We start from the raw sequence: 54,093 nt of genomic DNA, 5'->3' as shown, positions 1-54,093 counted from the left end.
CATAAAAAAATCCCCTCCAGATAAAACAGTATTGAGTCCATCATATCAGATGGACTCTTTTTTTACTGTCTACCTATAGGGGATAATACCATTGTCCAAAAGGACAACCTCTCTTTTCTTATATCAATTAAAATTTGAACTCTTGTCCAACTTCAAAGCTATTTTCTAATACAAGAATACCTTTTTCTTGTGGAGCGTCTGGAAGCTCTAATTCACGTGCAGAGCAGATCATTCCAGAAGAAGGAACACCGCGAAGTTCTGCTGGTTTAATTAACATACCGCTTGGCATTACAGCACCAATTTTTGCAACGACAACTTTTTGTCCTGCATCAACGTTTGGTACACCACATACGATTTGTAGTGTTTCTGTACCGATTTCTACTTTACAGATGTTTAGCTTATCAGCATTTGGATGCTTTTCTTTTTCAGCTACATAGCCTACAACAAATTTTGGAGAAAGATCTGCTTCTACTGTTTCTTCAAAGCCATTCTTCGCTAAAATTTCGTTGATTTTCTCTACAAGCTCTTTCGTTAATGTAAGGTTGCCTGTTTCTTTTACTTCTAAGTAAGAAGATGCATTAAAGATGTTGAATCCTGCTGTCTCGTTGCTTTCACGATCGTATACGCGTGCAACATCTCCTTTGCGATCAAAAGTACGGTTCTCTAAAGTAATATCTTGTAAGGCAACAATTAAAGTGTCACCAATTCCTTCAAGGTTGTAAAAAACGTTCACTTCGTTCATCCTTTCTCTTTTCCATCTGTCTTCTTCCGATTTTTCGCTAAAATAAAGATTGGTTCAAATTCTCCATCTTCATATACGAATGAAAGTGATGTAATCGGAACATGCCCTTCGGCAAAAAATTTCATTGTCATTTGTGCAATAATATCATAACCGATTTCGTTGACGATATCAGCAATAATTAATACATCTTGGTGAGGAACAGCAACAACCATGTCACCAGAAATCTTTTCACGCATCGATTGTAGTAACGATTCGTTTAAAATACGAGTCGCGTCATACCCATCATTTGTGTTTAAAAAGTAGAATGTATTACCCGCTACTGTGTCTTGTTTAAATTCATAACCTAATGAGCGTGCGTTGAATAATGCCATTTCACGCACTTGCTGTTCTGTAAGTTCTAATTTTTTTAATAGACGCTCGTCAATTAGTCGATACGTTTTATTCGAATCTAACGCATAGTAAATACGTGTTTCCGCCGTATGATCCGTCATAATAAACGGATTTCCTTCTTCTGCTTGTTTCGGGAAAGAAGTAGAGCGAATAACAGGTAAAATTTTCGCTCCGCTATTTTCTTCTTTATGCATCGCAATTAGCGCTTCTTGTACGTAATAAGCAACTTCTTCAATTGCCTTTTCTTTGTTCACTTCCCATTTTGCCACAACTCCTGGAAGCGATACGTTAATACCTTTTTTGGAGTCTTTTTGTTCAATACGTAAAACTTCTTTCTCACTATCATACTGAAAGTCCCATTCTGGGCGAGATAATTTCTTTATTAACTCATCTTTCATCTTTTTACTTGTCATCTTCATCTCTTTTTCCTCCCTTCCAAAAAAATAACCTCCCCCGCGAAGGTAGAGGTTGTTTTACAATTCAATTGGCAAATTGCCTTATTTTAAACCTTCAATGAACTCTTCGATTTGTTCTTGTGTTTTACGATCTTTGTTTACATAGCGACCAGTTTCTTCACCTTTATTGTACGCTACAAAGCTCGGAATGCCAAATACGTCTAATTTTACACATAAATCAATAAACTCATCGCGATCTACATAGTAAAATGAGAAATCACTATATTTCTCTTCTACTTCTGGCATAAATGGGTCTACAAAGCGGCAGTCTGGGCACCATTCTGCTGAGAACATAAAGACTACATTCTCTTCATTTTTTAACTGTTGGAATTGCTCCATGCTTTCTAATGACTTCATCTATATTTCCTCCTCTAACGGGTGCATTTTTCATGTTATAATCTTTCTTTTATACTACCATACATCGCGCACGGTGCAAGGTTTATGCTTGCTTTTTGTCATACTTATATTGCCCAACTAACAACTTAACAACGTGTACAAATAATTCCGTACGATCGACATAATCCTCTGTAAAAATACCGATCGCACCTTCGTGACTACGAATATCTTTTCGCTGCACAAACTCTTCCATCACTTCGCTTAATTCCTTACCATCTTCAAGAGGTGCTAAAAAATCGTCTGGTAACGTAATACGCGCTCCTCCGGCCACAAATACTTTCCCATCACTTGTTGCTAGCGCGCCCCAGTTACACATAAATAAACCGTGCTCCGTTTTCATTACGCCACCTTCTAGCCCAATACCAATTGGAGCTTCTCCGTCCTCTAGCGCTCGCTTCGCTCTATTAATCGCTCCTTGCATCGTCTCTTCATCTGAGAAAGGCTGAGCTGATACTCCTGACGGAACAGAAAGAGATGTAATTTCAGCATCTTTCCAAACCTTCTCCACAGCCCCAACCTTCGTTTTATTCTTTGATCCAACTACTACTTTCATTTCGTTCACCTCTATAAAAATTCTTCATTCTATTCTAATATCCGCTTCGGCACGAATTAAGTACCAACCACTATCACATACCACCAGGGAATCCCTTCTACCTATAAAAGAAGGTGGCTTTCCACAATATTACTGGTCCTAGACACAAAAACAGGCTTCCTCTTTCTTCCTACGCGCGGTCTTCACACATCATTCGAGCACCCATTAGGCACTAACCGCCACCACTCATCGCTGGGTCATCTATTCAACCTAAAAAAAGAAGGGTTTTTCGCCCTTCTTCTCTACGCGTTATTCTTAATTGTCTCTAACGTCGTTTTATCTGTTGTTCTTACAAGCTTCGTAATTAATTCTTTCGCCGCTGCATAATCATCAACATGTAAAATTGAAGCATGTGTATGAACGTAGCGTGCACAAACACCAATTACTGCTGATGGGATACCAGAGTTACTTGTATGTACACGGCCCGCATCTGTACCACCTTTTGAAATAAAGTATTGGTACGGAATATTGTTTGTTTCTGCTGTATCTAAAATGAATTCGCGCATTCCTCTATGTGTTACCATCGTGCGATCATAAATACGAAGAAGAGCACCTTTTCCTAATTGACCGAACTGCGTTTTGTCACCAGATGCATCGTTTGCTGGACTTGCATCAAGCGCATAAAAAATGTCTGGTTGAATCATATTTGCAGCTGTTTGCGCTCCGCGGAGACCTACTTCTTCTTGTACAGTAGCACCAGAATATAATGTATTTGGTAATGTTTCATCTTTTAATTCTTTTAACAATTCGATTGCAAGACCACATCCGTAACGGTTGTCCCAAGCTTTCGCCATAATTTTCTTCTCATTTGCCATCGGTGTGAATGGGCAAATCGGCACGATTTGTTGTCCTGGTTTTACACCAATTTCAATCGCATCTTCATAACTATCTGCACCTATATCAATTAACATATTTTTTATATCCATCGGTTTTGCACGTTGCGCGTCACTTAATAAATGAGGAGGAATAGAACCAACAACCCCAATAACAGGACCATTCTTCGTCATAACTTGTACACGCTGTGCTAATAAAACTTGACTCCACCATCCGCCTAACGTTTGAAAACGAAGCATTCCGTTTTTCGTAATTTGCGTAATCATGAAACCTACTTCATCCATATGACCTGCTACAAGAACACGCGGGCCAGTTTCGTCCCCTTTTTTCAGACCAAATACGCTACCTAAACCGTCTTGTACAATTTCATCCGCATATTTGCTTAATTCTTGTTTCATAAAACGGCGTACATCATGTTCAAAACCTGATGCACCTTGTAATTCTGTTAACGTACGAAATAATTGTAATGTCTCTTTATTCACGAAGTCCCCTTCTTTCAAACCTTAGTAGAATACCTCTTTTATTGTAACGAAATTTTCGAAATGTTTCTAGTTTCTTCTTTTTTGGCTGTATTTGCTTTATAATTATTATCGGTACACTATTTTTATTTTATAGAATTGAGGTGAATATATGAGCTGGAAAGGTTTAGTAGCAGGTCTTGGCGTTGGGTTCGCAGCTGGTTATCTCGTTGCAAACAAAGTACAAGAACAATCCCATATTTCTTCAGAAAAAGCATTGAAAATGGTGAAACAAGCATTAAGTCATAAAGGTGAAATTACTGGCTCTTGGGTACATATGGTTCCAGAGACATTTGAAAAATATGATGTCGCATATGAAGTTTATCGCGGCGGTCTTACAACAATGTTAAATGATATACAAGAACGATTTGAATTTTTAGTTGATGCTAAAACAGGTACTGTTTTAGAGGTTATAGCAGCATAAAAAGGAGGGTTCCCATTAGGTGAACCTCTTATTTTTTTTGAAATTGCGGGTATTGATTAAAATTATATCAGCGCAACTCAATTTATATCAGCGTTTGTTTAAATATATCGACTTACCGACAAAACCCGACAATAAAAAAGAGGCTGCTCCAATAAATATGATGGAACAACCTCCTATTTTTATGCTTCTATACTCGTTTTCCGTTCTACTTTTTCTACGATATGCCCTTCCTCATTCCACTTCACAGCGCGATAATATGCGTCATGGTAAAACGTAAACCATGCCTCTTTTTCAGCACCATACTTCATCCACTTTTGTTTATTTTCAATCGAGGTCATCGGATAATCGTCGTATGCCATTACCCATAATACATTTTGATGTGCGTGCGTCGGTAATAGGTCTGCTAAATGAAGCATCGTTTCCCCATGGCTTTCTAAAGCAATAACTGCATGTCCATCACTATGACCACCTGTATGCACCATTTTTATTTCATCTGTAATTTCTATTTCTTGCTGGAACGTAACAACTTGATCTACAATCGGCTCCCAATTTTCCTTCCAATATGTATTACGGGATCTAATATTTGGGTTCCTCATTTCATTCCATTCTGTTTCACTTACGTAAACTTTCGCATTTGGAAACGCAGGTACAAGGTGATCACCTTCCCATTTTGTTAAACCAGATGCATGATCAAAATGAAGGTGCGTCATTAAAACATAGTGAATATCTTCTGGCTTTAATCCTAGTTTTTCTAATGATTCATAAACCGATGATTCTTCTGTTACACCTTGATTCCGCTTCATCTTCTCATTCAATTTACCGTTTCCTATTCCGGAATCAATGAGCATATTTCCGTCTTTCGTTTGCAAAAGTAACGGATCTGTTCGTAAATAAATATGATTTGTATCATTATGTTTATACTTACGTGACCAAAGTACTTTCGGCACAACACCAAACATCGCTCCCCCGTCTAAATGTGTATTCCCGCCTTTTAACCACGTTACTTTTATATCTCCAATTTGTAACTGTTCCATTACACATCCCCCTTTCAATTAATCTTAACATAAAATTCTGATTATTTTAGATGTAAAAAAAACTATGCATTACTGCATAGGCTCTGTACGATATTTTGCTTCAACTCGGTAAATACGATGACCTTTACTAGAGAATTTCTCTTCGTATTCAGTCATGATGTTACCTTCAAAGTCGCTGTTATGAAGATCTAAGCTTAAGTACGTTAGTAACATACCATACTCAGCCATACTCATAAGAGAATATTCAAATAGACCTTGGTTATCTGTTTTGAAATGAATTTCTCCGCCTTCTACTAACACTTCTTCGTAATTACGTAAAAATGTTTTATACGTTAAACGACGCTTCGTATGACGTTTCTTTGGCCATGGATCTGAGAAGTTTAAATAAACGCGATCAATTTCACCTTTTGCAAAGAAAACTGTTAAATCTTCAGCATCTTTATTAATTAACTTTAAGTTTGGTAATTCTTCTTCAATTAATTTATCAAGTGCATCTACAACAACACTTGTGAATTTTTCAATTCCAATATAATTAATATGTGGATTCGCTTTTGCCATATCATACATGAAGCGGCCACGACCTGTACCTACTTCAATATGAATTGGTTGTTCGTTTCCAAATACTTCTTTCCAGCTACCAGCGCGCTCCTCTGGGTTTCCGATTACGATATGTGAATATTCATTAATTCGATCCATTGCATACGGTTTATGTCTTAAACGCATAGATGTTTCCCTCTCTTTACATAGCTATTTTAAAGGAATAATTCCTTCTCTCTGTTTTTAATCAATCTACCAAACAAAAAACCAAGTACGTACGAGCACTCGGTCCGTTTCTTTCAAGTATAAGATGTACCATTTTGATAAAAACTACATACAGCATTAAACATTCCATGACGAAACAGCTTTTTCTCTTACATTTGAAGAGAAAAACAATCGAAAGGATGATCCGTTCATGCCAATTAATCAACAACATCAATTAGAAGTGCTGAAAGATATTTTAGTCAACCACCAAAGTGATTGCTGCGGGACAGTTTCAGAATGCGAGCAATTAGAGCGCCTCATTCAATCGTTACTCGCAAACGATAATATAAGTAGTGACGCTAAAACAATGCTAAACGATGTATATTCTTATAGTCAATCGGGTAAATCTTCCTCTAATTTGGACAACCATATTTCCAATAATCAAGAACAACTTACTCAGTGGATTGCTGGAATGGACAATTTTTCTTAAGTATTATTCTGAAGCAAGTAGTTGCTGTAAATATTGATGCCAATATTCAGCTTCTGCTTGCTGTTTTTTTGTTGTATGCCATTGAATAGACAAAATCGTTTGTGCTATCACATACCATCTCATACGCCTAAGCAGCGATTCATCCATTTCAATATCATAATAACCGAGCCACTCACTCCAATCCTGGCGCGGAATGTACCAATATAATAACATACCGAGGTCTAGAGCTGGGTCAGCAATTACAGCTCCATCCCAATCAATTAAAAACAATTCATCTTCATCCGACAATAGCCAGTTGTTATGGTTTACATCACAATGGCATACAACGAATTCATTGTATTCAATAGCTTTTAATGAATCCATTAAATATTGAAGGCCTTGCTGAATTGTTTCATCATCCCTTATATCTCCTCTTAAAACGAGTTGCAGTTGTTGTAATAACTCTTGTGCGTGAAGCGGCTGCTTCCCAAGTCTTTGAATCATCTGTACAAGCGCTTTAGAGGAGTGTATTTTCTTCAAAAGTTTCGCAACACGTTCTAGTTTCATATCCTCTGGCTCTAGCTTCTGTCCCGGAAGCCATTTTTGAGCAGAAATTACATCACCATTCGTTACCCTTCTTGTCCAAAGTAATTTTGGAACAATTCCTTCTGCTGACAATACCGCTAAAAAGGGCGATGTATTCCGCTTTAAAAATAACTTCTGTTGTCCGTTTTGCGCAATATATGCATCGCCCGTTACTCCACCAGCCGGTACAAGACTCCACTCTTTTCCTAATAATTGTTCCAACCATTCCATATTCATTACCCGTTAACAAATCCTTATCTTTTATAGTTATGAAAAGAAAAACCGCAACATTTCTACACATGTTGTGGATTCATATATTTTACTGTAAATGAAAAGAAAAATTAGCCTAAGCCAAAAATCCTCTATTTTATTTTACAAAACCTGTCATAGAATGACAACTTATCAAAATCGTCACCTTTGTCAATTCTACATTTATTACATTCTCATCGTCAAGTAGCGATTTGTCACATTATCGTCAATATATACGTGCTAATTGGAGCGAGCCTAAGTTCCTTTCCTCTAAATGAAGAAATTGGCTCTATTTTCGCTTCGTTTTCGTTTACTAACACATGCCACGTTGCTTCTTTCGGAAGTTGCACAGTTTTAGCTTCTAAACCGCTATTAAATAAGACGATAATCTCTTTCCACGGCCCAAACGATTCTGCATGCTCTAGGTGATATGCAAGTACTTCTGTAGATGTTTGTAAAAAAGTCATATGTTTTTTTATAAGGTCTGCATTTTGTAATCGGAATGCCCCATGCTCTTTACGAATCGCAATTAAACCTTTTATATAGTTAACGGTTTCTATCTCTTTCTCTTTTTGATCCCAATCTAATTGATTGATCTCATCATTTGCATTATAACTATTTTCATTTCCTTTCTTCGTACGATAAAACTCTTGCCCTGCGTGTAAGAAAGGAATGCCTTGTGAAAGAATAACCATTGCGCTCGCTAATAGGTGTCGTTTTTTCAAAATCGTTTCTGATTCTTCATTACTGCGCACTAGTTTATCCCACATCGTCATATTATCATGACATTCTACATAGTTAATGCTTTGCGCCGGCTCTAAAAACAGCCCTGTTTCTTTCATACTTAAAAGACTTCCTGCTGCAATATACTGCAAATGATTACAGTCTACATGCCCACCAAATGCAAAACCACGCTTATTTATATGAAATGTACTCCCTTTTATCCCATCACGAAATTGATCATTAAACTGTGCGATATGTGGCATTTTCTTCGCATTATTTAACGTTGCTTTTTCCTCAAGAGGAAGCGGTGTTTGTAAATCCCACCCTTCTCCTAATAACAAAGCATCTCGTTTTATGTTTCGCACTTCTTTCTCTATCATATTCATTGTATCAATATCTAAAATTCCCATTAAGTCGAATCGGAATCCATCGACATTGTATTCAGTAAGCCAATATAAAATAGACTCTACAATGAATTTCCTCATCATTTTCCGTTCAGACGCTATATCATTTCCGACTCCCGTCCCATTAGAAGGCATACCATCTTCACCATGACGAAAATAATATCCTGGAACAAGCTTCTCAAATGATGATAGCTCTCTTTCATAAACATGATTATATACAACATCTATAATCACCCTAATACCTTGTTCATGAAATGTTTCAATTAGTTGTTTGCACTCAACTATCCTGTTATACGGATCAGAGGGGTTTGTAGCATAATATCCTGTTGGTGCATTGTAATATAATGGATTGTACCCCCAATTATAGGCAGAAGAAGGATTCGCCTCATCCACACCACCGAAACAATATAAAGGCAATAATTCAACATGCGTAACGCCTAAATCTTTTATATGAGACAAACCTGTCAATGTCCCATTTCGTCCTGTTGTTCCTTCTTCCATTAGCCCTTTATACATCCCTTTTTTACTCACTCCACTGTTCGGATGAATAGTAGCATCACGAATATGCAATTCATACAATATGGCATCTGTCATTGCTTGTAATGGTGGTAATTGCTCTCGTTTCGTTACAGTCGTCTTTTCTAAATCGATAACAATGCCATACTTTCCATTTACAGTCACTGACTTTGCGTAAGGATCCACCGCTTCGTTCCATATTAAATTAATACAAACAAGAAATGTATAGCGTGCTCCGTCTAAATCACCTTGTAATGTTTGAATCCAAACTCCGTTTTCTCCCCTGTACATTTCATGATCGGTATATTCTTTATCGCTCTTATAAATTCTTACTTTCGCAAGCCTTGCAGTTGGGGCCCATACTTTAAATGTCGTTTCTTGTTTTTGATACACAGCACCTAAATCTGTACCTTCGTAATAATACTTTTCATCGAAAATTTTTGTTCGAATAACAGCACCTATTTGTAAATCAGTTTCTTCATTCCGTTCATCTCGTACTGTATAATACTTCCCCACATCTAGCGGCTCTTCTATAAAGCACTCATACTTTGTTGCATCTGGAAGCGCAATAGTATGAGCAATCGGTAAATCTTTCACATTACTTCCTTCTTGCAAACGAAATGTCCGACTTGTTCCATACGCATGTGGGAGCAAAATTGTAATTTTATTCATTTCATCTAAATAGGCATCAAATGGACGTTTTACTTTCAACATAAAAAAATCACCATCATTCTCAAAGTTAAAATAAAGTGAAACTTTAATGAGCGAGAAAATTTTTCCATCCTCACTTATTATTAGCCTTCACCAATTAGGCGAGATAAAATGAGCTGCAAATGATAAGGCTTTTCTTATCAACAAGACTCTATACAGTAACTCCATTCTTCTCTATAGTATATTCACCTGCATAAAAAACGTTTTCAACATTCTATTTTTGTAATTTTATTTCAGCAATCGATTTATACTTCGGGGTTTCTTTCACGTGGGATTCGTATAAAGTAATTGTATCTGCTTGAAATGATATTTCAGGCACTTCTTTTATACTTTCTAAACGAAACTTTTCTTCTCCTATCCATTTACGAGCAACGGTAATATGCGGGTGATACGGGCGTGTTTCTAGAGAAAATCCATTTTCTTCACAAATGGCATGTACTTGCTTTTGCAACTGAAACAAATGGTGATTCTCACTTACCTTCGCCCAAAAAATACGAGGCTGATCTTCCCTACCAAACGTTGAAAAACCTTGTAACGTGAAGGATAGTTCTTTTGTTTCTGCAATTGTTTGTAATCCATTCTTTATTCCCTCTAACTGTTCCTCCGTTGCACTCCCTAAAAATGAAAGGGTAATATGATAGTCTTCTTTATGTACCCATGAACGAAATTGTAATTCCTCTTGCATGTCCTCTTTATAGTTAGACAGCATTTCTTTTATATGATTCGGTAACGTAATTGCGACAAAATAATGCAGTTCCATGTACATCTTCTCCTTCTTTCTATTGTTGCTTTTCTTTCTTATCTCATTCAGGTAAAAAGAAGCCGCTCTCCAAAATAGAGAGCGGACATTATTTATATATCCATTACTTCGCTAATTCATGAATTGCTTGCGCGTAAATTGCTGTTGCTTTTAATAAGTCTTCAATTTCGATATACTCATCTTTTTGATGCGCAAGTTCTTCTTTTCCAGGGAATAGCGGGCCAAATGCCACACCAGCTTTTAATGAACGAGCATAAGTACCGCCGCCGATTGCTAATAGTTCTGCTTTTTCACCTGTTTGTTCTTCATACACACGTTGTAACGTACGGATTAATACGTGATCTTTATCGACGTGATGTGGGCGAGAATTAGAATAGTCAGCCACTTCAAAACCATGCGCACCAACATATTCTTTCAACTTCACAATTGTTTCTTCAAAGTTAGTTGTAACTGGGTAACGTACGTTTAGCCCTAAGTTACCACCGTTTTCTTTCGTATAAGAAATGCGACCGACATTCACTGTTAACGGACCGCTAATTTCATCTTTATAAGCAATAGTAGCTTTTTCACCAAAAATATCACCAGTAAATGTTTCTGTTGTAAATGTCGCAAATGCAGTTGCTTTTCCATCAAGTGAAACTGTAGTTAAGAAGTTTGCTAATAATAAACCTGCATTTTCTCCTTTTTCAGGAGTAGATCCGTGCGCTGAAATTCCTTCTATTTGCACCGTCACTGCATTTCCTTCTATAGTCGATTTCCCTATTTTTTTAGCAGTTTGTAAATACTCTTCATATGCTACTGTAAGTGCATTTACATCTTCTCCTGTAATAACCGCTTCTGCAAAATCAGGAACCATATTTAAACGGCGCCCTGAATCAAATGAAACAAGTTCATATGTACCTTTTTTCTCTTCACTACCATTTTGCACAACTTGTATATCAGAAATTCCTTTTTCTGCATTAATAATTGGAAAATCCGCGTCTGGCGCAAAACCGATTGTTGGCATTTCTTCGTTTTTAAAGTAGTGATCTACACATTTCCAATTGCTTTCCTCATCTGTTCCTATAATCATACGAACACGTTTGGAAAGAGGTAAGCCTAATTCCTTCACAATTTTCATCGCATAATATGCTGCCATCGTTGGGCCTTTATCGTCAATTGCACCACGTGCAAAAATCTTTCCGTCGCGAATATCTGCACTATATGCAGGAGTCGTCCAGCCATCGCCTTCTGGTACAACGTCAACGTGACAAAGAATGCCTACTAACTCTTCTCCTTGCCCCATTTCAAGATGACCTGCATATCCTTCTAAATTTTTAGAAGTAAAACCTTCAGTTTCTCCTTTATGTAACATGAAAGATAAAGCTTTTTCTACACCTTCACCGAATGGTGCGCCCTCTTTCGCCAATTCTTCTTCCCATACACTTTTAATTTGTAAAAATTGTTGTGTATCACGAATTAAATCATCTTTTCGTTTCGCAACTTCTTCTGTCCAATTAATTGCTGACATCACGCATCCATCCTTCACTATATTGTTTCTTTCATCATAACAAACCGAAATCTCTTATGCCATACACGAAAACTAAATACCGAACAATTGTAATATTTCAGATATTTCTCATTAGTTTTTCTTTTATTTTTTCAAAAAAATTTGCAGGAATTTGGCGGTTTACGTAGAATTTTATGTGTTAGTTGACTGACCATATATACAATGTCAACTACCAATATTTTTCTATATGAATATTTGTTAAATTTCTGTAAAATTTAAGTAGATTAAAGCATGAATTTTATCATGTAGAGTACAATGGTAGTAACGACCTTCTTTCCTGAATGGGGTCAAAAAAACTAGTAGAGGAGTGGTTTTCTCTTGAAACCTACAACTACTCGTATGCTAACACGCATTAAATCAATTTATATGTACATCAATGAAAACGGAACGGTAACGACGAAAGACCTTGTAGATGCGTTCGGGATCACACCGCGAACGATACAACGTGATCTAAATGTGTTGCAGTTTAATGAACTCGTGTATAGCCCTTGCCGCGGTAAGTGGACAACAACAGGAAAGAAAGTGAGAATGACCTCATAATGAAAAATAATTGTATGTAAATAAATACATACCCCTTTCTAATAATTAGAAAGGGGTCTTTTGCGCCTATAAAGGTACTACTTTTCAGTATCTACTTGATATGTTTTTAACATTTCTACTTCTTCATCTGTTAGCTCTCGGTATTGTCCAAGTTCTAGTTCTTCATCTAATACTAACGGACCCATCTCTGTTCTCTTTAGGTAGACTACTTTTTTCCCTACCGCTTCAAACATACGCTTCACTTGATGGAATTTCCCTTCCGTAATCACAAGCTCAATTTCAGAAATATCATCGCTTTTCAATATTGTAAGTGCACCTGGCTTTGTTTCATAGCCATCATCTAAAATAACACCTTTAGCAAACTCTTTTACATCCTCTTCTGTTACTACTCCTGCAACGTGTGCATAATATTTTTTCGGCACATGCTTTTTCGGAGATAATAATTGATGTGATAGCTTCCCATCATTTGTTATCAATAAGAAACCTTCCGTATCGATATCAAGTCGTCCAACTGGGAACGGATCAAAGATTGCATCTTCTAATTCTAATAAATCTATTACTGTTTCATGATTATCATCTTCCGTCGCTGAAATAACACCTTGTGGTTTATGCATCATTAAGTAAACAAATTCTTTGTATTCCACAACTTCACCGTGAATCATAACTTCTTGCTCTTCTACATTTACATGAACTTTCGCATCTTTTACTGGCGTTCCATCAATTTTCACAACGCCATCTTTCAATAATTTCTTTACTTCTTTTCTACTTCCATATCCCATATTTGCTAATAATTTATCTAATCTCACGTTTTTCACCTTCTTTATTTATCATAGAAAAGGGGACGTAATTACGCCCCTCTTGATTTCAACTTTATTTTAAATCTACTACCAAGTTTACGTTGAATTTTATCTAATGCTTCTCCGCCAAATACTCTTTCAAGTACTCCTGTGCGAATTGCTAACAATCCGTAAACAAGACCGCCAATACCTGCACAAATCGCAACTGTTATAAGAGCACCCATACGGCCATCAGGCGAAATCATGAAGGATAGAAGCCATTGTGATAGTTTTACAGCAACGACCATTATAAGTGTTAGTACTGCAATTTGGAATGTTCTTTTATATACAACACCGAATGAATAGTGTGCGTATTTTTTAATTTGTTGATTTGTGTACCAAACAGAAGCTAAGAAACCAACTGCTGTTGCTAGAATTGCTCCTACTGTACCGAAATAACGAATAAAGATTACGTTACATACAAATTTCAAAATAACGCCCATTATAAGCGCAATAATCGCATGCTTCTGCTGGTTAATACCTTGCAGGATTGCCGCTGTTACTGTAAATAAAGCGAATAACAACGCAACTGGTGCATACCACATTAACACTTGTCCACCTAGTGGATCTGAATCGTAAAACGCAGTATAAATTGGATATGCCAGTGAAGAAATACCGACAACTGCTGGCAATGTTAAAAACATATTCGCCTGGAATGTTTGTGTAATTTGTAATTTCAAATAACGGTATTGTTTTTCAGTAAATGATTTTGTAATTGCTGGTACAAGCGTTAAACTAAACGCTGTTGCAAGTGATACAGGAATCATAATTAACTTATGCGTCCACATTGTGAAAATACCGAGAGCTCGCTCTGCGATATCACCTTGACCAATCGCCTGCATAATTGAGTTAAATGTCAATGTATCAATTTGTTGATATAAAGGAATTGTTAACCCAATTACAACGTAAGGAATCGCATATGCAAATAACTCTTTAAACAATTGAACGGTGCTTACTGTTGATTCTGGTACAGTTTGTTCAATTAAATATTGATCCAAATATTTTTTACGTTTTAACCAGTACCAAATTAACACACCGAGTGCTCCAACCGCTGAAACGAGCGCAGCAAATGTCGCTACTCCAACTGCTGTTGCAACTGTACCGCCAAGTACTTTAATAACGATAAAACTACCTGCTAATAAAAAGACGATACGAATAATTTGTTCAATAATTTGTGAAACGGTAGTTGGTCCCATAGACTGGTGACCTTGGAAATAACCACGAATTAAACTCGCTGCTGGTACAACAATAAGTGCGAAACTTACAAGACGAATAATCGTCGTAACTTCTCCTACATTATTGTGTATACTTTGTTTACCAAGCATCGCTTCTGCAAACAATGGCGCCGTCATGTACAGTACTAGGAACGAAAGAACTCCTGTTACTATCATCATAACCATTCCCGAGCGGAACATTCTCCGGCTCGTTTTATAATCGCCAAGCGCATTATATTTGGAAACAAATTTTGAAACAGCAAGTGGCACACCTGCCGTTGCGATACTTAAAAAGATCGTATATGGAATGTATCCATATGTATAGAGCGTTCCGCCTTCTGTTCCTACTAATGCATGAAACGGAAAGACGTAAATCATGCCTAAGAACTTTACTAAAAATGTCCCTAGCGTAACAATAAGCGTTCCGCGCAGAAATTTCGAATCGGACATACAAAAATCCTCCTACATCTACATAAAGTGAAACTATAATTAGTTGGAGACTTCTCTCCTACTCCTTATTAGTTGAACCATTCGAGCATTTACAGGCTAACAGACTCCCTATTTACTTCTCCTAAATCTTGAGGTTTTAGTCTTATCGCCTACAAATGGCAGGATAGTGCTGAACTCTAACTTTTGTATTGTACCACAATTCTCTCATTAAGCAGTACTTCACTCTATTTTTCTTTTAAGGGAAAACATGCTATTCTTTTAAGCAGGAAATGTAGAAAATGAGGTCGATATATTATGCATTATGATGTTATTGTCATCGGCGGCGGTCCTTCTGGGCTAATGGCTGCAATTGGTGCTGCAGAAGAAGGCGCAAATGTCTTACTTCTTGATAAAGGAAATAAACTTGGGCGTAAACTTGCAATTTCTGGTGGTGGACGCTGTAACGTAACAAACCGTCTACCACTTGATGAAATTGTTAAACATATACCAGGAAACGGTCGCTTCTTATACAGCGCTTTTTCTATTTTTAATAATGAAGATATTATTACATTCTTCGAAAATCTCGGTGTTAAATTGAAAGAAGAAGACCACGGTCGCATGTTCCCTGTGTCAAACAAAGCACAATCTGTTGTAGACGCACTTTTAACACGATTAAAAGACTTAGGTGTAAAAATTCGTACAAATACACCTGTTGAAACGATTGAATATGAAAATGGTCAAACGAAAGCAGTTATACTGCAAACAGGCGAAGTGTTAGAAACAAATCACGTCGTTATCGCTGTTGGCGGAAAATCAGTTCCTCAAACCGGATCTACTGGAGACGGATATGCTTGGGCTGAAAAAGCGGGTCATACAATTACAGAATTATTCCCAACAGAAGTACCTATCCTTTCAAACGAGCCGTTTATACGTGACCGCTCATTACAAGGTCTTGCTTTACGTGATATAAACTTAAGCGTATTAAACCCGAAAGGAAAAGTTATCATTTCTCACAAAATGGACATGCTCTTCACTCATTTTGGCCTATCTGGTCCTGCTGCTCTTCGCTGTAGTCAATTCGTCGTGAAAGCACTGAAAAAGTTTAAAACGAATACAATACAAATGAGTATTGATGCATTGCCAGAGGAAAATAGTGAGCAACTATTCCAGCGCATGCTGAAACAAATGAAAGAAGATCCAAAAAAAGGAATTAAAAACGTTTTAAAAGGTTATGTCCCTGAACGTTACTTCCTATTCTTATTAGAAAAAAATGAAATTGACGGTAGCGAACAAGCTGGACAAGTTTCTCACGAAAAGATTCGTGCACTTGTGAAAGACTTTAAAGAGTTTACTGTGAATGTAAATGGTACGCAGTCAATTGAAAAAGCATTCGTTACTGGCGGCGGTGTATCCGTGAAAGAAATTAACCCGAAAGAAATGTCTTCTAAATTTACGAACGGCTTATATTTCTGCGGAGAAGTTCTTGATATTCATGGTTATACTGGTGGCTATAATATTACATCAGCCCTTGTTACTGGTAGAATTGCCGGAACGACAGCTGGAGAAAACGCGAAAATGCAGTATTAAAAAAAGAAACAGGGATTCCTGTTTCTTTTTTTATAGGTACATGAAATTATATGAGCGATTCCACAACTTATATCAGCGATTTCCCAAATATACCGACTCGCCGACAAGAAGCGACAAATATCTGCTCCATGTAACTTTCCATTGCTTTTTTGTTGCTTTATTTACCTTAGTACCTTTATATTTTATATTGTTGAATATTTAAAAAAGGGTAAGGGGAAAACAAATGAGAAAAAAAGTCATGATGTCTTTAATGTTAATGACGTTTCTTTCTGCGGTAGAAGAAACGATTGTTAGTACAGCAATCCCTCGTATAACGAGTGATTTGTCAGGCGTCGAACTTGTTAGTTGGGTATATGCAATTTATATGCTTGCAACAGCTGTTTCGACTCCAATATACGGAAAGCTCGCTGATTTATTTGGCCGTAAAAAAGTTTTACTGATCGGAGCTACAATCTTTTTAGTCGGTTCTGCACTTTGCGGAGTCGTTACATCGATGGAACAATTAATCTTCTTCCGCGCGCTTCAAGGTATCGGTGCTGGTGCTGTTATGCCAATCACAATGACGATTATTGGAGACTTATATAGCGAAGCGAAAGACCGCGCGAAAGCACAAGGTTGGATGAGTGCCGTTTGGGGTGTATCCGGTGTTATCGGACCGTTAGTAGGTGGATTTTTAGTTGATTCTCTTTCTTGGCGTTATATTTTCTTCCTAAACGTTCCATTCGGAATTATCGCTTGCTTAATGATTGCAATTTACTACAAAGAATCTATTAAACCTGCTAAGCATCATATCGATTATCTTGGTGCAACAGTCTTCTCATTAAGTACAATCGCTCTACTATATGCATTATTAACAGGTAGCAGTAAGCAAAACTGGGGAGACATGACAATTATCGGCCTATTAATCTTTGCCGCTATTTCATTTATTATTTTCTTATTCATCGAGAAAAAATCTCCAGAACCATTAATTCCGCTAGCACTTTTCTCTAACCGTACATTATCTACGATAAATATATTAACTCTTATTGCTGGCGCAATGATTATTAGTATTACAATGTACCTTCCAATTTGGAGCCAAGGTGTATTAGGGAAAAATGCTACAGAAGCTGGACTTATTTTAATGCCAATCCCTGTTATGTGGACATTTGGCGCTATTTTCTCTGGTAACTTAGTAGGCAAATTAAAAACGAAACAAATCATTTTACTTGGAGCTAGCATTTTATCAGTCGCTACGTTCTTATTATTTACACTATCAACAAATTCACCATCGTTCCTTATTTATGTAGCAGTCGGATTATTCGGCTTAGGAATGGGGCTTGTGACACCGATTTACATGGTAACAATTCAAGCAGCCGTACCAGCTCATACACGCGGAACAGCTGTTGGTTTAAACACATTTATTAATACATTCAGTCAAACGTTAGGTGCTGCAATCTTTGGAACAATCTTTAATACGATGATTCATGCACGCGGCATTAAAAACCTTGATCTTGTATCTAGTGGACACGGCGGGACTACAGCAAGTGTAGCCACTGAATCACAATCCGCATTAGCTGCAAGTGTACACGTTATTTATATGAGCACTTTCGTATTAGCAGTATGTACATTAATTATCGGTTGGCTTTTATTAAAGCCAGCTACACAAACAAGTGAGCAACAATAAAAAGGATGACCATTTTGGTCATCCTTTTTTTATTCTTCATTCTCCACAATATGTTTCAGCATGGATAATTTATTATCCCAAAAACGTTCATAATATGAGAGCCACTGTTGTAATTCTTCTAATGGTTCTGGATGCAAACGATATATCTTCTCTCTTCCGCTTTTTCTTCCACTTACTAAATTCGCTTCCGAAAGAATATGAAGGTGCTTTACAACCGCAGTACGACTCATCGGAAAATGATCCGTTATTTTGGAAATCGGTAACTCTTTGTCACTTAATAACCGTATTACTTCTCGGCGGGTTGGATCAGCAATTGCTTGAAATACATCATATTTCGCTGCTGACGAGGACACTTAGCCTTCGACAACCTTTTTCAGTTTTTCATTTACAATTGCTACCCAACCACCGCTCATTCTATCGCGAATAATAGAGCTCTTCGCATTTGCTTTCGGAAGAATTTCATCAGGATGTTTCCAGCCGCCGTGAATTAACGTAAATTCTGTTTTGTTATCTCCTAAGTCTTTCAAATTAAATGAAACAACCCAGCCATCTGTATCCCATGAGAAAGATAAATAGTTTGGCTCATCAATCTCTAACACTTTACATGGTGATGGCCCAAATGGTGATTGCACATGAAATTCATGTCCTACCTCTAATACAAAATCATTTGGCATAAACCATGACGCAATCCCTTCTGCAGTTGATACTACACTCCATACCTTTTGAATAGACGCGTTAAAAACGATTGTTTGTTTAATATCATTTAATGTATTTTGTTGTTCCATTTTCATTCTCCTTTACTCGGCGTTATAACATAACACCTTTTGGTTATACTTCGATAATATAACACCTTTCAGTTTCATGTCAACGCTAATTCTTTTACTGTTGAGAAATTCTCAACATTTTTTCAACAGGACAAACACCCTCTTAGCATTTCCTCATAATATACTCACAAAGGCAATACAAAATAAAAACTTCTCTCAACATGAAACTCCATCATTTATCTTGAGAGAAGCGCCTTACTTATATCATGCGTACTTCGTCTCTCCTCCTTCCCTCAAGGGACAATACGCGAGATATGACAAATCAGAAGGAATATGCCCACCATTTGAGTAGGTAGTTATTTCTCTTCTCCTCAACATTTCCTCAGGAGCGAAATGACTACCGACTCACTTTTTTCAAACAAAAATAAAAAGGGGATGAAAGCTATGTTCTATTGCATTAACTGCTCTGATATTCATCATGAAAAACATCCGAATGATAAAGTATTCAAAAACGGTTTTTATATTGATCCATTTTTAGGTGATCGTTATCACCTTGGTATGTGTAAAGATGCTCAAAATCATGCAACAGGGGAGCCTCTTTTAACGACAAAGAAATTAGGCACACCCCAATCTATTATGAACGTATTACCGACACATGTTGTCCCAACATAAAACATAAAAAAGAGCTGGGTGAGCCAGCTCTTTTTTATGCTTTATAAACGATCATTGCTGAAAAACAATAAATTTGGTTTTCATCGTCGTTAATGGAAACACCAACTTGATACTTAATATCTACAAAGTTGCTATCATCAATCTTTTTCAAAAACACATTCACAGCGTCTTCTAAGTCTTTTTCGTGACTTTCATCAAAAACTTTCACACGAATCATGTTAACACCATCCTAGATCGCAGCCCTCCGCCGCTTGATTATTGCCACGGTGCGTATCTATGATGCGATAAAACTTTCCATTCTCATATATATATCCGTCTTCTAACACATATTTTTTATCTTCAGTATAGACATAAAACTTACCTATCATAAATTTACTCGTATATAATTCCAAATAATTTGGTCTAAATTTAGCTACAACTTTATTTGTAATATCAATTTTTATTGTGCGCCCCACCTTCTCTCCCTCCTTTGCAAAGAACGGATTTAGGTATATTGTATTAGCGCTTTTACATTTTATGCTTAAAAATAAGTGGATATGCCTTCTTTCTCACATGTACTATTTTTCTAAAAAAATCACTATAAAGTGAAACTTTAATCAGCCCGACCCCCACCTAACTTCTTTGCTTTTTCTAAATTTTGAGATGGGGGTCTTATCGCCCGTTAATGCGGGATAAATATGTTCAAAAAAACATAAAAAAAAGCACTCCATATTATTGACTCGAATATAAACGTTATGTTATTATATAAAATTTGACATTTTTATATAAGTGTGCTATCATTAAAAGTGGTTACCACATATGGAGGTGGATGATTTGTTTCAAATTGGTGATAAAATCGTTTATCCAATGCACGGTGCAGGAATTATCGAAGCAATTGAAGAGAAAGAAATATTAGGTACTTCACGTCAATATTGTGTGATACGCATCATTAGTAAAGATATGCAAGTAATGCTTCCGATGGAACAATTAAAAAAATCAGGTATTCGTTATATCGTTGATCGAGGTACGTTAGATGATATACTTCTTGAATTTCAAAACGGGGAGTCAGACCCATCACTCTCATGGAAACAAAGATATACAATGAATATGGAAAAAATGAAAAATGGCAATTTACAAGATAGCGCAGAAGTGGTTCGGGATTTACTTCGCCGTAATAAAGAGAGAACATTAAATGCGAGCGAAAAACAAATGCTAGATAATGCACGAAAAATGATGATCAGCGAAGTCGCGCTCGTACAAAATGTTACTGAACATCAAGCAACAGAATTTCTTCAAGATACAATTAATCATTAATTTTAAAATAGCCGAACGCTATTTTTTTTGTAAAAAAGGACAAAGAGATAAACTCTTTGTCCTTTTCATATTACCCACGCCCAGCTTGAAACGATGGGTATAAAGTCATTCCACCATCTGCAAATAACGTAATTCCAGTTACGTAACTCGCCTCTGATGAAGCAAGCCAAGTTGCTACTGCTGCGATTTCTTCAGGTTTTCCAATGTAGCCCATCGGTATCATACTTTCTACGTCAGCCCGCTGTTTTGGATCAGCAAACTTTTCGGCATTAATTGGCGTATTAATTGCACCTGGCCCAATATTATTTACTCGAATACCTTTTGGCGCATATTCTAGCGCTAACGTTTCTGTCATCAGTTTAATACCACCCTTACTTGCTGCATAGTGCACAAATAGTGGCCACGGAATTTTCTCATGAACACTAGACATATTAATGACAGACCCTTTAATATCATGTTCTACAAAATATTTAATCGCTTCACGACTTCCTAAAAAAGCACCTGTTAAATTTGTATTAATTACCCTATTCCAATCTTCAAGCGGCATTTCATGCGATGGTACCGCGTTTTCTATCCCTGCATTATTAATCATAACGTCAAGCGTACCAAACTCTTTCACAGCAGATTGAATAAGATTCACAACATCTGATTCGACGGTTACATCACCTTTTACAGCAATCGCTTCGCCGCCTACCTTTTTAATTTCTTCTAACACATCATTCGCTTCTGATTCTCGTGAGCGATAATTAATAACCACTTTCGCTTTTTCCTTAGCAAACCTTACTCCCATCGCTCTTCCGAGACCAGTTGCTGATCCTATAATAACGACAACTTTCCCTGCTAAATCACTATACATTTCCATACCTCCTTTAACTTTTGGCTATACCTAACATAATTCCGGCTGCGATAATAAAAACGATACCGACAACGATACCCGTTAATTGACGTTTCGTTTTCTTTTCACCTAATATAAGGATCCCACCAAGCGTGGAAATAATAATTCCCATTTGCGATAGCGAGAAACTTGTTGCGACTCCAACACGCGGCTGTGAAATGAATAAAAACATATTTCCAGCTGCCCAAATTAATCCTGGAATAATATTTCGAATTGCATATTTATTAAATGGATGATGTTTAAAGGTAAGCAAAATCCCACCTAACACCATACCAACTGCTTGTGGCAACAAAGCCGACCAGCCATCTACGTTAAATAACCTAATTACTACTACGTAAACTAAATAACCGACTGTTGAAATTAATAAAATTACGATACCTCTTTTAAAGTTTGCTGCTTGCTCTGCATTCTTTTCTTCTTCACTTTGAAGCGATGTTAAAATAACACCGATAATAATACAAACGAGCGCTAAAATCCCAAGGACGACCGATATTGTCGTGGACCATTCATGAAATACGATAACGCCAAATAAAGTCGTCGCGACTAATTGAAGTCCTGTTGAAATTGGCATCGTCCTCGAAACACCCATTAAATCAATACTTTTCAATTGATTTGCCTGACCAAGCGCCCAAAATAAACCTGACACAACTCCAACTCCGATAACGGTAGGTGTTAATACTGGCTTCATAAAAATATAAACAACAATTGAGAAAATAAGTGCTCCAAACGTTGTTCCGAGCGTTTGACTATACGGGCCCCCGCCCAGTTTTACGTTAAATAGCACAATACTTCCCCAAAATATAGCTGGTAAAATCGCTAAAAATATATCCATCACTCATTACCTTTCTTTACTAAATGCCATAGATTATCACTCTAAGTCGTTAGAGTGAGCTTTTATTTTTTCTTTTTCCCGTTCACAAACTTTTTCTGCAATAACGTCAGAAACATTCTTTTCTCGCTCCACTTTCTTTATCTTTACGTGATCTAAATGATCTTCCAAAGTAAGCGTAACTTTATCGTTCGGCGGATTATGCGCTCCTTGAAATGTAAGAAATTGTAGCTTCACTTCGTATCTAGGAACAAATTCATCTTTCTTGCCGAGACGCTTTATATCTATAACTGAAGCACATTCATATTGATCTTCTGTCACTTGTCTAATAACTGAATAGTACCTATTTGATAATGCACTCTCTAAAAGCTGTTCTCTTGATTCTTTCGCGAAAGAATCGCTTGGAGAAGAGAAAAAGGCCACACATAGCATTGTGATAACTACACATATTTTTTTCATAGTTCCCTCCTTGTTCTATAGATTAGTGTTCTCAAAACTGCCATAAAAAAACGACTTTCCCTATGTAGGAAAGTCGTTTTAATGAATCCAATATTAACCACCGCTCACTGGTGGAATTAGTGCCACAACATCACCAGATTGGACCCTGTCATCTTCATTTGCGTATTCTTCATTAATCGCAACCATAATTGGCTCTGAAACTGGTACATTATATTCGTTCGCAACAACATCTTTTAACTGTGCAACCGTAATATTTTCTTTCTCTATTTGTAATTCACTTGTCCCTGCTTCTTCTTGCAAGTGCGCAAATAACAATACTCTAATCATACTTATAGCTCCTTCCCAGGCTCTCCCGCCGGATATGGTGTTTTTTCTAATTGATCACCAATCCATGAATCACCATCTTCCCAAAACTCCTTTTTCCAAATCGGAACAATTTGTTTTATGCGTTCCATAATATATTCGTTCGCTTCATAAGCCGCTTTACGGTGTGGTGTTGAAACAGCAACAACAACCGCTATATCAGAAATTTGCAACGTACCGATGCGATGTGTAATCGCAACATATGTACCTGGCCATTTCTCTTTCACTTCCAAGCCAATTTTCTCTAGCATCTTTTCTGCCATCGTCTTATAAGCAACATACTCTAAGTATAATGTACGACGCCCTTTCGTAAACTCTCTAACCGTTCCAATAAATGTTGTAACAGCACCGCATTCACGTCGAATTACTTTCTTCGTTACTTCTTCAATCGAGATTTCTGTATCAATTACTTCATAATATGTATTTATCATTTCGCACTCCTAACCGTTTGTAAAAACCAGTCTATGTACAACTCTTCTTCTGTTATATGAAATACTTTATATTCTTCTCGTATATTTGCCGGAACATCATACCACGTAATAACCGCCACTATATTTTCTACTTTATGTAAAAGCTCAATGTCTTCCGCAGAACGAAGTAACACTACTTTCGAGTAATTCTCTTTTTTATAGCCTTCTATTAAAATTGTATCCACTTCAAAAAACTCATATAAGCGAATAATTTCTTGCAAGGACCATTTCTTTCTTAGTGAAGAAAGTGAAAGCAATCCAGCACCTTCTACACTACTTACGACAGCACCAGCTTTACGGTGTCTTTCGCTATCTTTTTGCGCTACTTCTGGAAAGCCTCCGTGCCCGTGATGTTTAATTGTAGCAACTTTCATTTTTCGTTCAGCTAGTGCATGCACCACTTTCTCAACAAGTGTTGTTTTCCCGCTATTTTGATATCCTACTATTTGTAAGATTGAAGGGGCTTTGCCCATGGCCAATCACATCCCTCAGAGTGCTCTAACAATAATACGGATACTTTCATTCCGGTCTCAAACCCTCTCGTTCCTCCAGGCAACACGATAAAAGCATTCGCATCTGCAAGTGAAGATACCGCACTCGATTTATCTAAACCAACTGGCATCGCTTGTAACGCCCCGTCCACAATTGTTACGTTCGCTCTTACGAAACGAGTAAATGGATTTGGCTTTGGAAAATCTTTTTGTAAAATAGCATCCGCTCTATATACGTGAGGTTCCTTCGCATACAAATACGTTTTTATAATTGGATGCACAAATAATTCAAAGCCTACATAACAAGCAGACGGATTTCCTGATAAACCAAAGAGTAACTTTCCATCAACCTCAGCTACTGTCGTTACACTTCCGGGCCTCATGGCTATCTTATTAAAGAGTACATTTGCCTGTAACCTTTCATAAATAGCTGGTAAGTAGTCATAATCTCCTACTGATACACCGCCTGTTGTAATTAAAATGTCGACCTCATCCACCGCTGATTGAACAGCTGTAAAACATGCATCTAACTCATCCGCGAGTTGACCATAATAACGAACTTTCCCGCCAGCTTTCATAATTTGAGCTGCGATCATATACGAATTGCTATTTCTAATTTTCCCCGGTTCTAACGGCTCATGTACTTCTAATAATTCACTTCCTGTCGTTACAATACCGACAACAGGCTGTTTTACAACTTTCACAGTACTATATCCAAACGTTGCTAATAAGGCGGCAACACCTGGATTAATTGCAACGCCTTTCTGAACGAGAACTTGATTTTGTTTTATATCTTCTCCTTTAAATGACACATTGTCACCGTTATTAAAAGGGCGTTTTAACTTCATATATGTTTTCCCGTTCTTCTCAAACCCTTCTGTCAGCTCTAGCATTACGACTGCATTGCAATCTTTTGGAATAGCTGCTCCTGTCATAATACGAACCACCTGAAAAGATCCTACTTCTTCTGTAAAAACAGAACCCGCCCCGATTTCTCCTATTACTTCAAATTCAACTGGATTCTCTTGAGTTGCTTCTTTCGTATCTTCTGCTCGAATGGCGAAACCATCGTAAGGGGAACGATCAAAATGAGGAACGTCATGATCTGAGACAACATCTTCCCCGAGAATTCTCCCGTAACTTTCCGTAATAGAAATTTCTTCTACTTCACCATGCTTTGCATATTTCATTACCCGTTCTACTGCCTCAGCAACTTGAATTGGAATTCGTTTTTCTACCATCGTTTCTCACCTCATATTTGCAATTTTTTTTATCTCGATTAAACTTTATATATTCAATAGAAATTACTTCAAGGAGGAATTCCATGTCTTCATTTACACACTTTAATGACCAAGGACGCGCGAAGATGGTTGATATAAGTGACAAAAAAGCAACCGTTCGAACAGCAATTGCGTGCTCTAGCATTGTCGTTACGAAAGAAATTTACGATAAAATCTCTCACAATGAAATTGGGAAAGGTGACGTATTAGCAGTTGCGCAAATCGCAGGCATTATGGCTGCGAAACGTACTTCTGATATTATTCCAATGTGCCATCCTTTACTATTAAAAGGTGTTGACGTTTCTTTCGATTGGAAACAATCAGAAGAACAATATCGTTTACTCATTAAAGTAAAAGTTAAAACAGAAGGTAGCACCGGTGTTGAAATGGAAGCTTTAACAGCTGCTTCGGCTACCGCTCTTACTGTGTATGATATGTGTAAAGCTGTCGATAAAGGTATGATTATCGGCGAAACGTACTTACTTGAAAAAACAGGTGGAAAAAGTGGAGATTATACGAGAAATTCATAATCCTTTCTCCGTTGAACCTAAAGGATTTCCTTTAGGTTCAACCTATATATCTTGCATATAAACTTTTCGCTACATTTATATCATTCGTCCCATGAATGAAAGCTCTGCCATCTGTAAATAAAACAAAACGATATTCTTCTACCGGAAACGACAATAAATAAGGTGTCGCCTTTATCTCTACGCTTCTTTGTAAGCGCTTTTTAATTTCTTCCAAATTAAAATTCTTCCGCACACCTGGACGAATTTGCACTGTATTTCGCCCACATAACACTTCTGTTTTCGTTTGTGCTTCAAATGTTAAACTCGGATATGTACGTAACCTTCCGCAAGATAAACAAGTATCTTTTTTCTGCCTATTCACTTTAAATGCCATCTGTTGATTATTCCAAAGATCAAATGATAACATCGTTTCACGAAGCGCTCCGTAGTCTTCTACTAATATTTTCAGCGCTTCCGTAGTTTGATGCGCAACTACTAATTGTACTGCCGGTTGTATAATACCAGCTGTGTCACATGTTGCTCCGCTCGCCGGATGCTCCATTAAACAGCGAAAACACGGTGTTTTCCCTGGTAAAATTGTATACGTTACTCCGTAGCTTCCAACGCACCCACCATATATCCACGGAAGATTATACTTTTGTGAAATATCATTAATGAGAAGGCGCGTTTCAAAATTATCTGTCGCATCTAATATTAAATCTACATCATTCACTAATTCTTCCATTTCTTGCACCGTTACATCCGTCACAACAGGAGTTATTTCCACCTCAGAATTAATCGCTCTTAAATGCTCTGCTGCCGCTACCGCCTTCGGTTTATACTGCTTTGCATCTTCTTCTGTATATAGTTGTTGTCTTTGTAAATTACTCCATTCTACATAATCACGATCAGCAATCGTTACTTTTCCAACACCCGCTCTAACAATCGCTTCTGCATTTGCCGCACCGAGAGCACCAGCACCAATAATAAGCACATGCTTCTCTCTTATTTTTCTCTGTCCTTCTTCTCCAACACCAGAAAATAATATTTGTCTTGAATATCGCTCCTGCATGCGATACCCCCCTTTCTTATCCTCCTATATAAGACATTTCGATTTTCGGACGATTTTTTGCACTTTCTTCTGTTCGTTCATCCGAATACCTATCTTTTCTATTCATCCATACATCTTGTATAACACTTAATAACTCCTCATCCGAAAGATTTCCTCTAAGAAGTTCTCTTACATCCAAACCATCTGTCGCAAATAAGCACGTATAAAACTTTCCATCTGCCGAAATTCTCGCCCTCGTACAAGAGACACAAAATGACTCAGAAACAGATGTAATAAAACCAACTTCAACATTTGTTCCAACGTACCGATATCGCTTTGCAACTTCACCAAAGTAATGCGCTTCAGCTGGCTCAAGCGGATACACCTTATGAATCATCTCAATCAATTCTCGTTTTGTAATGACTTGATCAAAATTCCACCCATTTGTACTACCAACATCCATAAACTCAATACACCGAAGCGGTATTCCTTGCTCTTTAAAATACGCAGCCATCGGTAGTACTTGATGATCGTTCATCCCTTTTTTCACAACCATATTTACCTTTACTTCCAAGCCCACCTCTTTAGCTGCTATAATTCCCTTAATTACCGGTTTCGTATTAATATTTCGACCATTAATATTCTTAAATATGTCATCATCTATCGCATCTAAACTAACATTCACTCTATGTAATCCAGCTTCTTTTAATGCCTTCGCTTGTTTCGTTAAATGAATAGCATTTGTCGTTAACCCTATATCTATTAGCCCATCAATTTTCACAAGACGTGCAATAAGTTTTGTTAAATCTTTACGAAGCAGTGGCTCACCGCCAGTAAGTCTAATTTTCCGTACACCGATGCTAACAAATAATTTTGCCAAACGCTCAATTTCATCAAAAGTTAGTAAAAACTCGTCTTTCAAAAAAGCATATTCTGGCCCAAATATTTCCGCTGGCATACAATATGTACATCTAAAATTGCAACGATCAATGACAGATATACGTAAATCTTGAAGTGGGCGTCCAAAAAAATCTTTAACCATCTCCTTCATCGCCACCCTCCCTTTCTGCCAAATTTCTTTCTTTTCATTCTATTATAATATATTTTCGAACTGCGATGTTTTTGCTCAAGTGAATAAGGTGAAACTCTAAATAATTAGAGGGATCCACTTCCCCTTGGTTAACGAGGTTTACTTACAAATACAAAGATAAAAAAACCTTGAAGCATAAAAGCCCCAAGGTTTTCTTCTTATTAACTTAACCTAATAATAGTTAGAGTAGCTCCTGGCGTTGCCGTAGATAATGTAGCTATTGCAACTAATCCAAATAACTGCAGACTAATAGCAGCTCCAGCAGGCAAGTTAGCGATTATTGTTGCACTAAATGAACCAGTAGCCACTGTCGGGGCGTTTATCGTTCCCGCAAGCGGACTGCCATTTACAGTTATACGAGAACTTACAACTAATCCTGCCGTTAAATTAATTGTATAAGCTATATAATAGTTTCCTGCATTCGCAACTGTAAATACAGTATTCCCACCACTAACGGTTATTCCTGGGCCAATATTTTGATTGTTCGGTAATGGTACGTTCGTACCGCCTAATAAAACGGAAATAGCGGTTCCTGATGTATTATTCGCAAATGCATACGTTGCAGTTGTACTAACTCCAGTCGCCCCGGTCGCTCCAGTGGCTCCAGCTCCGGTTGGACCTGTATCTCCAGTTGGACCTTGTGAACCGGTTGCTCCTGTAGCCCCCGTTGGACCTTGGATTCCTTGCGGGCCTTGAATTCCTTGGGGACCTGTCGCTCCGGTTGCTCCTGTAGCTCCCGTTGGACCTTGAATTCCTTGTGGGCCGGTTGGACCTATGTCGCCTTGTGGGCCTTGAATTCCTTGGGGACCTTGTGCTCCTGTTGCCCCCGTTACTCCTTGGATTCCTTGGGGACCTTGAATACCCTGTGGACCGGTTGGACCTATCTCTCCTTGAACACCTTGGATTCCTTGCGGGCCCTGTAAACCCGTCACTCCGGTTGCTCCCGTTGCTCCTGTCGCTCCTGTCACTCCAGTTGAGCCTGTCGCCCCGGTATCTCCTGTTACTCCTGTCGCTCCTGTTGCTCCTGTCGGACCAGGTGGTCCACCTGATGGACCTGTCACTCCTGCCGGACCTGATGGCCCCGTTGGGCCGGTCGGTCCTGCTGGTCCTCCTGACGGGCCAGTCACCCCTGTTGGACCGGTTACTCCTGTTGGACCGGTAGTTCCTTCTCCCGTCGCTCCGGTTGCCCCCGTATCTCCTGTTGCTCCCGTCGGACCTTGTATCCCTTGAATCCCTTGTGGGCCTTGCACTCCTTGTGCACCTGTTGCTCCTTGAATCCCTTGTATACCTTGCACTCCTTGTGCGCCCATCGGACCGGTTGGACCAATCGCCCCTTGTATACCTTGCACTCCTTGGGGGCCCTCTGGACCCGTTGCTCCTATTTCCCCTTGTATCCCTTGAATTCCAGTTGCTCCTTGTGCTCCAGTTGCTCCCGTTATCCCTTGCACACCTTGGATTCCCTGTATTCCTTGTGGACCTTGTGGGCCTGTTGCTCCTACCGGTCCTTGAATGCCTTGTATCCCCTGAGGACCCTCTGGACCCGTTGCTCCAACTGGCCCTTGAACACCTTGTATTCCTTGCGGGCCCTGAAGTCCCTCTGGGCCTTCTGGACCTGTTGGACCTATCTCTCCTTGTATCCCTTGGATTCCAGTTGGACCTATGTCACCTTGCGGACCTTGGATTCCCTGTGGACCTTGTGCTCCTGTTCCCCCTGTCGCTCCTTGGATTCCTTGAGAACCTTGTGGGCCTTGAATTCCTTGTGGGCCGGTTGGACCTATGTCGCCTTGTGGGCCTTGAATCCCTTGCGGACCTTGATCTCCAGTGGGCCCCGTTACTCCTTGAATTCCTTGGGGACCTTGAACACCTTGGGGACCCGTCGGACCTATCTCTCCCTGCACACCTTGGATTCCTTGCGGACCTTGCAAACCCGTCACTCCTGTTGGGCCTGTAGTGCCTTCCCCTGTCGCACCTGTTGCTCCCGTATCTCCTGTTGCCCCCGTCGGACCTTGGATTCCTTGAATTCCCTGTGGACCTTGCACTCCTTGTGCGCCCGTCGCTCCTTGAATTCCTTGTACTCCTTGCACACCTTGGGGACCCATCGGACCTGTTGGACCAATCCCCCCTTGAGCACCTTGCACTCCTTGGGGACCCTCTGGACCCGTTGCTCCTATTTCCCCTTGTATCCCTTGAATTCCAGTTACTCCTTGTACTCCAGGTGCTCCCGTTATCCCTTGCACACCTTGTATTCCCTGAATTCCTTGTGGACCTTGTGGGCCTGTTGTTCCTACCGGTCCTTGAATACCTTGTATCCCCTGGGAACCCTCTGGACCCGTTGCTCCAACTGGCCCTGGCACACCTTGTATTCCTTGCGGGCCCTGAAGTCCCTCTGGGCCTTCTGGACCTGTTGGTCCTATATCCCCCATCGGACCTTGTATCCCTTGAACTCCCTGTGGGCCTGTTTCTCCTGATGGCCCTGGTACTCCTTGTATTCCTTGTGGACCTTGATCTCCTGTTGCTCCTGTGGCCCCTTGAGGCCCTATAGCCCCCTGTATCCCTTGTGGACCTTGATCCCCTGTTGCTCCCTTTGCCCCTTGAATACCTTGAACTCCTTGTATTCCTTGTTCACCAGTTACTCCCGTCGGACCAGGAATACCTTGAATACCCTGTGGACCTTCTGGACCTGTTGGCCCAATTGGCCCTTGAATCCCTTGGATTCCTTGCAAGCCCTGTGCTCCCGTGCTTCCAGTCGGACCTGTACTTCCCGTTGCTCCTGTTACCCCTGTACTTCCTGTAGCTCCAGTATTCCCAGTTGCTCCAGTCGCACCTGTACTTCCACTCGGTCCACCGCCCGGACCTGTCGCACCAGTCGGCCCCGTCGGACCAGGAGGTCCTCCAGATGGTCCAGTTATCCCAGTTGGACCTGTTATTCCAGTCGGGCCTGTTATCCCCTGACCAGTTGCTCCGGTTGCACCTGTATTTCCACTCGGTCCTTGTGTTCCTTGTATCCCTTGTGCTCCTTGTATTCCTTGTGGACCAGTTGCACCCGGCAACCCTTGGACACCTTGAATTCCTTGAGGTCCCTCAGGTCCCGTCGCTCCAATTGGCCCCTGTAATCCCTGTATCCCTTGCATACCTTGTGCCCCAGTCGCTCCCGTTGGACCAATCGGACCTTGTAACCCTTGCACCCCTTGAGGTCCTGTCGCTCCAGTTTCTCCTTGTGGTCCTCTCAATCCTTGTGGGCCCTGCTGTCCTTCTGGTCCAGTTGCACCTATTGGCCCAACTGATCCTTGTATCCCTTGCACACCTTGAGGTCCTGTCGGGCCCATCTCCCCCATCGGACCTTGTAATCCTCTTGGTCCTTGAGGTCCTGTTGGGCCTTGTGGACCGGTTGGACCAGTAATCCCTATACCTGTAAATCCAGTTGGAACAGGGGGGGAAAGTAGGCCCAATAAGTTCGGGTGGAATTCTAAAATTAGAGCTTAACGAATTTTGCTTCCGATTATTATCACGATTCTTCACACTTTCACCGCCTACAAACCGTCTTTTTCATAATAAATAAGCCTCTTCTTAATCTATTTACAAAAATAATTTCCAAGACTATTTTTATTTTGAATAATAAAAACTCCCTTAATTTCTTAAGGGAGTCCTGCAATTGAATCCATATTATCTGTATTAGGGACAGCTTGCGCTATACTCGATGTATTTACATTTTGCCCCATATTTGCTCCTGTTACAGTACCAGCAGGAGTGCCCCTTGTATACGTCGTCGTCACCGAATCTCCCGGCTGTAAACAAAGCTTCGTCTCCGTCCCTATTACTGTAACAACATCAATCCAAGTACACCCCATTGAACCACTATATGATTTCGAAGCAGTAAATGAAGTGTCGCTCAAATTATCACCGGTAAATATATTTCCAGTGTTATTCACAATAACAAACTCTTTTATATGAGCAGGCATAATTACACTCTACCTTTCCTCTATGAACCTAACGTACGTGTACTCGTTGCCAAAGGCGGAAGAAATACTGATGTTCTAATGACCGCTTCTGGCTGCCTTTTTCCATTTAAAAAAATAGCCGCACTCGATCCTCCAGCACCTGCATATACTTTTGCTACAGCTAAAGGTGAGAGATCATAACAGTCACCGACATTAACAGCTCCTGTATTATTAATAATTTTTACTTTACGCAAATTAATCCCCATTTACCCCTCCTCCTTTTTTATACTGTATGCAAAAGAAAAAAACTTGAAACAGACTCGTTTCAAGTTTTTTACAATTAACTATTTCGTTTCACCTTCATATTGAAGCATACCGCCAACCATGTTCACTGTTTTAAACCCTTGTTCATTTAAATAATGACATACATTTTCACTGCGCATTCCTGAACGACAAATAAAGATATATTCATTCTCTTTATTAAAGAAATCTACTTTATGTGGGATATCGCCCATTTTAATATGTACAGCTTCTGGAATCTTTCCTGCCGCTACTTCTTCATCTTCTCTTACATCTACTAAAAATAACGTTTCTCCATTTTCTAAACGCTCTTGCACCTCTTCTGTAGTAATTGTTTTAACTTCTGTCATATGTAGTTCCTCCTTATATACAATAAAACCTTTAGTTTCTTTTTCACAAACATTCTCTACCAATTTTAGCATGCAAAAGAAAGAACGCAAAGAATCGAAAAGCTATTTCTCAATTTTCTCGTAAAACTTATTCTTTACAAACATAACTAGCACATTGTATCCTCAATATACTTGTTTTATGAAAGGAGTCGATTAAAATGACGCTTTTTCTTTTCATCATAGGCATTGTGTTCTTACTCGCTGCAATTATTGTACTTAGTATGAAAAATAATAAAAAGATAAAATCGCCACAAGAAATGTCATTCTTATTTCTATTGCTTAGCATAGCGTTTTTCGGTATAGCAATTGCTACATATATTTTCCGTCTACAAATCATGTAAAAAAAGGTGCCTACTTCAAACACTGCACCTTTTCCCCATCATTTTCCTTCTACACAAAACTAGATACTTTCCGATTCAAAAATTCATAAACTTTCTTTTCGAATAAATGAATATCCAATGCTCCTGCCATATGCCCATTTATACTTTCTATCTCATATACTTCCGCATATTTTCCTTGTTTTTGCAAAATATCTACCATTTTATAATTATAACGAGACGGCTGAAGCAAATCTTGTTTACACGGAATCATAAGTACATTCGCTTCTATGTTAGAAAGAGATTCTTCTAGTGAAGAAAACCCATGTGCAATATCATGCAATAAAACTGCCTTCGCAGTATACATCCATGAATTTGCATCTACTAGCTCTATACTTGTATATGTCGCTTTATTTATTTCTTTTTCAAATGATGTTAGTGTAGCAAACTTTTCATAAGGTTCTATCTCTATACTATTACGAGGAAATGCCATTTCATAAAAATGCTCATCAAACGCGTTCATAAACATCATTCTATTTGCTAAATGAAGCCCCTTTATCGGCTGCTGTTCTCCATATTTCCCCTCTTTCCAACTTGGATCGAGTTGAATTGCTTCAATCGCATTTTGCGCTACGTTTACTGACGTAATAATTGGATTTTGTGGGTTCGTAATAACGCCAATCATCCGCTCTACCATATGTGGATAGTGAACCGCCCATTGTTGTGCAATCATTCCCCCCGCCGACGGTCCGATTACAGCGTGTAACCTTGAAATTCCCATACCTTTTATTAACTCATATTGCATACGAGCTACATCAAGAAATGTAAAAACCGGAAACTCCATAGCATATTCTTCTCCAGTTTCTGGATTAATTGATTTCGGTCCTGTTGTAATTACATATGGATTCCTCACCTGCACATTACAAAGATTATCCGTACATATAACAAAATACTTATTTGTGTCAATTGCTTTTCCAGGTCCAATTAGCCCATCCCACCAACCAGACTCCTCATCATGCACTGTATATTTTCCTGCCGCATGACTTGTTGCACTAAAATAATGACAAACCAAAATCACATTTGACCTTTCTCTATTTAAAGTACCATATGTCTCATATCCCATTTGAACAGGAATTTCTCTGCCATTTTCAAACGTAAACTCTTTTAAAACAAATTTCTCCTTTTTTACAATTTGCACAGACTCTCCCTCTCCCCGTTATAGTATGAACTGCTTACTAAAGTTTTTTTTCTATGCAAACTAATCTCCTTCTTCTTTTCATAAATAAATGAATAATATACAAAATTAGCCACAAAATAGCACTATATTACAAGATTAAAGAGGGCGTACATATGATTTGGAATTGGTTACGTAAGAAAAAAAAATCAAATACATCAAAATTAAACGAAACAGATAACCAGGAGCAGCATTCTAACAATCAAGAGGATGATAACAAAGAACAGACTAGAAGTATGAAACATAATAAAGGTAAAAATAACGAGCAAAAAGATTCCTCTCAGGATAAGCAACAAAGCGCTAAACAAGGTGATTCGTCTCAGGATAAGCAACAAAACCCTAAACAAGAGGATTCCTCTCAGGATAAGCAACAAAACCCTAAACAAGGTGATTCGTCTCAGGATAAGCAGCAAAGTGCTAAACAAGAGGACCCTTCTCAGGATAAGCAACAAAACCCTAAACAAGAGGATTCGTCTCAAGATAAACAACAAAGTGCTAAACAAGGTGATTCGTCTCAAGATAAACAACAAAGTGCTAAACAAGGTGATTCGTCTCAAGATAAACAACAAAACGCTAAGCAAGGTGATTCGTCTCAAGATAAACAACAAAACGCTAAGCAAGATGAACCTTCTCAAAGTAAGCAACAAAGCTCTGGAGGTAATAGTATTTATGACTTTACAAAACCAGAAAAAGATCGTATTCATTCTTTACAAGATTTAATAGAGAAGCTGAAAAAGTCTAGTGATTTTGTAAATTATCATACATCCGACGATGAAACGATGCCTTATTGGATTTCTTACTATCGCCCTTCACTTGATGGAGAAAAATTACAAAAGTATTTAATGCCCACTCTTTTAGAACGACCTAACGCATCACTAGAAGAGCTGAAGGAACATATCCCGATGAGCGGCATTACAATTACGAACGACTTGCAAAAAATTGAGGATATGGTTTTAAAGGGGCATGCGATTATTCAATTGAATCAGCAAGATCAAAAATGTATGCTTGCAAACATTGCAATTGATAATTATCGTGCACCAACCCCTCCTTTAAACGAATCAACTGTTATTGGTCCGCAAGAAGGTTTCGTAGAGGATATTGATACAAACATTAATTTAGTTCGAAAACGTCTTCCTGTTTTAGATTTACAAACAAAAGAAATGATTATCGGCGAGTTTTCCAAAACAAAAGTTGTCATGATGTATTTAGACAACCTTGCTGAAAAAGATAATGTAGATTTTCTAGAAGAGTCATTACGCGCTCTTGAATATGATCAAATTAATGATAGTGCTTATTTACAAGAATTAATGGGTGAAAAATCGATTTTCCCTCTCTATATCAATACAGAACGTACTGATAGAGTTACAAAAGCACTAATTGATGGAAAAATCGCTATTTTTGTTGATGGTTCTCCAAGTGTTTTACTAACACCCGTATCCTATTTTGATTTTTTCATTTCACCAGAAGACTATAATGTCTCCTGGATGTACGCTACATTTTCAAGGATTTTAAGATTAATTGCCGTTCTATTTTCAATTTGCGCTACACCGTTATACGTTGCAGTTTTAAATTATCATTATGAACTTATTCCAAGTGATTTACTTGAAACTTTGATTTTATCAAGGGCACAAGTACCATTCCCACCTTTAATTGAAGCGCTCTTTCTAGAACTCGCAATCGATTTATTAAGAGAAGCCGGGGCGAGGTTACCGATGAAAGTTGGGCAAACGCTCGGTATTGTAGGCGGTATCGTAATCGGACAAGCATCTGTACAAGCTGGGTTAACGAGTAATATTTTATTAATTATCGTTGCACTATCAGCACTCGCTTCCTTTATTACACCTATTTATAAAATGGGTAATGCTGTTCGATTACTACGTTTCCCGTTTCTAGCATTCGCGGAAATAGGGGGGCTTTTCGGTATCTCTCTTGGGTTTATCTTTTTATTTACCCATCTATTTAGACTTACTTCCTTACGTAAACCGTACGCTTTGTTTTATCCGACAAGACAACAATCTGTTAAAGACTCTTGGATTCGTTTCCCGTTAACAATGATCGATACAAGAGATGTACAAGCAAGACCACAACATGTAAAAAAAGCTGCTAAAGGAATTTCAACAAAACATAGATCAGACTTTGATGATTAAGAGATGAGGTGCATTGATGAGTAAAGTTCAAGAAAAATATCAAATATCTCCTATCTTTGTTTTCTTCTTAATTCACGGTGCACAGTTTGGAGCTGGCGTTCTCGGATTTGCTCGAATCACCGCAAAGGCCGCTGGATACGACGGCTGGATAGGCGTTGTAATCACAGGCATCGTTATCCATGTTCTTATGTGGATGATGTATTTTTTATTAAGGGAAACAAACGGGAATTTAATTGATTTACAACGACAAACCTTTGGAAAGTGGATAGGGAACGTCTTTAATATCATCTTTGCAACTTATTTTTTAATCGTCAGTATTTCGGTTATTCGAACATACGTTGAAATTATTCAAGTATGGATGTTCCCAACTGCCTCCACCTTTATGTTAACACTCTTTTTGTGCCTAGTTAGCTATTACATCATTTCTTCTGGATTTCGTGTCATTACAGGCATTTGCGTCATCTCTGTTGGTGGTACACTAGGGTATTTATTTCTAAGCTTATTCGTTTTGAAATACTCACATTGGGAAAATTTATTACCCATTTTCACACATTCTTTTTCAGATATTTTAAAATCCGCTCAACTGTCAATCTACAGTATGACTGGTTTTGAGATTTACCTCATGGTTTATCCATTTGTGAAAAACCCTAAACAATCTCATAAATTTGCTCAATATGGGGCACTATTTTCAAACCTTCTATATTTATTTAGCACTCTTTTAGCCTTTTCGTTTTTTAGTGAAAAACAATTGTTAAAAACGATATGGGCCCAACTTTCTATGACCCAAGTTGTTCAATTACCATTCATAGAAAGGCTAGAATATATCGCAATTTCAGCTTATGCCCTCGTTATCATTACAAGTTTTATTCTACCTTTGTGGGCGGCAACGAGAGCAACGCACGAAATATTCCGTGTAAAACAAAGAGGTGTTTTAATCGCTTTTATGTTTATCACCCTCATTGTTTCACAACTTCTAACAAACAGACACGATATTAATAATTTTATTAGTAATGCATCAAAAGGAAGCTTTTGGCTCATTTATGTATACATCCCAATTCTATTTATTATTGTGTGGGTGAAAAGAAAATGGAAAAAATCAAAAGAAAATTAATACTTATCTCTTGTATAGCACTCTTTAGTCTAACTGGATGTTTACCAAAAAATATTATCGATGACGTACACCTTATCCAAGGAACTGTCTTCGATGTAGCAAAAGATAATAAAATAAAGGTAACATTTGTTTGTCCTATTCAGCAAAAAGGAAACAAAGTTCAAGTTTTTGAAGGTACAGCAAATGCGGTAAAACAAGTAAAAGCTGACACATCTTTAGAGTCTTCTCAACCATTTGCTAGCGGGCAAATGCGGGTTGCTCTATTTACCACCCGAATTGCTAAGAAAGGAATGGTTGCTTCCTTCGATACATTAATTCGTGATGTAAACATCGGGAATGCCTTATATGTTGCTTTACTTGAAGGTAATGGTACTGAACTTTTAAAAGGAAAGTACACGACTTCATCCAACGTTGCAATTTATATAAAAAAAATGCTAGAACATAATATGGAGACCGGTCCTTTACCAACAGATAATCTGCATATAGGAGCATTCCGTTATTATCAAGAAGGGCAAGACTACTATATTCCAATTTTAAAGAAACATGGTGATAAAATAAAAATAACGGGAATTGGTCTTTTTAAAAAGGATAAATATGTTGGTAAAATTGCAGAAAAAGATATGTTTATATTCAAAGGACTTTTAGAAAAACATAAGTTAGATTCACATGAATTTAAAGCAGATCCTGGGTACGTAATGATTAATAATATTCGTTCTATTCCAACATACGATATAAAAATAAAAAATGGTAAGCCTTCCTTTTCCATTCATGTTAAACTTGAGGCTCGTATTCAAGAAGTATCGAAACAGATTAACTTAGAGAATGCTAAGAATACAAAAAAGATTGAGAAGGTCGTTCAAAAACAATTGGAGACACAAGGTAAGAAATTAATTAAGCATTTTAAATCTCTAGATGTCGACCCTCTTGGGCTAGGAGCTAAATATAAGCAACATTATCGCCCATTCAAATTAGAAGAGTGGAAACAAATGTACAAAGATGTTCCCGTTACTATAAAATATACCGTAGACATTACAAATTCTGGTGTAATTGAATGAGAAATGATTGAACTCCTCTCCCCAGCATGATACAACGGAGAGAGGAGTTTTTATTTTAGATAGAGAGAGAAGATATTTATGGGGGAGCTTATGTCTAAAAAATTAGTAAAGCCTATTTTAAATGGTATTTTATTTCTCGCCGTCTTTTTATTTGCTCATACATACTTAAAAAATGTTTCCTTCACACGTTATTTACTTGTCGTTATACCAATGTTACTCGTTGGTATATTCGGTATTGATCTTATTTTATCTATTTTAATTAAGAAAGAAGAATAACGAGCGAACATCTTATTTCTATAAGATGTTCTTTTCATTTCATAATCACCTTATGTTACAATAAACTTCGGCATAACGTAAGAAAGGATGAAACAACATGACAAACGAAAAAGGTTTAGATAAAGGATATGAACTTGTTGCAAAAATGCATGAAGTATTCGGACATCCTGTAACAAATACTCCAACAAAATTAACAGAAGAGCGTGCAAAAATCCGTGCAAGTTTTATGCAGGAAGAACTAGAAGAATTTCTTGAGGCAACGACTGTTGAAGATCAATACGATGCACTGATTGACCTTATTTACTTTGCATTCGGAACGTTTGCAGAAATGGGCGTACGTCCAGATAAAGGATTCGAAATTGTAAACAACGCCAACATGGCAAAACTATTCCCTGATGGGAAGCCTCGATTCCGTGAAGGCGACGGTAAGATTCTAAAGCCAGAAGGCTGGCAAGCACCGGAACCACAACTTCGTGCTGAAATTGAACGTCAGCGCCAAGAAGCTGAAAAAAACTGCTAGGATTTCCTAGCAGTTTTTTATTATGTCTTTTTTCTGTTGGCTTGTTAATGACCCACGTGTCCCGCGTGCCCTGCTGCTCCACTAATGCTAGCCGCTCCTGCCGCTGCTCCTGCTGCTCCCGCTCCAATTCCACCTGTCCAAGGAGAAGATTGTTGTTGTTGATATTGCTGATATTGTTGGTGTTGGTGCTGTTGACTATGCTGTCCTTGATGACCGTGGTGACCTTGTTGGCCTTGATGGTGATGATGTCCATGATGACCTTGTTGGCCTTGGTGGTGATGATGTCCATGATGACCTTGGTGCCCTTGGTGGTGTCCATGATGACCTTGGTGCGTTTGATAAAGAACAGCTTGCGGATGAATGTGGTGGTGTCCATGGTGATGTACTTGTTGTTGGTGATGACCATGATGGCCGTGTTGACCTTGATGGTGGTGATGTCCATGATGGCCGTGTTGACCTTGGTGGTGGTGATGTCCATGATGGCCGTGTTGACCTTGGTGATGATGGTGTCCATGATGGCCATGTTGACCTTGATGGTGGTGATGTCCATGATGACCGTGAACAACTTGCGGATACGCACCTATTCCTCCAGCTACAACACCTATTCCTGGTACCGGAAATCCTGTCTGCACTCCTCCAACGAAAGAAGGAAATGTAGTTGGTGCTCCTACTGGAATTCCTGTCTGTACACCAGCTACTGATGTTGGAAATCCACCTGTTATTGTAGGCATTCCAGCCCCTGATGTCGAAAAGCCTCCCATTGATGTAGGCATTTCAGTTTGCATGCCAGCTACCGATGTTGGAAATCCACCCGCGCCTCCACCCATCCAGCTCGGAATTCCACCGTATCCTTGTTGTCCTCCTCCCATTAACATCATTTGTTCATAACTATCCGATCCACCCCCGACGAAACCATGTGGTGCATTATTGTCCATCCCTTTCATTCCTTTCACCTCTTCTACTCAATTTAGCCTACCTTTTTTATCATATTTCCTATAGAAGAATAGGTGTTTGTCTGCACTAGAATTCCGCTTCTTTTTCTTCATTCATGATAAAATTAATTAACTGAATATTTTTTCTAGGAGGTATGTATATTGAAGAATGTAACAAAGGCTTCTATCAATGATTTAGATTCAATCGTCCATATAGATATTGACGTAATTGGAAACGATAGTAGACGAAATTATATTAAGCACACTATCCGTGAAGGCAGATGCATCATTGTAAAAGAAGAAAATTCTATCTCTGGCTTTCTAACATACGATACAAATTTCTTTGGTTGTACTTTCCTCTCATTAATCATTGTTTCACCAACTAAAAGAAGGCAAGGCTATGCAAGCTCGTTAATCTCATATATGTTAAGTCATTCTCCTACTCAAAAAATATTTTCTTCAACGAACGAATCGAATGAAAGTATGCAGAAAGTATTTAACTCGAATGGTTTTATACATAGCGGAATAGTTGAAAACTTAGATGAAGGTGACCCTGAGATTATTTTCTATACAAAAAAGCTCAGAGCATAAACGCTCTGAGCTTTTATTTAGAATGAATTAGTTTGCAACAACGTTAACAAGTTTTCCAGGAACAACAATTACTTTACGAACCGTTTTCCCTTCAATTTGGTCTTGAATTGCTTCAAGTGCAAGTTGTTCCATTTCTTCTTTTGATGCGTCTTTACTCATTGTTAGTTTTGCGCGAACTTTACCCATAACTTGAACAACGATTTCAACTTCATCTTCTACAAGTTTAGACTCATCAAATGTTGGCCAGCTTGCATATGTGATTGTTTCATTGTATCCAAGCTTGCTCCATAGCTCTTCCCCGATATGAGGTGCAACTGGTGCAATCATTTTTACGAAACCTTCTACATATTCTCTTGGAAGTGTTTCAGCTTTGTATGCATCGTTGATGAATACCATCATTTGAGAAATCGCTGTGTTGAAGCGAAGCTCTGCATAGTCTTCTGTTACTTTCTTCACTGTTTGGTGGTAAGCTTTTTCAAGCTCTTTATTTGGTGCGTCAGTAATTTTCTCACTTAATTCACCGTTATCTTGAACGAATAGACGCCATACGCGGTCTAGGAAACGACGAGCTCCGTCAAGACCATTTTCAGACCAAGCAATTGAAGCATCTAATGGACCCATGAACATTTCGTATAGACGAAGTGTATCTGCACCGTGGCTTGCTACGATATCATCAGGATTTACAACGTTACCTTTTGATTTACTCATTTTCTCGTTGTTTTCACCTAGAATCATACCTTGGTTGAATAATTGTTGGAACGGTTCTTTCGTTGGAACTACACCGATATCGTATAATACTTTATGCCAGAAACGAGCATATAGTAAGTGAAGTACAGCGTGCTCCGCTCCGCCGATATAAATATCAACTGGAAGCCATTGTTTTACTTTTTCAGGATCTACAAGTGCTTCGCTATTGTTTGGATCGATGTAACGTAGGTAATACCAACAGCTACCAGCCCATTGCGGCATTGTATTTGTTTCACGACGACCTTTTTTACCAGTCTCAGGATCAACAACATTTACCCACTCGTCAATGTTGGCAAGTGGTGATTCACCTGTACCTGAAGGACGGATGTTTTCTGTTTTCGGAAGAACTAATGGTAATTCCTCTTCTTTCACAGCTGTCATTGTACCATCTTCCCAGTGAATTACTGGAATTGGCTCACCCCAGTAACGTTGACGGCTGAATAACCAGTCACGTAGACGGTACGTTACTTTTTGATTTCCTGCGCTCGTTACTTCAAGCCATTCAATCATTTTTGCGATTGCTTCTTCTTTATTTAAACCATCAAGGAATGCTGAGTTTACGTGTGCACCATCACCTGTGTACACTTCTTTCGTAATATCTCCGCCTTTTACAACTTCCTTCATTGGAAGATTAAATACTGATGCGAATTCATAGTCACGCTCATCGTGAGCTGGAACTGCCATTACAGCACCTGTTCCGTAAGTTGCAAGAACATAGTCAGCAATCCAGATTGGTAATTTCTCACCGTTTACTGGGTTAACTGCGTAAGCACCAGTGAATACACCAGTTTTTTCTTTCGCAAGTTCTGTACGCTCTAGATCACTCTTCATTTTTACAGCGTTAATGTAAGCTTCTACCGCTTCTTTTTGTTCTGCTGTTGTGATTTCTGCAACAAGTGCATGTTCTGGAGCTAGTACACAGTATGTTGCACCAAATAATGTATCAGGGCGTGTTGTGAAAACTGTGAATTTCTCGTCTGTACCATCGATGTTGAAGTGTACTTCTGCACCTTCAGAACGACCGATCCAGTTACGTTGCATATCTTTTAAGCTTTCAGGCCAATCAAGCTCATCTAGATCTTCTAATAGACGATCTCCGTAAGCTGTAATTTTTAACATCCACTGTCTCATCGGACGACGCTCAACTGGATGTCCACCACGCTCACTCTTACCGTCAATGATTTCTTCGTTTGCAAGTACTGTACCAAGTGCTGGGCACCAGTTTACAGGTACTTCATCAACGTAAGCTAAGCCTTTTTCAAATAGTTTTAGGAAGATCCATTGCGTCCACTTATAGTAATTTGGATCTGTTGTATTTACTTCACGATCCCAATCGTAAGAGAAACCTAATGATTTAATTTGGTTACGGAACGTATTAATATTATGCTCTGTAAATTCAGCTGGGCTGTTTCCAGTATCAAGTGCATATTGCTCTGCTGGAAGACCGAATGCATCCCATCCCATTGGATGAAGAACGTTATATCCTTGCATACGCTTCATACGAGATAAAATATCTGTCGCTGTATAACCTTCTGGATGTCCTACGTGTAGGCCTGCACCTGATGGATATGGGAACATATCTAGTGCATAAAATTTTGGTTTTTCTGTCTCATCTGGCGTACGGAATGTTTTATTTTCTTCCCAGTACCCTTGCCACTTCTTCTCAATTTCTTGATGATTAAAGCTCATGAGATACCCTCCTTGAAATTATATTTATTTTCACCGCCCAAAATACAAAAAACCTCTCATCCCTAGAAAGGGACGAGAGGTTGTAGATTCCCGCGGTACCACCCTAAATTAATGTACAAATGTACATTCGCTTAGATCCGTAACGTGGATTAACGGCAATTGCTACTATTAATTTCACAACTGCAACTCAAAGGCGAGTTCATAACGAAACGTGGATTGACTTGCACCGACCGTCAACTCTCTAAACCAGCTTCTATTACTACTACTCCTTCTCACTGTTATTAGACATATAAGTTACGTGAACTATCCTTCACCTAGTATCTCTTAAGAGCTTACTAAAGCGAGGACTTCTCGGTTAATCGTTACTCTTCATAACTAACGAATTCATCTTAAGACAGCCGAGCTATCTCCCTTGTTCTAAAGGTTGTTTTATTTAAATATATTCTAAAACATGTGAACATGTTCCGTCAAACTAAACTGCAATTTTTTCTTCAACTGTTTCTTCTACTTTTACTCGTTTATCATAAATACTTGTTGCTACAAGCGCTACTACAAGCATTACCATGATTGCTATAAACAATACTTCCATATTGTATAAATCAACAATTGCTCCGCCAACGACCGGTCCGAACATTTTCCCTACAGTCGCCGCACTATTTACGACCCCTTGATAAAATCCTAATTTATCTTTTGGTGCAAGTATATTTGCAATCGTTGGAACCGCAGGCCATACAAATAACTCACCAATTGTTAATGTTACCATCGCAACGAGGAACATCGTAAATTGCTGCGCTTGACTTAACACAATGAATGACGCCGCAAAAATGAAAATTCCAATCATAATTTGCTGTTTTAAGGAACGCTTCATCCAGCGAATTAACATACTAACAAGTGGCTGCGCACAAACGATCATTGCTCCGTTTATCGTCCATAATAAACTATAATGACGAAGACTAATGTTTAATTCCTGCATATGTGTTGCAATTGCACCTTGCCACTGTACGTATGTAACCCAGCATAAAGCATATGCTACACACACGATAAGAAGTGCTTTAAATCCAGGTGTAAGTGACCAACCTTTTTTCATTTCGACTTCTTTTTGTACTCCTGGCTCCTTCTTGTCCTCCATACCACGGAATCCAATAAAAGCAATTAAGAAGAAAACAAAGTATAAAATAAAGTTCGCTAAGAAAATATAATCAAAACGATACGAAGCAACTAATCCACCACACGCTGTTCCAATCGCAATACCAACGTTTTGTCCAACATACATCGCATTAAATGCTCGTCTTCCGCCCTCTGGCCAAACTGTACCGACCATCGCATACATCGATGGGAAGACCATTCCAGAACCGAAGCCGATTAACGCTAGCCACACAACGTATAACGGCCAACCGTGGAAGAACACAAGACCTAAAATTGATACAAGTGTAATCACAATCCCTACTAAAGTTGATTTATAACCGCCCCATTTATCAAATAAAACACCGCCGAGCAAGTTTCCGATTACACCGGTAAGCGAGTTGATCATTAATACCATTCCGGCCACAGATAAAGATTTTCCTAGGTGATCATGCAAATAAATTGTATTAAAAGGCCATAAAAAAGAAGCACCCGTGACATTAATAATCATCCCAGCTACTAATAGCCATACTTTCCTTGGCATAGCTTCCCCTCCTATTCTATTTTTTTCGTTCATATATAACAGTAAAATTGTAGTCGTTTTTAAATAGGAAGGCAACTGATTAATAGTTGATGAAATTCAGATAATAGTTCGTCGGTAAATGAATTTATATTGGTTGCTTCTTGGATTATATCAGCGATTATTAGAATATATCGGCGCAACTACAAATATATCAGCGATTATTAAAATATATCGACTTACCGACAAAAAACGACAACAGTAACAATATATAAAAGGGTAGACTGCATGAAATTTTCATGCAGTCTACCCTTATTTGTACTATCCAACTTCCTTTTCTCGCTTCACACGTTCTTTAGCACTCCATTTAAACACCTTATCTAGTAGCGAGTATATTCTCCCAGATTCTTTCGTTAACAAAGGTCCTAACGATGCTAATATTAAAACATACAAAGCTGAGAACGGTTTAATCGCTGCCATTAAGCCACCCGCAATTCCAATATTCGCGACGATAATAGAAAATTCTCCGCGTGATACAAGCGTTAAACCGATATTCGTAGAAGCCTTATGCGATAACCCAGCTTTACGCCCCGCAACCATTCCAGCAGTAAAATTACCGATAAGAGTAATGAAAACTGCTCCTAATGCCAACCACACTGCTCCGCCAAGTGAAAATGGGTCTATACTTAAACCGAAGCTGAAAAAGAATATAGCTCCAAAGAAATCACGAAACGGAACAACAAGCTGTTCAATTCGATCACTATGCTCTGTTTCAGAAAAGACGAGCCCCAATAATAATGCTCCAATCGCCTCCGCAACATGAATCGTTTCTGAAAATCCTGCTACAAAGAACAAAATAGCAAATATTACGATAATAAAAATTTCATTGGACGAAATATCTAACATTTTATTTAAAAATCGTGTAGCTTTTCTAGCAACTACAAAGAATAGTAGCATATACCCTACTGCGATTAAAATAGATGTAAGAGCACCTACAAATGACGTTGCCCCTCCGAGTACTAATCCTGAAACGACTGATAAATATACCGCTAAAAAGATATCATCAAACATAATGATTCCTAAAATTAGCTCCGTCTCTTTATTACCAGATCTTCTTAAATCAACAATTACTTTCGCAACAATTGCACTCGATGAAATTGTTATAATCCCAGCAATAATTAATGTTTCTAATAAGGGGAAACCCATTATATATCCGTAAAGTAAACCTAATATAAAATTAAGCGATATATGAACAGTTCCCCCAAAAGCAATTGATTTTCCTGATTTAATTAATTTTTTAATTGAGAATTCTAAACCTAAGTAAAATAGGAGGAATATGACGCCAACACGGCCGAGGAAGGAAATAACTTCTCCACTTTCAATAAATCTTAAATCGATAAGCCCTAAATCTGGGGCATGAGGCCCCACTAGCATACCGAGTATAATAAGAAACGGGATAATCGAGAACTTTAACTTTGCAGCAAGAATAGCTGCAAAAGCGACTAATACTAACGCAGTTCCAACTTCAAAGATTAAAGTATCCATCGATTATGAATCCCCTCCTACTGAAAGCAACTCATTAATAATTCTTTTCACTTCATGTCTTTCACCTGATAATACGAGCATATCGCCAGCTTCAATGATAGAATCTGGGCCTGGATTAAAGAACTTCTTCATATTCTTTTTCAAAATGGCAATAATCGTTACGTTATATGTGTTTCGAACATGTAAACTACCAATTGTTTTTTGTACAACTGGTGCATTATTTTCCACCTTAAACCACTCAATTGATAATCCCTCAAAAGCCATTTCAATCGTATCTAAAGCTTGTGGTCTATATACCATTCCGCCCAATATAGCTGCAATTTGTCTCGCTTCAGAATCACGAAGAGAGACGCTTGAAATACTCTCTTCATGATCAGTATCAAAATGGTACATTTCTCTTCGGCCATCATCATGAATAACGATAACCATCTTTTCATTACCTTTTGTAATCACTTCAAACTTACATCCAATACCCGGCAGTTCACTCTCTCTAATATTCATATTTTCCGCCTCCTAATTTTTTAGTTACGGCTTTTATAAATCGACATCAATCTCCGTTTTAAAGCTCTCATCCTTTGAGATCCCTAAATACTTTAGTGTCTCTGATGGAGTCGCGTGATGAAAATGTTTTTGCAATAGCGCAATCGCTATCCCTCTTTTGTAAGCATGAAATCCGAACGTTTTTCGCATTGAATTCGTTCCGATTTTACCAACAACTCCAACTGCTTCTGCAGCATTATGAATTACACGATACGCTTGTTGGCGCGTAATTGAATTTGGCGTTTTATTAGATTGAAATACGTAATTTTCTCTTTTAACGCCAATAGATTGTACGTAATCTAAAAGCGCTTCTTTTACTTTTGTATTTAAATAAATATCTTGTTTAAATTTTTCATCTTTCACAGGAAGAGCATAAAACTCTTTAACAGTCCCGTCTTCATTTAATACATCTTCAAATTTCATGCTAAGTAATTCTGTAATTTTTAATCCTGTGTTAATTCCAATAACAAATAAAAGATAATCTCGCTGGGAGTGCTCTTTTAAATATTTTTTCATAGCCTCAATTTGGCTTATATCTTTTAATGCCTCTACAACTTCCATACATGTATTCTCCTCATCTTATGAACGGTAATTTTCTCATTATGTTGTCCATTTTACCTTATCATGCTATGAGATTTCCATGTGTTATCCATTATTTTCACAATATACTCAGGTGGTTCTGAAAACTTTCAATGTGGAAACTTACGATTGTATAAATACGTTGCGGTAAAAAAATGTGGGGGTAAAAGTTCAGCTTTTTTCTACAGATTGGATTCCTCCTTTCCTTATCCAGCTGCTCCTACTTTTATATTACGTTACTTATTTACATTATATTATACATTTCAGTAACATTAAAGTGTTTTTTCTGAAAATAATAAAAACCGAGCGTTTTTGCTCGGTTTTTATTATTAATCTTCTTTCGGAAGAACAATTCCTTTATACAATTGAACTGTAATGAAGTAATAAATCGCATAAATAACTACGAAAATTACGATTGGTACCCAAATACGGAAGTACGGATCGATTAAAATAAATCCGAAAATATTCATACCAACTAATACGTGAGCGATACCCACAATTGCTGGGAATAAGAATACTAAGAATAACTCTTTATAAATTGATTTCGTTAATAACTCACGGCGCACACCGATTTTACGAAGCATTTGATAACGCGTAATATCTTTTGATGCACCAGAAAGAATTTTAAACATAAGGCAGCTTGCCATCATTGCTAAGAACGCAATTCCAAGGAAGAATCCCATAAATACTGTTCCACTCGCAATGCCATAGAACCCACTATAAGCTTGATATTTACTATCCATTTGTTCAGCTTTTACATTTTTATATTTATCTAGCTGCAACTCGTCAAGTTTTTTCCATTCTTTTTTATATGTTAAAAAATCATCTGTTTTTCCGATAAATGCTATACCATCTTTACCATTTATCCCATCGTACATTTTTTGATCTACAATTTTAATTGCATGATCATTGTATAAATAATATGGATGGATTGTACTAAAAGCATCTATCCATTCCGCTGAAAGTTCTTTAGTGTTCGCATCTTTTTGATTCATCTCTCTAGAAACTGCACCTACCGGTAGTTCCTCTGAAACTTTTTTCGTATTTACTAAATCCTTCATAGACTTCATCTTTGCCATATCTTTTACTAAAGGACGATTTTTCTCTAAATCTTCTTTTACATAGTAAACGTATTTATCATCAACTTTGTAACGATATTCGCTTTTCTCTTTAAATGTAATACCGTCTAAAACTTTCTTTTCTTCAGCTGTTGGATTATGAACTACTGAATCATATATTACTAAACCATCTACCATTTTTATAACGTTATTTTTAAACGCCATACCGCCCGAAATTGCACCAGCTCCAAGCGCAACTAACATTGCCACTGTTGCAAGCACTTTCGTTAAACTATTAATTCAGAAGTTTAATTGTGCAAATGTAAAAGCGTTAAGTCCTTTTTCACTACGCTTTTTATTACTCTTTAATTTTTTAATAATAACCGGGAGAAGTGAACTAAATAGCATATAAGTACCAGTTGTTGTCGTAATTAATGCAATAAGGATTCCCATCTCTTTTAGTTTTTCCATATAGATCATAGATGCATAACCTATACCTAATAAAAGAACAGCAAGGAATGCCACTACAACTGTCTTTTTACCTTTTACTGCAACACGCTCTGTTTGCGCATCTGCATGTACTAATTGCAATACAGAAATACGTGACAATTTAATACTGTTCATAATTGCTGATAATACAAATAGTGCAAAGAAGAAGATGCAAGTAACAGTCATAGATGGTAGATAAAATGCTTTATACCCTTCACCAGCAAATTCAAGCTGTTTCATTAATAACTGTCCAATACCTTCTGCAAGTCCTACTCCAACTGCAATCCCGATTGCAAGAGACGCAGCACCTAATACGATTGTTTCAATAAACATAAGTAATGTAACTTTATGTTTTTTCGCACCTAACATCATATACATACCGAACTCTTTTTGACGAAGAGATAATAAGAAAGAGTTTGCATATAAAATGTAGAAGAACGTTATAATTGCTAATAAAAATGATCCTGCTTGGAATACGAATCCAATAGATTTAATCACTGAATTAGATTCTAAAAATGCTTTATTCAGTGCTAACGTTTGGAACATGTAAAAAATTGAAATCGACATGACAAGACCGACAAGTAAGACGATATAATCTTTCAGCTTACTTTTCAGCCCCGACATGGAAAGTTTAAATAACATACTGGAACCTCCTTTCTTACGCCTTTTGTGTACCTAAATCTGCAAGTACATCTAAAATTTCTTTGTAGAACTCTTCACGCGTACCACCGCGATGAATTTCTTTATATAGCTCACCATCTTGAATGAATAAAATACGCTGACAGTAACTTGCACTATATGGATCATGCGTAACCATCATAATCGATACGCCTTGATCTTTATTTAAGTTTGTCATCGCATCAAGTAAACTCGTTGCATTTTTAGAATCAAGCGCTCCTGTTGGCTCGTCCCCTAAAATAATTGCCGGCTCATGCACAAGTGCACGCGCTGCTGCTGAACGTTGTTTCTGTCCACCAGATACTTCAGATGGATACTTTTGAAGAATTTCTGTAATCCCTAACATACCCGCTACTTTTTCTACTTTCGGTCCAATATTACGTGATGCGACACCTTGAAGAGAAAGTGGAAGTGCAATGTTTTCATAAATAGATAAGTTCTCTAATAAGTTAAAGTCTTGGAAGATGAATCCTAACTTTTGTGAACGGAAATCAGAAAGCTCACCTTGTTTCATTTTCGTAATATCTGTACCCGCAATTTCAACAACGCCGCCCGTTGCTTTATCAAGCGTTGAAATTACATTTAATAATGTCGTTTTACCAGAACCAGATGGTCCCATAATCCCAACAAACTCACCCTCTTGAATTGAGAATGAAACACCTTTTAACGCGTGTGATTGGTTCTCACCTTTTTTACCGTACACTTTTTGAACGTTTTTCACGTCTACAACTGGTTTCGTCATATATATCCTCCTACGCTTGTTTTTCCATTACCTATTTTGCGCCTTTTGGAGGTGAACTGCTATTTGTTAACATTACAATTACCTTACACTTTTGTAATATAAAGAAGGTGGGCGTGTAAGTTTGGCTTTTCATACTAGTTCGCATTTCGGCATAGTAAATCGGTAAATGAAATTATATCGGCGATTTTTCAAATATATCAGCGGTTCTTACACTTTTATCAGCGATTTTTCAAATATATCGGCGATTCTTACACTTTTATCAGCGATTACCAAAATATATCGACTTATCGACAAAAGATGACAATAAAAATAGGCTGTTCCGCGAAAGGAACAGCCCACTGATTAAAGTTTCACTTTATTTCTTTAAAGGTGTTACCGTCCAGTACGTAATAACACGCCAAACCCATTCTAATGGACCCATTTTAAAGATTTTCATCCAAATTACACTAAACACAATTTGAATTGCATAAATTGCGATACATACATATAGCGTCTGCATGTATGTTAAGTTACCTGCAAAGTTAAATACACTACCAGCGATTAAAATCATTGCCGTTTGTCCGATATAATTTGTTAAAGCCATACGACCGTAGTATTTCAATGGTGCTAATAATGTTTGAACTGGTTTTAACTGAAGTAATAAAATTAATGCTCCTACATAGAAAGCTGAAATAATTGGTCCAACAGTAATACCAATTTTTAGAAAATGGCTTGCAGCATCCATTGTTCCATCTTCATTCATCAATATCATATTTACAAATGGGCCAGCAGGCACGTGTCCATATTGATACCATACAGCTGCCACACTTAAAACAAACATAATGCCTGTAAAAATAGCGACTTGCTTTATGTTTTTTGAAAGATTTTCAAATACACGATATTGTCCTGCAGCAAGACCTAATAAAATTAAACCAAGTGGTAATAGTTCTTTAACACCCATTACACTAAAGGCTATTGTCAAAATAAGACCAATTACTAAGTTCGCTTGTTTTTTCGCTTTATAAAACGGTAAAACGATTAATCCGCAAATTGCATATAACGTTAACGCTTCTCCAGGCTGAAACATGTAATGAATCAAACCAAAAATAAATAATGCAACTACGCGGCGGAAAAATAGAACATATCCATTTTTCCCTTTCGCAATCGCTCTTGTAATGAAGATATAGAATCCCACTCCAAATAAGAATGAGAAAATTGAGAAGAAACGACCTTCTACAAATAAGTATAGAAACCTTTGATAGCTAGCATCTACTGTATTAGGATCTGGAGTTTTAATATTAAGTAGCGCTAGAATATTTACTAAAATAATCCCCAGTAATGCGAAGCCACGAATGTAATCTAACTCATCAATTCGTTTGTTTGTAATATTGTTCCCCATAAGCAACTCCTTGTCCAAAATTTAATCCTCCCTTACTCTACTGGAAAAGGACAATTACAACTATCGGCAAACCTTACAGAAATCTTACATTATTGTCATATAGCAAAATAAAACCAGGTCATATTTCGACCTGGTTTACTCTGATTGTTTTGATTTTTGAGGTTGTCCTTTTTTACTATTACGCTGTTTTACTTGAACAATGGGATCAAGTTCATTCGAAAACTCAGCGTTATGTCCATTTTGTGTTTTTTGCTCTGGATTATTTTGATCTGAACGTTTCGCCATTACATTCACTCCTTCTTAGTGCGGTGTAATAATCATTTGATGTTGCAATTGGCGAATTGCCATGCGTGCTCTATTTAGCTGCTCACGTTGCTCATCATTCGCATGTTGTTGCATCGTTTGTAAATCGTTATATGCTTGTTCTAATTGTAACTGCGCATCTGAATACTCCATCGTATTGTAATGCTCTTGTCTCATGCCTTGGTCTAATTGTTCTTTCGCATATTCCACAGCTTGTTCCGCTTGTGTAATATACGATTCAAGTGATTGACGCTCTGCCATAATTGTCCCTCCTTGCTTCAATTCCCCTTTAGTGTGTCCCTTCCATCTCCACCTTATGAGTATGTTATAATGGATTTTGTTTCATTTTGACTCGGCTTAGGAGGGAAAGTAATGAAGGTTCAAAACCCTTTTCCATATACAAACGACAATAAACGTTATCATACATGGAATTACCATTTACGAAATGAATTTGGTGAAAAAATCTTTAAAGTCTCATTAGATGCTGGCTTCGATTGTCCGAATCGTGACGGTACAGTTGCTTACGGCGGTTGTACATTTTGCAGTGCCGCTGGATCTGGTGACTTCGCCGGTGATCGCCGCGATGATGTTATAACGCAATATCATGAAATGAAAGAAAAAATGCGCTCTAAGTGGAAAGATGGAAAATGTATCGCTTATTTCCAAGCGTACACAAATACACATGCACCACTTGAAGTGTTAAAAGAAAAATTCGAACCGCTTCTAGCAGAAAAAGACGTTGTCGGTCTTTCTATCGCAACTCGTCCAGATTGTTTACCAGATGATGTTGTTGAATATTTAGCGGACTTAAATAAACGCACATACCTTTGGGTTGAACTCGGTTTACAAACTGTTCACGAACGAACTGCAAACCTTATTAATCGCGCTCACGATTATCCGTCTTACGTGGAAGGCGTAAATAAATTACGTAAGCACGGCATTAAAGTTTGCTCTCATATTATTAACGGTCTTCCACTTGAAGATTACGACATGATGATGGAAACAGCTCGTGAAGTAGCGAAACTTGATGTATAAGGAATTAAAATCCACTTACTTCACTTATTAAAAGGAACGCCAATGGTGAAGCAATATGAAAAAGGACAACTCGAATTCCTTTCTCTTGAGGATTACGTAAGTCTCGTTGTTGACCAACTTGAAATTATTCCAGAAGACGTAATTGTGCACCGTATCACAGGTGACGGCCCACCTGATTTAATGATTGGTCCAATGTGGAGCTTAAATAAATGGGAAGTATTAAATTCCATCGATGCAGAATTTGTACGCCGCGGAAGCTGGCAAGGAAAATATGCAAATGAGGAGAAACAACAATGAAATTAGAACGTGTATTACCGTTTGCTCGCACACT

56 protein-coding genes, 3 pseudogenes and 1 other annotated feature (1 of these 60 running past the window's edge) are annotated in these 54,093 nt (G+C 38.0%); of the genes and pseudogenes, 17 read left to right on the top strand and 42 right to left on the bottom strand.

The genetic code is table 11. The annotated features are described in order from the left end of the window. Positions 1-127: 127 nt before the first annotated feature. From ytpR to MR169_RS07085, 5 genes are all read right to left on the bottom strand, one after another. Positions 128-742, bottom strand: a complete 615-nt coding sequence (gene ytpR, locus MR169_RS07105; RefSeq protein ID WP_242319164.1) for a YtpR family tRNA-binding protein — start codon at positions 740-742, stop codon at positions 128-130. Further along, entirely contained in the window at positions 739-1,551 is an 813-nt protein-coding gene (locus tag MR169_RS07100; RefSeq protein WP_242319163.1) for a DUF1444 domain-containing protein, read from the bottom strand. Before MR169_RS07100 ends, ytpR begins: the two co-directional genes overlap by 4 nt. A 78-nt stretch (positions 1,552-1,629) precedes the next feature. Continuing rightward, entirely contained in the window at positions 1,630-1,944 is a 315-nt protein-coding gene (locus MR169_RS07095) for a thioredoxin family protein (protein ID WP_000838193.1), read from the bottom strand. 82 nt (positions 1,945-2,026) lie between these two features. Beyond that, positions 2,027-2,536, bottom strand: coding sequence for a DUF84 family protein (locus tag MR169_RS07090; protein ID WP_000869938.1), 510 nt, complete (start codon positions 2,534-2,536; stop codon positions 2,027-2,029). A gap of 281 nt (positions 2,537-2,817) precedes the next feature. Further along, positions 2,818-3,891: a M42 family metallopeptidase gene (locus MR169_RS07085; RefSeq protein WP_242319162.1), complete on the bottom strand. Its 1,074-nt coding sequence runs from the start codon at positions 3,889-3,891 to the stop codon at positions 2,818-2,820. Positions 3,892-4,039: 148 nt separating this feature from the next. Between MR169_RS07085 and MR169_RS07080 the strand changes: the two genes are divergently transcribed. Beyond that, positions 4,040-4,351, top strand: coding sequence for a PepSY domain-containing protein (locus MR169_RS07080; protein ID WP_000118543.1), 312 nt, complete (start codon positions 4,040-4,042; stop codon positions 4,349-4,351). 179 nt (positions 4,352-4,530) lie between these two features. Here the strand turns inward: MR169_RS07080 and MR169_RS07075 are convergent, their stop codons facing one another. After that, on the bottom strand, positions 4,531-5,385 hold the full coding sequence (locus MR169_RS07075; protein WP_000436862.1) for a YtnP family quorum-quenching lactonase: 855 nt from the start codon (positions 5,383-5,385) through the stop codon (positions 4,531-4,533). Positions 5,386-5,454: 69 nt separating this feature from the next. Then, positions 5,455-6,108, bottom strand: a complete 654-nt coding sequence (trmB, locus tag MR169_RS07070) for a tRNA (guanosine(46)-N7)-methyltransferase TrmB (RefSeq protein ID WP_001239385.1) — start codon at positions 6,106-6,108, stop codon at positions 5,455-5,457. 229 nt (positions 6,109-6,337) lie between these two features. Here trmB and MR169_RS07065 point away from each other — a divergent pair, with 229 nt between their 5' ends. Beyond that, the gene (locus tag MR169_RS07065; protein ID WP_001122235.1) at positions 6,338-6,616 is read left to right on the top strand and encodes a YtzH-like family protein; all 279 of its coding nucleotides are present in this window, start codon (positions 6,338-6,340) and stop codon (positions 6,614-6,616) included. Between the two features lie 3 nt (positions 6,617-6,619). Here MR169_RS07065 and MR169_RS07060 read toward each other — a convergent pair whose 3' ends face one another. From MR169_RS07060 to pepV, 4 genes are all read right to left on the bottom strand, one after another. After that, the gene (locus MR169_RS07060) at positions 6,620-7,417 is read right to left on the bottom strand and encodes a phosphotransferase (protein ID WP_242319161.1); all 798 of its coding nucleotides are present in this window, start codon (positions 7,415-7,417) and stop codon (positions 6,620-6,622) included. Between the two features lie 227 nt (positions 7,418-7,644). Further along, positions 7,645-9,786 (bottom strand): type I pullulanase, encoded by a 2,142-nt coding sequence (pulA, locus tag MR169_RS07055; protein ID WP_000921743.1) that lies wholly within the window; start codon positions 9,784-9,786, stop codon positions 7,645-7,647. 211 nt (positions 9,787-9,997) lie between these two features. Then, complete coding sequence (gene thpR / locus MR169_RS07050) at positions 9,998-10,543, bottom strand: RNA 2',3'-cyclic phosphodiesterase (RefSeq protein WP_000418985.1); 546 nt, start codon at positions 10,541-10,543, stop codon at positions 9,998-10,000. 103 nt (positions 10,544-10,646) lie between these two features. Further along, entirely contained in the window at positions 10,647-12,053 is a 1,407-nt protein-coding gene (pepV, locus tag MR169_RS07045) for a dipeptidase PepV (RefSeq protein WP_242319160.1), read from the bottom strand. A 357-nt stretch (positions 12,054-12,410) separates the two neighbouring features. Here pepV and MR169_RS07040 point away from each other — a divergent pair, with 357 nt between their 5' ends. Next, complete coding sequence (locus MR169_RS07040; protein WP_242319159.1) at positions 12,411-12,632, top strand: DeoR family transcriptional regulator; 222 nt, start codon at positions 12,411-12,413, stop codon at positions 12,630-12,632. Positions 12,633-12,709: 77 nt separating this feature from the next. Here MR169_RS07040 and MR169_RS07035 read toward each other — a convergent pair whose 3' ends face one another. Beyond that, complete coding sequence (locus MR169_RS07035) at positions 12,710-13,438, bottom strand: pseudouridine synthase (protein WP_001234947.1); 729 nt, start codon at positions 13,436-13,438, stop codon at positions 12,710-12,712. Between the two features lie 41 nt (positions 13,439-13,479). Further along, positions 13,480-15,132, bottom strand: coding sequence for a putative polysaccharide biosynthesis protein (locus tag MR169_RS07030; protein ID WP_242319158.1), 1,653 nt, complete (start codon positions 15,130-15,132; stop codon positions 13,480-13,482). 294 nt (positions 15,133-15,426) lie between these two features. Here MR169_RS07030 and MR169_RS07025 point away from each other — a divergent pair, with 294 nt between their 5' ends. Both MR169_RS07025 and MR169_RS07020 read left to right on the top strand, forming a co-directional pair. Beyond that, positions 15,427-16,698: a BaiN/RdsA family NAD(P)/FAD-dependent oxidoreductase gene (locus MR169_RS07025; protein ID WP_000558862.1), complete on the top strand. Its 1,272-nt coding sequence runs from the start codon at positions 15,427-15,429 to the stop codon at positions 16,696-16,698. 223 nt (positions 16,699-16,921) lie between these two features. Next, positions 16,922-18,361: an MDR family MFS transporter gene (locus MR169_RS07020; RefSeq protein ID WP_242319157.1), complete on the top strand. Its 1,440-nt coding sequence runs from the start codon at positions 16,922-16,924 to the stop codon at positions 18,359-18,361. A gap of 29 nt (positions 18,362-18,390) precedes the next feature. On the opposite strand, the gene MR169_RS07015 is transcribed toward MR169_RS07020, so the two are convergent. Then, positions 18,391-18,714, bottom strand: a complete 324-nt coding sequence (locus tag MR169_RS07015) for an ArsR/SmtB family transcription factor (RefSeq protein WP_000098837.1) — start codon at positions 18,712-18,714, stop codon at positions 18,391-18,393. Continuing rightward, positions 18,715-19,146, bottom strand: a complete 432-nt coding sequence (locus tag MR169_RS07010; protein ID WP_000437770.1) for an SRPBCC family protein — start codon at positions 19,144-19,146, stop codon at positions 18,715-18,717. It lies immediately after the preceding gene. A gap of 423 nt (positions 19,147-19,569) precedes the next feature. On the opposite strand from MR169_RS07010, the gene MR169_RS07005 reads away from it, so the two are divergent. Continuing rightward, positions 19,570-19,797 (top strand): DUF3973 domain-containing protein, encoded by a 228-nt coding sequence (locus tag MR169_RS07005; RefSeq protein ID WP_000498977.1) that lies wholly within the window; start codon positions 19,570-19,572, stop codon positions 19,795-19,797. 34 nt (positions 19,798-19,831) lie between these two features. On the opposite strand, the gene MR169_RS07000 is transcribed toward MR169_RS07005, so the two are convergent. Next, the gene (locus MR169_RS07000; protein ID WP_000621751.1) at positions 19,832-20,014 is read right to left on the bottom strand and encodes a sporulation protein Cse60; all 183 of its coding nucleotides are present in this window, start codon (positions 20,012-20,014) and stop codon (positions 19,832-19,834) included. A 1-nt stretch (position 20,015) separates the two neighbouring features. Beyond that, a complete protein-coding gene (locus tag MR169_RS06995) occupies positions 20,016-20,252 on the bottom strand; it encodes a DUF2553 family protein (RefSeq protein WP_000533804.1) in 237 nt (78 codons plus the stop codon). Positions 20,253-20,595: 343 nt separating this feature from the next. Between MR169_RS06995 and MR169_RS06990 the strand changes: the two genes are divergently transcribed. Next, the gene (locus MR169_RS06990) at positions 20,596-21,090 is read left to right on the top strand and encodes a CarD family transcriptional regulator (RefSeq protein WP_000451446.1); all 495 of its coding nucleotides are present in this window, start codon (positions 20,596-20,598) and stop codon (positions 21,088-21,090) included. 70 nt (positions 21,091-21,160) lie between these two features. Here MR169_RS06990 and MR169_RS06985 read toward each other — a convergent pair whose 3' ends face one another. The 7 genes from MR169_RS06985 to moeA form a co-directional block, all read right to left on the bottom strand. Beyond that, on the bottom strand, positions 21,161-21,946 hold the full coding sequence (locus MR169_RS06985; protein ID WP_242319156.1) for a glucose 1-dehydrogenase: 786 nt from the start codon (positions 21,944-21,946) through the stop codon (positions 21,161-21,163). A gap of 13 nt (positions 21,947-21,959) precedes the next feature. After that, positions 21,960-22,817: a glucose uptake protein GlcU gene (glcU, locus tag MR169_RS06980; protein ID WP_000350861.1), complete on the bottom strand. Its 858-nt coding sequence runs from the start codon at positions 22,815-22,817 to the stop codon at positions 21,960-21,962. A 36-nt stretch (positions 22,818-22,853) separates the two neighbouring features. Further along, positions 22,854-23,273, bottom strand: a complete 420-nt coding sequence (locus MR169_RS06975; protein WP_000717679.1) for a DUF3888 domain-containing protein — start codon at positions 23,271-23,273, stop codon at positions 22,854-22,856. Positions 23,274-23,366: 93 nt separating this feature from the next. Next, a complete protein-coding gene (moaD, locus tag MR169_RS06970; RefSeq protein WP_000621778.1) occupies positions 23,367-23,600 on the bottom strand; it encodes a molybdopterin converting factor subunit 1 in 234 nt (77 codons plus the stop codon). Between the two features lie 2 nt (positions 23,601-23,602). Then, the gene (moaE, locus tag MR169_RS06965) at positions 23,603-24,067 is read right to left on the bottom strand and encodes a molybdopterin synthase catalytic subunit MoaE (protein WP_000611226.1); all 465 of its coding nucleotides are present in this window, start codon (positions 24,065-24,067) and stop codon (positions 23,603-23,605) included. Further along, positions 24,064-24,579 (bottom strand): molybdopterin-guanine dinucleotide biosynthesis protein B, encoded by a 516-nt coding sequence (mobB, locus tag MR169_RS06960; RefSeq protein ID WP_000513645.1) that lies wholly within the window; start codon positions 24,577-24,579, stop codon positions 24,064-24,066. The genes moaE and mobB overlap by 4 nt, the downstream gene beginning before the upstream one ends. Continuing rightward, the gene (gene moeA, locus MR169_RS06955) at positions 24,549-25,838 is read right to left on the bottom strand and encodes a molybdopterin molybdotransferase MoeA (RefSeq protein WP_000229696.1); all 1,290 of its coding nucleotides are present in this window, start codon (positions 25,836-25,838) and stop codon (positions 24,549-24,551) included. The genes mobB and moeA overlap by 31 nt, the downstream gene beginning before the upstream one ends. Before the next feature lie 83 nt (positions 25,839-25,921). On the opposite strand from moeA, the gene moaC reads away from it, so the two are divergent. Next, positions 25,922-26,407 carry a cyclic pyranopterin monophosphate synthase MoaC gene (gene moaC, locus MR169_RS06950; RefSeq protein ID WP_000094148.1) on the top strand — a complete coding sequence of 162 codons (486 nt, stop codon included), beginning with the start codon at positions 25,922-25,924 and terminating at the stop codon, positions 26,405-26,407. A gap of 37 nt (positions 26,408-26,444) precedes the next feature. Here the strand turns inward: moaC and MR169_RS06945 are convergent, their stop codons facing one another. The 6 genes and pseudogenes from MR169_RS06945 to MR169_RS06920 form a co-directional block, all read right to left on the bottom strand. Continuing rightward, complete coding sequence (locus MR169_RS06945) at positions 26,445-27,458, bottom strand: molybdopterin-synthase adenylyltransferase MoeB (RefSeq protein WP_001158107.1); 1,014 nt, start codon at positions 27,456-27,458, stop codon at positions 26,445-26,447. A 16-nt stretch (positions 27,459-27,474) separates the two neighbouring features. After that, positions 27,475-28,488, bottom strand: coding sequence for a GTP 3',8-cyclase MoaA (moaA, locus tag MR169_RS06940; protein WP_242319155.1), 1,014 nt, complete (start codon positions 28,486-28,488; stop codon positions 27,475-27,477). Positions 28,489-28,688: 200 nt separating this feature from the next. Further along, positions 28,689-32,046, bottom strand: a pseudogene (locus tag MR169_RS06935) (BclA C-terminal domain-containing protein). Between the two features lie 116 nt (positions 32,047-32,162). Next, positions 32,163-32,486 carry a hypothetical protein gene (locus MR169_RS06930; RefSeq protein WP_001110848.1) on the bottom strand — a complete coding sequence of 108 codons (324 nt, stop codon included), beginning with the start codon at positions 32,484-32,486 and terminating at the stop codon, positions 32,163-32,165. A 20-nt stretch (positions 32,487-32,506) separates the two neighbouring features. Continuing rightward, positions 32,507-32,731, bottom strand: coding sequence for a spore germination protein (locus MR169_RS06925; RefSeq protein ID WP_000512465.1), 225 nt, complete (start codon positions 32,729-32,731; stop codon positions 32,507-32,509). Between the two features lie 78 nt (positions 32,732-32,809). After that, a complete protein-coding gene (locus MR169_RS06920) occupies positions 32,810-33,115 on the bottom strand; it encodes a rhodanese-like domain-containing protein (protein ID WP_000141207.1) in 306 nt (101 codons plus the stop codon). A gap of 197 nt (positions 33,116-33,312) precedes the next feature. Between MR169_RS06920 and MR169_RS06915 the strand changes: the two genes are divergently transcribed. Further along, positions 33,313-33,495 carry a hypothetical protein gene (locus MR169_RS06915; RefSeq protein WP_000171881.1) on the top strand — a complete coding sequence of 61 codons (183 nt, stop codon included), beginning with the start codon at positions 33,313-33,315 and terminating at the stop codon, positions 33,493-33,495. Between the two features lie 49 nt (positions 33,496-33,544). Here MR169_RS06915 and MR169_RS06910 read toward each other — a convergent pair whose 3' ends face one another. Further along, positions 33,545-34,669, bottom strand: a complete 1,125-nt coding sequence (locus MR169_RS06910; protein WP_001167628.1) for a homoserine O-acetyltransferase family protein — start codon at positions 34,667-34,669, stop codon at positions 33,545-33,547. A gap of 152 nt (positions 34,670-34,821) precedes the next feature. Between MR169_RS06910 and MR169_RS06905 the strand changes: the two genes are divergently transcribed. The 5 genes from MR169_RS06905 (at position 34,822) to MR169_RS06885 (ending at position 39,814) form a co-directional block, all read left to right on the top strand. Next, entirely contained in the window at positions 34,822-36,852 is a 2,031-nt protein-coding gene (locus MR169_RS06905; RefSeq protein WP_242319154.1) for a spore germination protein, read from the top strand. A 16-nt stretch (positions 36,853-36,868) separates the two neighbouring features. Next, a complete protein-coding gene (locus MR169_RS06900; protein WP_000049072.1) occupies positions 36,869-37,963 on the top strand; it encodes a spore germination protein in 1,095 nt (364 codons plus the stop codon). Further along, a complete protein-coding gene (locus MR169_RS06895; protein WP_242319153.1) occupies positions 37,939-39,018 on the top strand; it encodes a Ger(x)C family spore germination protein in 1,080 nt (359 codons plus the stop codon). Before MR169_RS06900 ends, MR169_RS06895 begins: the two co-directional genes overlap by 25 nt. A gap of 90 nt (positions 39,019-39,108) precedes the next feature. Beyond that, entirely contained in the window at positions 39,109-39,294 is a 186-nt protein-coding gene (locus MR169_RS06890; RefSeq protein ID WP_000038775.1) for a hypothetical protein, read from the top strand. A 97-nt stretch (positions 39,295-39,391) separates the two neighbouring features. Further along, positions 39,392-39,814: a pyrophosphohydrolase domain-containing protein gene (locus MR169_RS06885; RefSeq protein WP_000180554.1), complete on the top strand. Its 423-nt coding sequence runs from the start codon at positions 39,392-39,394 to the stop codon at positions 39,812-39,814. 44 nt (positions 39,815-39,858) lie between these two features. Here the strand turns inward: MR169_RS06885 and MR169_RS06880 are convergent, their stop codons facing one another. After that, the gene (locus MR169_RS06880; RefSeq protein ID WP_242319152.1) at positions 39,859-40,758 is read right to left on the bottom strand and encodes a hypothetical protein; all 900 of its coding nucleotides are present in this window, start codon (positions 40,756-40,758) and stop codon (positions 39,859-39,861) included. A gap of 150 nt (positions 40,759-40,908) precedes the next feature. On the opposite strand from MR169_RS06880, the gene MR169_RS06875 reads away from it, so the two are divergent. Next, positions 40,909-41,337, top strand: coding sequence for a GNAT family N-acetyltransferase (locus MR169_RS06875; protein WP_000800324.1), 429 nt, complete (start codon positions 40,909-40,911; stop codon positions 41,335-41,337). A 27-nt stretch (positions 41,338-41,364) separates the two neighbouring features. Here MR169_RS06875 and leuS read toward each other — a convergent pair whose 3' ends face one another. The 10 genes and pseudogenes from leuS to MR169_RS06825 form a co-directional block, all read right to left on the bottom strand. Next, the gene (gene leuS, locus MR169_RS06870; RefSeq protein ID WP_000009466.1) at positions 41,365-43,773 is read right to left on the bottom strand and encodes a leucine--tRNA ligase; all 2,409 of its coding nucleotides are present in this window, start codon (positions 43,771-43,773) and stop codon (positions 41,365-41,367) included. 65 nt (positions 43,774-43,838) lie between these two features. Continuing rightward, positions 43,839-44,058: a binding site (T-box leader), on the bottom strand. Between the two features lie 187 nt (positions 44,059-44,245). After that, entirely contained in the window at positions 44,246-45,439 is a 1,194-nt protein-coding gene (locus tag MR169_RS06865) for an MDR family MFS transporter (RefSeq protein WP_001137555.1), read from the bottom strand. Positions 45,440-45,736: 297 nt separating this feature from the next. After that, a complete protein-coding gene (locus MR169_RS06860) occupies positions 45,737-46,960 on the bottom strand; it encodes a cation:proton antiporter (protein ID WP_000380174.1) in 1,224 nt (407 codons plus the stop codon). A gap of 3 nt (positions 46,961-46,963) precedes the next feature. Beyond that, positions 46,964-47,461 (bottom strand): cation:proton antiporter regulatory subunit, encoded by a 498-nt coding sequence (locus MR169_RS06855; protein ID WP_001026056.1) that lies wholly within the window; start codon positions 47,459-47,461, stop codon positions 46,964-46,966. Positions 47,462-47,494: 33 nt separating this feature from the next. Further along, positions 47,495-48,061, bottom strand: coding sequence for a tyrosine-type recombinase/integrase (locus tag MR169_RS06850; RefSeq protein WP_000454205.1), 567 nt, complete (start codon positions 48,059-48,061; stop codon positions 47,495-47,497). Positions 48,062-48,408: 347 nt separating this feature from the next. After that, positions 48,409-50,268: pseudogene (locus MR169_RS06845) on the bottom strand (FtsX-like permease family protein). Positions 50,269-50,284: 16 nt separating this feature from the next. Continuing rightward, entirely contained in the window at positions 50,285-51,046 is a 762-nt protein-coding gene (locus tag MR169_RS06840) for an ABC transporter ATP-binding protein (RefSeq protein ID WP_000165838.1), read from the bottom strand. Between the two features lie 355 nt (positions 51,047-51,401). Next, positions 51,402-52,424 carry a DUF418 domain-containing protein gene (locus tag MR169_RS06835; RefSeq protein WP_002001221.1) on the bottom strand — a complete coding sequence of 341 codons (1,023 nt, stop codon included), beginning with the start codon at positions 52,422-52,424 and terminating at the stop codon, positions 51,402-51,404. Positions 52,425-52,559: 135 nt separating this feature from the next. Beyond that, positions 52,560-52,709 carry a hypothetical protein gene (locus tag MR169_RS06830; RefSeq protein WP_001129340.1) on the bottom strand — a complete coding sequence of 50 codons (150 nt, stop codon included), beginning with the start codon at positions 52,707-52,709 and terminating at the stop codon, positions 52,560-52,562. A 15-nt stretch (positions 52,710-52,724) separates the two neighbouring features. Continuing rightward, positions 52,725-52,988, bottom strand: coding sequence for a YtzC family protein (locus MR169_RS06825; RefSeq protein ID WP_000840869.1), 264 nt, complete (start codon positions 52,986-52,988; stop codon positions 52,725-52,727). Between the two features lie 111 nt (positions 52,989-53,099). On the opposite strand from MR169_RS06825, the pseudogene mnmL reads away from it, so the two are divergent. Beyond that, positions 53,100-54,059: pseudogene (gene mnmL / locus MR169_RS06820) on the top strand (tRNA modification radical SAM protein MnmL/YtqA). After that, positions 54,056-54,093, top strand: the beginning of a protein-coding gene (gene mnmM, locus MR169_RS06815) for a tRNA 5-(aminomethyl)-2-thiouridylate-methyltransferase MnmM (RefSeq protein WP_242319151.1). 535 nt of this gene lie beyond the right edge of the window; 38 of the gene's 573 nt are visible here — the first part of the coding sequence; the start codon lies at positions 54,056-54,058; the stop codon falls past the right edge of the window. The pseudogene mnmL and the gene mnmM overlap by 4 nt, the downstream one beginning before the upstream one ends.

Source organism: Bacillus cereus group sp. BfR-BA-01349 (assembly GCF_022663795.1).
GTDB classification, from domain to species: domain Bacteria; phylum Bacillota; class Bacilli; order Bacillales; family Bacillaceae_G; genus Bacillus_A; species Bacillus_A cereus.
Note: the sequence above shows the minus strand (reverse complement) of the source record. Positions and strands in the feature narration are given on the sequence as shown.

What these genes read in the sequence shown, in the direction of transcription:
- ytpR (WP_242319164.1), bottom strand. Translation starts at nt 742, where the DNA reads ATGAACGAAGTGAACGTTTTTTACAACCTTGAAGGAATTGGTGACACT.
- MR169_RS07100 (WP_242319163.1), bottom strand. Translation starts at nt 1,551, where the DNA reads ATGAAGATGACAAGTAAAAAGATGAAAGATGAGTTAATAAAGAAATTA.
- MR169_RS07095 (WP_000838193.1), bottom strand. Translation starts at nt 1,944, where the DNA reads ATGAAGTCATTAGAAAGCATGGAGCAATTCCAACAGTTAAAAAATGAA.
- MR169_RS07090 (WP_000869938.1), bottom strand. Translation starts at nt 2,536, where the DNA reads ATGAAAGTAGTAGTTGGATCAAAGAATAAAACGAAGGTTGGGGCTGTG.
- MR169_RS07080 (WP_000118543.1), top strand. Translation starts at nt 4,040, where the DNA reads ATGAGCTGGAAAGGTTTAGTAGCAGGTCTTGGCGTTGGGTTCGCAGCT.
- MR169_RS07075 (WP_000436862.1), bottom strand. Translation starts at nt 5,385, where the DNA reads ATGGAACAGTTACAAATTGGAGATATAAAAGTAACGTGGTTAAAAGGC.
- trmB (WP_001239385.1), bottom strand. Translation starts at nt 6,108, where the DNA reads ATGCGTTTAAGACATAAACCGTATGCAATGGATCGAATTAATGAATAT.
- MR169_RS07065 (WP_001122235.1), top strand. Translation starts at nt 6,338, where the DNA reads ATGCCAATTAATCAACAACATCAATTAGAAGTGCTGAAAGATATTTTA.
- MR169_RS07060 (WP_242319161.1), bottom strand. Translation starts at nt 7,417, where the DNA reads ATGAATATGGAATGGTTGGAACAATTATTAGGAAAAGAGTGGAGTCTT.
- pulA (WP_000921743.1), bottom strand. Translation starts at nt 9,786, where the DNA reads ATGTTGAAAGTAAAACGTCCATTTGATGCCTATTTAGATGAAATGAAT.
- thpR (WP_000418985.1), bottom strand. Translation starts at nt 10,543, where the DNA reads ATGGAACTGCATTATTTTGTCGCAATTACGTTACCGAATCATATAAAA.
- pepV (WP_242319160.1), bottom strand. Translation starts at nt 12,053, where the DNA reads ATGTCAGCAATTAATTGGACAGAAGAAGTTGCGAAACGAAAAGATGAT.
- MR169_RS07030 (WP_242319158.1), bottom strand. Translation starts at nt 15,132, where the DNA reads ATGTCCGATTCGAAATTTCTGCGCGGAACGCTTATTGTTACGCTAGGG.
- MR169_RS07025 (WP_000558862.1), top strand. Translation starts at nt 15,427, where the DNA reads ATGCATTATGATGTTATTGTCATCGGCGGCGGTCCTTCTGGGCTAATG.
- MR169_RS07020 (WP_242319157.1), top strand. Translation starts at nt 16,922, where the DNA reads ATGAGAAAAAAAGTCATGATGTCTTTAATGTTAATGACGTTTCTTTCT.
- MR169_RS07010 (WP_000437770.1), bottom strand. Translation starts at nt 19,146, where the DNA reads ATGGAACAACAAAATACATTAAATGATATTAAACAAACAATCGTTTTT.
- MR169_RS07005 (WP_000498977.1), top strand. Translation starts at nt 19,570, where the DNA reads ATGTTCTATTGCATTAACTGCTCTGATATTCATCATGAAAAACATCCG.
- MR169_RS07000 (WP_000621751.1), bottom strand. Translation starts at nt 20,014, where the DNA reads ATGATTCGTGTGAAAGTTTTTGATGAAAGTCACGAAAAAGACTTAGAA.
- MR169_RS06990 (WP_000451446.1), top strand. Translation starts at nt 20,596, where the DNA reads ATGGAGGTGGATGATTTGTTTCAAATTGGTGATAAAATCGTTTATCCA.
- MR169_RS06985 (WP_242319156.1), bottom strand. Translation starts at nt 21,946, where the DNA reads ATGTATAGTGATTTAGCAGGGAAAGTTGTCGTTATTATAGGATCAGCA.
- glcU (WP_000350861.1), bottom strand. Translation starts at nt 22,817, where the DNA reads ATGGATATATTTTTAGCGATTTTACCAGCTATATTTTGGGGAAGTATT.
- MR169_RS06975 (WP_000717679.1), bottom strand. Translation starts at nt 23,273, where the DNA reads ATGAAAAAAATATGTGTAGTTATCACAATGCTATGTGTGGCCTTTTTC.
- moaD (WP_000621778.1), bottom strand. Translation starts at nt 23,600, where the DNA reads ATGATTAGAGTATTGTTATTTGCGCACTTGCAAGAAGAAGCAGGGACA.
- moaE (WP_000611226.1), bottom strand. Translation starts at nt 24,067, where the DNA reads ATGATAAATACATATTATGAAGTAATTGATACAGAAATCTCGATTGAA.
- mobB (WP_000513645.1), bottom strand. Translation starts at nt 24,579, where the DNA reads ATGGGCAAAGCCCCTTCAATCTTACAAATAGTAGGATATCAAAATAGC.
- moeA (WP_000229696.1), bottom strand. Translation starts at nt 25,838, where the DNA reads ATGGTAGAAAAACGAATTCCAATTCAAGTTGCTGAGGCAGTAGAACGG.
- moaC (WP_000094148.1), top strand. Translation starts at nt 25,922, where the DNA reads ATGTCTTCATTTACACACTTTAATGACCAAGGACGCGCGAAGATGGTT.
- MR169_RS06945 (WP_001158107.1), bottom strand. Translation starts at nt 27,458, where the DNA reads ATGCAGGAGCGATATTCAAGACAAATATTATTTTCTGGTGTTGGAGAA.
- moaA (WP_242319155.1), bottom strand. Translation starts at nt 28,488, where the DNA reads ATGAAGGAGATGGTTAAAGATTTTTTTGGACGCCCACTTCAAGATTTA.
- MR169_RS06930 (WP_001110848.1), bottom strand. Translation starts at nt 32,486, where the DNA reads ATGCCTGCTCATATAAAAGAGTTTGTTATTGTGAATAACACTGGAAAT.
- MR169_RS06925 (WP_000512465.1), bottom strand. Translation starts at nt 32,731, where the DNA reads ATGGGGATTAATTTGCGTAAAGTAAAAATTATTAATAATACAGGAGCT.
- MR169_RS06920 (WP_000141207.1), bottom strand. Translation starts at nt 33,115, where the DNA reads ATGACAGAAGTTAAAACAATTACTACAGAAGAGGTGCAAGAGCGTTTA.
- MR169_RS06915 (WP_000171881.1), top strand. Translation starts at nt 33,313, where the DNA reads ATGACGCTTTTTCTTTTCATCATAGGCATTGTGTTCTTACTCGCTGCA.
- MR169_RS06905 (WP_242319154.1), top strand. Translation starts at nt 34,822, where the DNA reads ATGATTTGGAATTGGTTACGTAAGAAAAAAAAATCAAATACATCAAAA.
- MR169_RS06900 (WP_000049072.1), top strand. Translation starts at nt 36,869, where the DNA reads ATGAGTAAAGTTCAAGAAAAATATCAAATATCTCCTATCTTTGTTTTC.
- MR169_RS06895 (WP_242319153.1), top strand. Translation starts at nt 37,939, where the DNA reads ATGGAAAAAATCAAAAGAAAATTAATACTTATCTCTTGTATAGCACTC.
- MR169_RS06890 (WP_000038775.1), top strand. Translation starts at nt 39,109, where the DNA reads ATGTCTAAAAAATTAGTAAAGCCTATTTTAAATGGTATTTTATTTCTC.
- MR169_RS06885 (WP_000180554.1), top strand. Translation starts at nt 39,392, where the DNA reads ATGACAAACGAAAAAGGTTTAGATAAAGGATATGAACTTGTTGCAAAA.
- MR169_RS06880 (WP_242319152.1), bottom strand. Translation starts at nt 40,758, where the DNA reads ATGAAAGGGATGGACAATAATGCACCACATGGTTTCGTCGGGGGTGGA.
- leuS (WP_000009466.1), bottom strand. Translation starts at nt 43,773, where the DNA reads ATGAGCTTTAATCATCAAGAAATTGAGAAGAAGTGGCAAGGGTACTGG.
- MR169_RS06865 (WP_001137555.1), bottom strand. Translation starts at nt 45,439, where the DNA reads ATGCCAAGGAAAGTATGGCTATTAGTAGCTGGGATGATTATTAATGTC.
- MR169_RS06860 (WP_000380174.1), bottom strand. Translation starts at nt 46,960, where the DNA reads ATGGATACTTTAATCTTTGAAGTTGGAACTGCGTTAGTATTAGTCGCT.
- MR169_RS06855 (WP_001026056.1), bottom strand. Translation starts at nt 47,461, where the DNA reads ATGAATATTAGAGAGAGTGAACTGCCGGGTATTGGATGTAAGTTTGAA.
- MR169_RS06850 (WP_000454205.1), bottom strand. Translation starts at nt 48,061, where the DNA reads ATGGAAGTTGTAGAGGCATTAAAAGATATAAGCCAAATTGAGGCTATG.
- MR169_RS06840 (WP_000165838.1), bottom strand. Translation starts at nt 51,046, where the DNA reads ATGACGAAACCAGTTGTAGACGTGAAAAACGTTCAAAAAGTGTACGGT.
- MR169_RS06835 (WP_002001221.1), bottom strand. Translation starts at nt 52,424, where the DNA reads ATGGGGAACAATATTACAAACAAACGAATTGATGAGTTAGATTACATT.
- MR169_RS06830 (WP_001129340.1), bottom strand. Translation starts at nt 52,709, where the DNA reads ATGGCGAAACGTTCAGATCAAAATAATCCAGAGCAAAAAACACAAAAT.
- MR169_RS06825 (WP_000840869.1), bottom strand. Translation starts at nt 52,988, where the DNA reads ATGGCAGAGCGTCAATCACTTGAATCGTATATTACACAAGCGGAACAA.